This is a genomic window from Streptosporangium sp. NPDC000239 (assembly GCF_040300765.1).
In the GTDB taxonomy this organism is placed as follows: Bacteria; Actinomycetota; Actinomycetes; order Streptosporangiales; family Streptosporangiaceae; genus Streptosporangium.
In genome coordinates this window covers 1-53,425 of sequence record NZ_JBEPEI010000022.1, presented here as the reverse complement: position 1 = coordinate 53,425, position 53,425 = coordinate 1, and the positions used below count along the sequence as shown (strand labels likewise).

General features: G+C 70.7%; 60 protein-coding genes and 1 pseudogene (1 of these 61 cut by a window edge). 29 read left to right on the top strand and 32 right to left on the bottom strand.

Annotation, left to right across the window (positions count from 1 at the left end; all coding sequences use genetic code 11):
- Positions 1-72, bottom strand: the beginning of a protein-coding gene (locus ABT340_RS36245; RefSeq protein ID WP_352015430.1) for a GNAT family N-acetyltransferase. Its footprint begins 705 nt before the window's first position; 72 of the gene's 777 nt are visible here — the first part of the coding sequence; it begins with the start codon at positions 70-72; its stop codon lies beyond the left edge, outside the window.
- A 412-nt stretch (positions 73-484) separates the two neighbouring features.
- Here ABT340_RS36245 and ABT340_RS36240 point away from each other — a divergent pair, with 412 nt between their 5' ends.
- The gene (locus ABT340_RS36240) at positions 485-754 is read left to right on the top strand and encodes a GlsB/YeaQ/YmgE family stress response membrane protein (RefSeq protein WP_352015429.1); all 270 of its coding nucleotides are present in this window, start codon (positions 485-487) and stop codon (positions 752-754) included.
- Positions 755-959: 205 nt separating this feature from the next.
- Here ABT340_RS36240 and ABT340_RS36235 read toward each other — a convergent pair whose 3' ends face one another.
- Positions 960-1,967: a sporulation protein gene (locus ABT340_RS36235; protein WP_352015428.1), complete on the bottom strand. Its 1,008-nt coding sequence runs from the start codon at positions 1,965-1,967 to the stop codon at positions 960-962.
- A 389-nt stretch (positions 1,968-2,356) separates the two neighbouring features.
- Between ABT340_RS36235 and ABT340_RS36230 the strand changes: the two genes are divergently transcribed.
- A complete protein-coding gene (locus tag ABT340_RS36230) occupies positions 2,357-3,040 on the top strand; it encodes a YoaK family protein (RefSeq protein WP_352015427.1) in 684 nt (227 codons plus the stop codon).
- A 47-nt stretch (positions 3,041-3,087) separates the two neighbouring features.
- On the opposite strand, the gene ABT340_RS36225 is transcribed toward ABT340_RS36230, so the two are convergent.
- Positions 3,088-3,441 (bottom strand): ArsR/SmtB family transcription factor, encoded by a 354-nt coding sequence (locus ABT340_RS36225; RefSeq protein WP_352015426.1) that lies wholly within the window; start codon positions 3,439-3,441, stop codon positions 3,088-3,090.
- Positions 3,442-3,495: 54 nt separating this feature from the next.
- Between ABT340_RS36225 and ABT340_RS36220 the strand changes: the two genes are divergently transcribed.
- Together ABT340_RS36220 and ABT340_RS36215 are read left to right on the top strand one after the other, a co-directional pair.
- Positions 3,496-4,287 carry an SDR family NAD(P)-dependent oxidoreductase gene (locus tag ABT340_RS36220; RefSeq protein WP_352015425.1) on the top strand — a complete coding sequence of 264 codons (792 nt, stop codon included), beginning with the start codon at positions 3,496-3,498 and terminating at the stop codon, positions 4,285-4,287.
- Between the two features lie 83 nt (positions 4,288-4,370).
- A complete protein-coding gene (locus ABT340_RS36215; RefSeq protein ID WP_352015424.1) occupies positions 4,371-5,492 on the top strand; it encodes an IS630 family transposase in 1,122 nt (373 codons plus the stop codon).
- A gap of 31 nt (positions 5,493-5,523) precedes the next feature.
- On the opposite strand, the gene ABT340_RS36210 is transcribed toward ABT340_RS36215, so the two are convergent.
- Positions 5,524-6,033 carry a DinB family protein gene (locus ABT340_RS36210; protein WP_352015423.1) on the bottom strand — a complete coding sequence of 170 codons (510 nt, stop codon included), beginning with the start codon at positions 6,031-6,033 and terminating at the stop codon, positions 5,524-5,526.
- Between the two features lie 286 nt (positions 6,034-6,319).
- On the bottom strand, positions 6,320-7,825 hold the full coding sequence (locus ABT340_RS36205) for an alpha/beta fold hydrolase (protein WP_352015422.1): 1,506 nt from the start codon (positions 7,823-7,825) through the stop codon (positions 6,320-6,322).
- Between the two features lie 174 nt (positions 7,826-7,999).
- Between ABT340_RS36205 and ABT340_RS36200 the strand changes: the two genes are divergently transcribed.
- The gene (locus tag ABT340_RS36200) at positions 8,000-8,407 is read left to right on the top strand and encodes a hypothetical protein (RefSeq protein ID WP_352015421.1); all 408 of its coding nucleotides are present in this window, start codon (positions 8,000-8,002) and stop codon (positions 8,405-8,407) included.
- 131 nt (positions 8,408-8,538) lie between these two features.
- On the opposite strand, the gene ABT340_RS36195 is transcribed toward ABT340_RS36200, so the two are convergent.
- Positions 8,539-9,360 (bottom strand): class I SAM-dependent methyltransferase, encoded by an 822-nt coding sequence (locus tag ABT340_RS36195; RefSeq protein WP_352015420.1) that lies wholly within the window; start codon positions 9,358-9,360, stop codon positions 8,539-8,541.
- 91 nt (positions 9,361-9,451) lie between these two features.
- On the opposite strand from ABT340_RS36195, the gene ABT340_RS36190 reads away from it, so the two are divergent.
- Entirely contained in the window at positions 9,452-10,054 is a 603-nt protein-coding gene (locus ABT340_RS36190; protein ID WP_352015419.1) for a TetR/AcrR family transcriptional regulator, read from the top strand.
- 51 nt (positions 10,055-10,105) lie between these two features.
- On the opposite strand, the gene ABT340_RS36185 is transcribed toward ABT340_RS36190, so the two are convergent.
- Positions 10,106-10,324, bottom strand: coding sequence for a hypothetical protein (locus ABT340_RS36185; protein ID WP_352015418.1), 219 nt, complete (start codon positions 10,322-10,324; stop codon positions 10,106-10,108).
- A gap of 210 nt (positions 10,325-10,534) precedes the next feature.
- Positions 10,535-11,137 (bottom strand): dihydrofolate reductase family protein, encoded by a 603-nt coding sequence (locus ABT340_RS36180; protein ID WP_352015417.1) that lies wholly within the window; start codon positions 11,135-11,137, stop codon positions 10,535-10,537.
- 170 nt (positions 11,138-11,307) lie between these two features.
- Here ABT340_RS36180 and ABT340_RS36175 point away from each other — a divergent pair, with 170 nt between their 5' ends.
- Genes ABT340_RS36175 through ABT340_RS36165 form a run of 3 tightly spaced genes read left to right on the top strand, consistent with a single transcriptional unit; the run spans position 11,308 to position 13,171 of the window.
- Positions 11,308-12,051: a CPBP family intramembrane glutamic endopeptidase gene (locus ABT340_RS36175; protein ID WP_352015416.1), complete on the top strand. Its 744-nt coding sequence runs from the start codon at positions 11,308-11,310 to the stop codon at positions 12,049-12,051.
- A gap of 14 nt (positions 12,052-12,065) precedes the next feature.
- Entirely contained in the window at positions 12,066-12,416 is a 351-nt protein-coding gene (locus ABT340_RS36170) for a PadR family transcriptional regulator (RefSeq protein ID WP_352015415.1), read from the top strand.
- Entirely contained in the window at positions 12,413-13,171 is a 759-nt protein-coding gene (locus ABT340_RS36165; RefSeq protein ID WP_352015414.1) for a hypothetical protein, read from the top strand. The genes ABT340_RS36170 and ABT340_RS36165 overlap by 4 nt, the downstream gene beginning before the upstream one ends.
- 6 nt (positions 13,172-13,177) lie before the next feature.
- Here ABT340_RS36165 and ABT340_RS36160 read toward each other — a convergent pair whose 3' ends face one another.
- The 4 genes from ABT340_RS36160 to ABT340_RS36145 all read right to left on the bottom strand — a co-directional run bounded on the left by ABT340_RS36160 (position 13,178) and on the right by ABT340_RS36145 (position 16,367).
- Entirely contained in the window at positions 13,178-14,041 is an 864-nt protein-coding gene (locus tag ABT340_RS36160) for a class I SAM-dependent methyltransferase (RefSeq protein ID WP_352015413.1), read from the bottom strand.
- A gap of 311 nt (positions 14,042-14,352) precedes the next feature.
- Positions 14,353-14,538 (bottom strand): hypothetical protein, encoded by a 186-nt coding sequence (locus tag ABT340_RS36155; RefSeq protein WP_352015412.1) that lies wholly within the window; start codon positions 14,536-14,538, stop codon positions 14,353-14,355.
- Positions 14,539-14,882: 344 nt separating this feature from the next.
- Positions 14,883-15,080, bottom strand: coding sequence for a ferredoxin (locus ABT340_RS36150; protein WP_352015502.1), 198 nt, complete (start codon positions 15,078-15,080; stop codon positions 14,883-14,885).
- A 75-nt stretch (positions 15,081-15,155) separates the two neighbouring features.
- Positions 15,156-16,367, bottom strand: a complete 1,212-nt coding sequence (locus ABT340_RS36145) for a cytochrome P450 (protein WP_352015411.1) — start codon at positions 16,365-16,367, stop codon at positions 15,156-15,158.
- 148 nt (positions 16,368-16,515) lie between these two features.
- Here ABT340_RS36145 and ABT340_RS36140 point away from each other — a divergent pair, with 148 nt between their 5' ends.
- On the top strand, positions 16,516-17,160 hold the full coding sequence (locus ABT340_RS36140; RefSeq protein ID WP_352015410.1) for a TetR/AcrR family transcriptional regulator: 645 nt from the start codon (positions 16,516-16,518) through the stop codon (positions 17,158-17,160).
- A gap of 5 nt (positions 17,161-17,165) precedes the next feature.
- Here the strand turns inward: ABT340_RS36140 and ABT340_RS36135 are convergent, their stop codons facing one another.
- Positions 17,166-17,639: an RrF2 family transcriptional regulator gene (locus tag ABT340_RS36135; RefSeq protein WP_352015409.1), complete on the bottom strand. Its 474-nt coding sequence runs from the start codon at positions 17,637-17,639 to the stop codon at positions 17,166-17,168.
- Between the two features lie 80 nt (positions 17,640-17,719).
- Here ABT340_RS36135 and ABT340_RS36130 point away from each other — a divergent pair, with 80 nt between their 5' ends.
- Positions 17,720-18,481, top strand: coding sequence for an SDR family oxidoreductase (locus ABT340_RS36130; protein WP_352015408.1), 762 nt, complete (start codon positions 17,720-17,722; stop codon positions 18,479-18,481).
- Here ABT340_RS36130 and ABT340_RS36125 read toward each other — a convergent pair.
- Positions 18,466-19,050: a hypothetical protein gene (locus ABT340_RS36125; RefSeq protein WP_352015407.1), complete on the bottom strand. Its 585-nt coding sequence runs from the start codon at positions 19,048-19,050 to the stop codon at positions 18,466-18,468. The two genes, ABT340_RS36130 and ABT340_RS36125, sit on opposite strands and share 16 nt — an antisense overlap.
- Positions 19,051-19,486: 436 nt before the next feature.
- Between ABT340_RS36125 and ABT340_RS36120 the strand changes: the two genes are divergently transcribed.
- Positions 19,487-21,142, top strand: coding sequence for a fibronectin type III domain-containing protein (locus tag ABT340_RS36120; RefSeq protein ID WP_352015406.1), 1,656 nt, complete (start codon positions 19,487-19,489; stop codon positions 21,140-21,142).
- Between the two features lie 426 nt (positions 21,143-21,568).
- Here the strand turns inward: ABT340_RS36120 and ABT340_RS36115 are convergent, their stop codons facing one another.
- Positions 21,569-22,663 (bottom strand): GlxA family transcriptional regulator, encoded by a 1,095-nt coding sequence (locus tag ABT340_RS36115; protein ID WP_352015405.1) that lies wholly within the window; start codon positions 22,661-22,663, stop codon positions 21,569-21,571.
- Positions 22,664-22,735: 72 nt separating this feature from the next.
- Here ABT340_RS36115 and ABT340_RS36110 point away from each other — a divergent pair, with 72 nt between their 5' ends.
- Positions 22,736-23,473 (top strand): DJ-1/PfpI family protein, encoded by a 738-nt coding sequence (locus tag ABT340_RS36110; RefSeq protein WP_352015404.1) that lies wholly within the window; start codon positions 22,736-22,738, stop codon positions 23,471-23,473.
- Between the two features lie 77 nt (positions 23,474-23,550).
- On the opposite strand, the gene ABT340_RS36105 is transcribed toward ABT340_RS36110, so the two are convergent.
- Positions 23,551-25,389, bottom strand: coding sequence for an SIP domain-containing protein (locus tag ABT340_RS36105; RefSeq protein WP_352015403.1), 1,839 nt, complete (start codon positions 25,387-25,389; stop codon positions 23,551-23,553).
- A 255-nt stretch (positions 25,390-25,644) separates the two neighbouring features.
- Between ABT340_RS36105 and ABT340_RS36100 the strand changes: the two genes are divergently transcribed.
- Positions 25,645-26,373 (top strand): helix-turn-helix transcriptional regulator, encoded by a 729-nt coding sequence (locus ABT340_RS36100; protein ID WP_352015402.1) that lies wholly within the window; start codon positions 25,645-25,647, stop codon positions 26,371-26,373.
- A gap of 223 nt (positions 26,374-26,596) precedes the next feature.
- Here the strand turns inward: ABT340_RS36100 and ABT340_RS36095 are convergent, their stop codons facing one another.
- On the bottom strand, positions 26,597-27,655 hold the full coding sequence (locus tag ABT340_RS36095; RefSeq protein WP_352015401.1) for a tetratricopeptide repeat protein: 1,059 nt from the start codon (positions 27,653-27,655) through the stop codon (positions 26,597-26,599).
- Between the two features lie 358 nt (positions 27,656-28,013).
- Between ABT340_RS36095 and ABT340_RS36090 the strand changes: the two genes are divergently transcribed.
- The gene (locus ABT340_RS36090) at positions 28,014-29,027 is read left to right on the top strand and encodes a GNAT family N-acetyltransferase (RefSeq protein ID WP_352015400.1); all 1,014 of its coding nucleotides are present in this window, start codon (positions 28,014-28,016) and stop codon (positions 29,025-29,027) included.
- Here the strand turns inward: ABT340_RS36090 and ABT340_RS36085 are convergent.
- On the bottom strand, positions 28,918-29,322 hold the full coding sequence (locus ABT340_RS36085; protein ID WP_352015399.1) for a TetR family transcriptional regulator: 405 nt from the start codon (positions 29,320-29,322) through the stop codon (positions 28,918-28,920). The two genes, ABT340_RS36090 and ABT340_RS36085, sit on opposite strands and share 110 nt — an antisense overlap.
- Positions 29,323-29,394: 72 nt before the next feature.
- Here ABT340_RS36085 and ABT340_RS36080 point away from each other — a divergent pair, with 72 nt between their 5' ends.
- Genes ABT340_RS36080 through ABT340_RS36070 form a run of 3 tightly spaced genes read left to right on the top strand, consistent with a single transcriptional unit; the run spans position 29,395 to position 32,236 of the window.
- A complete protein-coding gene (locus ABT340_RS36080; RefSeq protein ID WP_352015398.1) occupies positions 29,395-30,654 on the top strand; it encodes a carotenoid oxygenase family protein in 1,260 nt (419 codons plus the stop codon).
- 20 nt (positions 30,655-30,674) lie between these two features.
- Complete coding sequence (locus ABT340_RS36075) at positions 30,675-31,556, top strand: TetR/AcrR family transcriptional regulator C-terminal domain-containing protein (RefSeq protein WP_352015397.1); 882 nt, start codon at positions 30,675-30,677, stop codon at positions 31,554-31,556.
- Positions 31,557-31,597: 41 nt separating this feature from the next.
- Positions 31,598-32,236 carry an HNH endonuclease family protein gene (locus tag ABT340_RS36070; protein ID WP_352015396.1) on the top strand — a complete coding sequence of 213 codons (639 nt, stop codon included), beginning with the start codon at positions 31,598-31,600 and terminating at the stop codon, positions 32,234-32,236.
- Between the two features lie 169 nt (positions 32,237-32,405).
- On the opposite strand, the gene ABT340_RS36065 is transcribed toward ABT340_RS36070, so the two are convergent.
- Together ABT340_RS36065 and ABT340_RS36060 are read right to left on the bottom strand one after the other, a co-directional pair.
- The gene (locus tag ABT340_RS36065; RefSeq protein WP_352015395.1) at positions 32,406-32,708 is read right to left on the bottom strand and encodes a hypothetical protein; all 303 of its coding nucleotides are present in this window, start codon (positions 32,706-32,708) and stop codon (positions 32,406-32,408) included.
- A gap of 239 nt (positions 32,709-32,947) precedes the next feature.
- Entirely contained in the window at positions 32,948-33,523 is a 576-nt protein-coding gene (locus tag ABT340_RS36060) for a hypothetical protein (protein WP_352015394.1), read from the bottom strand.
- 289 nt (positions 33,524-33,812) lie between these two features.
- Here ABT340_RS36060 and ABT340_RS36055 point away from each other — a divergent pair, with 289 nt between their 5' ends.
- Together ABT340_RS36055 and ABT340_RS36050 are read left to right on the top strand one after the other, a co-directional pair.
- Positions 33,813-34,007 (top strand): hypothetical protein, encoded by a 195-nt coding sequence (locus ABT340_RS36055; protein ID WP_352015393.1) that lies wholly within the window; start codon positions 33,813-33,815, stop codon positions 34,005-34,007.
- Positions 34,008-34,148: 141 nt separating this feature from the next.
- Positions 34,149-34,601 carry a hypothetical protein gene (locus ABT340_RS36050; protein WP_352015392.1) on the top strand — a complete coding sequence of 151 codons (453 nt, stop codon included), beginning with the start codon at positions 34,149-34,151 and terminating at the stop codon, positions 34,599-34,601.
- A gap of 58 nt (positions 34,602-34,659) precedes the next feature.
- Here ABT340_RS36050 and ABT340_RS36045 read toward each other — a convergent pair whose 3' ends face one another.
- Genes ABT340_RS36045 through ABT340_RS36035 form a run of 3 tightly spaced genes read right to left on the bottom strand, consistent with a single transcriptional unit; the run spans position 34,660 to position 37,382 of the window.
- A complete protein-coding gene (locus tag ABT340_RS36045; RefSeq protein WP_352015391.1) occupies positions 34,660-35,814 on the bottom strand; it encodes a glycosyltransferase family 4 protein in 1,155 nt (384 codons plus the stop codon).
- A complete protein-coding gene (locus tag ABT340_RS36040) occupies positions 35,811-36,659 on the bottom strand; it encodes a sulfotransferase family protein (protein WP_352015390.1) in 849 nt (282 codons plus the stop codon). The genes ABT340_RS36045 and ABT340_RS36040 overlap by 4 nt, the downstream gene beginning before the upstream one ends.
- Before the next feature lie 60 nt (positions 36,660-36,719).
- Positions 36,720-37,382: a macro domain-containing protein gene (locus ABT340_RS36035; RefSeq protein ID WP_352015389.1), complete on the bottom strand. Its 663-nt coding sequence runs from the start codon at positions 37,380-37,382 to the stop codon at positions 36,720-36,722.
- A 181-nt stretch (positions 37,383-37,563) separates the two neighbouring features.
- Between ABT340_RS36035 and ABT340_RS36030 the strand changes: the two genes are divergently transcribed.
- Positions 37,564-39,144 (top strand): ADP-ribosyltransferase domain-containing protein, encoded by a 1,581-nt coding sequence (locus tag ABT340_RS36030; RefSeq protein WP_352015388.1) that lies wholly within the window; start codon positions 37,564-37,566, stop codon positions 39,142-39,144.
- A 14-nt stretch (positions 39,145-39,158) separates the two neighbouring features.
- Entirely contained in the window at positions 39,159-39,524 is a 366-nt protein-coding gene (locus ABT340_RS36025) for a winged helix-turn-helix transcriptional regulator (protein ID WP_352015387.1), read from the top strand.
- A gap of 124 nt (positions 39,525-39,648) precedes the next feature.
- Here the strand turns inward: ABT340_RS36025 and ABT340_RS36020 are convergent, their stop codons facing one another.
- From ABT340_RS36020 to ABT340_RS36010, 3 genes are all read right to left on the bottom strand, one after another.
- Positions 39,649-40,293, bottom strand: coding sequence for an NAD(P)-dependent oxidoreductase (locus ABT340_RS36020; RefSeq protein ID WP_352015386.1), 645 nt, complete (start codon positions 40,291-40,293; stop codon positions 39,649-39,651).
- A gap of 495 nt (positions 40,294-40,788) precedes the next feature.
- Positions 40,789-41,142: a hypothetical protein gene (locus ABT340_RS36015; protein WP_352015385.1), complete on the bottom strand. Its 354-nt coding sequence runs from the start codon at positions 41,140-41,142 to the stop codon at positions 40,789-40,791.
- 165 nt (positions 41,143-41,307) lie between these two features.
- Entirely contained in the window at positions 41,308-42,105 is a 798-nt protein-coding gene (locus ABT340_RS36010) for an aminotransferase class IV family protein (RefSeq protein ID WP_352015384.1), read from the bottom strand.
- A gap of 90 nt (positions 42,106-42,195) precedes the next feature.
- Here ABT340_RS36010 and ABT340_RS36005 point away from each other — a divergent pair, with 90 nt between their 5' ends.
- On the top strand, positions 42,196-42,540 hold the full coding sequence (locus ABT340_RS36005) for a MerR family transcriptional regulator (protein ID WP_352015383.1): 345 nt from the start codon (positions 42,196-42,198) through the stop codon (positions 42,538-42,540).
- A gap of 408 nt (positions 42,541-42,948) precedes the next feature.
- The gene (locus ABT340_RS36000) at positions 42,949-43,299 is read left to right on the top strand and encodes a hypothetical protein (protein WP_352015382.1); all 351 of its coding nucleotides are present in this window, start codon (positions 42,949-42,951) and stop codon (positions 43,297-43,299) included.
- A gap of 63 nt (positions 43,300-43,362) precedes the next feature.
- On the opposite strand, the gene ABT340_RS35995 is transcribed toward ABT340_RS36000, so the two are convergent.
- On the bottom strand, positions 43,363-44,025 hold the full coding sequence (locus ABT340_RS35995; protein WP_352015381.1) for a response regulator: 663 nt from the start codon (positions 44,023-44,025) through the stop codon (positions 43,363-43,365).
- A complete protein-coding gene (locus ABT340_RS35990; protein WP_352015501.1) occupies positions 44,013-45,305 on the bottom strand; it encodes a sensor histidine kinase in 1,293 nt (430 codons plus the stop codon). Before ABT340_RS35990 ends, ABT340_RS35995 begins: the two co-directional genes overlap by 13 nt.
- A 178-nt stretch (positions 45,306-45,483) precedes the next feature.
- Between ABT340_RS35990 and ABT340_RS35985 the strand changes: the two genes are divergently transcribed.
- Complete coding sequence (locus tag ABT340_RS35985; RefSeq protein WP_352015380.1) at positions 45,484-46,689, top strand: AF_0692 family protein; 1,206 nt, start codon at positions 45,484-45,486, stop codon at positions 46,687-46,689.
- A 1-nt stretch (position 46,690) separates the two neighbouring features.
- On the opposite strand, the gene ABT340_RS35980 is transcribed toward ABT340_RS35985, so the two are convergent.
- On the bottom strand, positions 46,691-47,629 hold the full coding sequence (locus ABT340_RS35980; RefSeq protein ID WP_352015379.1) for an MBL fold metallo-hydrolase: 939 nt from the start codon (positions 47,627-47,629) through the stop codon (positions 46,691-46,693).
- Positions 47,630-47,711: 82 nt separating this feature from the next.
- Between ABT340_RS35980 and ABT340_RS35975 the strand changes: the two genes are divergently transcribed.
- A complete protein-coding gene (locus ABT340_RS35975; protein WP_352015378.1) occupies positions 47,712-48,572 on the top strand; it encodes a LysR family transcriptional regulator in 861 nt (286 codons plus the stop codon).
- On the opposite strand, the gene ABT340_RS35970 is transcribed toward ABT340_RS35975, so the two are convergent.
- Positions 48,551-49,156, bottom strand: a complete 606-nt coding sequence (locus ABT340_RS35970) for a TetR/AcrR family transcriptional regulator (protein WP_352015377.1) — start codon at positions 49,154-49,156, stop codon at positions 48,551-48,553. The two genes, ABT340_RS35975 and ABT340_RS35970, sit on opposite strands and share 22 nt — an antisense overlap.
- Positions 49,157-49,240: 84 nt before the next feature.
- Here ABT340_RS35970 and ABT340_RS35965 point away from each other — a divergent pair, with 84 nt between their 5' ends.
- Positions 49,241-50,203: a saccharopine dehydrogenase family protein gene (locus ABT340_RS35965; RefSeq protein ID WP_352015376.1), complete on the top strand. Its 963-nt coding sequence runs from the start codon at positions 49,241-49,243 to the stop codon at positions 50,201-50,203.
- Here the strand turns inward: ABT340_RS35965 and ABT340_RS35960 are convergent.
- On the bottom strand, positions 50,182-50,472 hold the full coding sequence (locus tag ABT340_RS35960; RefSeq protein WP_352015375.1) for a hypothetical protein: 291 nt from the start codon (positions 50,470-50,472) through the stop codon (positions 50,182-50,184). The two genes, ABT340_RS35965 and ABT340_RS35960, sit on opposite strands and share 22 nt — an antisense overlap.
- 25 nt (positions 50,473-50,497) lie before the next feature.
- Positions 50,498-50,950, bottom strand: a complete 453-nt coding sequence (locus ABT340_RS35955) for a carboxymuconolactone decarboxylase family protein (protein ID WP_352015374.1) — start codon at positions 50,948-50,950, stop codon at positions 50,498-50,500.
- Positions 50,951-51,052: 102 nt separating this feature from the next.
- On the opposite strand from ABT340_RS35955, the gene ABT340_RS35950 reads away from it, so the two are divergent.
- Entirely contained in the window at positions 51,053-53,236 is a 2,184-nt protein-coding gene (locus tag ABT340_RS35950; RefSeq protein WP_352015373.1) for an AfsR/SARP family transcriptional regulator, read from the top strand.
- A 90-nt stretch (positions 53,237-53,326) separates the two neighbouring features.
- Positions 53,327-53,425: pseudogene (locus ABT340_RS35945) on the top strand (TrkA family potassium uptake protein); the annotation flags it as partial.

Below are 53,425 nucleotides of genomic sequence, written 5' to 3'. Positions count from 1 at the left end.
GACACCGGAAGGGGGTCTGAGAGGGACACCGCGCATCTGCTGGTCATAGACGTTCAAAAGGTCGCGGATCATACCCCGAGCGTACCGGTGAGGGGCGGAGCACACGCGGGGCCCGGGAAATCGCTCTCAGGAGACGGACACGGGCGGGAGGGAACCCGGCGTGGCTTTGCGTGACGTTGCCCCCGAACCCCGGGCGCATCGGGCAGAGTAGGAGGGGGGCCGCGATCGAGGGAGAGAACATCGTGGTTCTGTCTGGCGGGGGTGGTCTCTGGTGGAGACGCGCCCGGTTTCCCGCCGTCGCTCTGTGGATCCTGATGACGTTGCTGAACGTCTACGAGTTCCTGATGACCTTCTGAGCGCCGCCGCCTCACGGGGCGGCGCTCAGAACTCCGGGAACCGCGACGGGGCGCCCGGTCGTTGACGCGACGTCAGGTTGACCGCCTCCACCCCCCGGTCGGAGGCAGCTCACAGGAGTGTGCGCACCATGGCAGTGACCGGCATCATCTCCGCAATCGTCGTCGGTCTTGTGATCGGCGTCCTCGGACGACTCGTCGTTCCCGGCCGTCAGAACATCCCGGTCTGGCTCACCGTCGTGATCGGCGTCATCGCCGCGCTGATCGGCACGGCGATCGCGACCGTGCTCGGCGTGGCCAGCACCCGCGGGGTCGACTGGATCGAGCTCATCATCCAGATCGCCCTGGCCGCGGTCGGCGTCGCCTTCGCCGCAGGCCAGTACGGCAGGCGCCGGTCGTAGCCGCCCCTTCCACGAGAACAGACGTGGCCCCCGCCCGTGTCAGGGCGGGGGCCACATCACGTCTCGCCACCTGGACCCGAGGCCGTACGGCCGGACACATCCGAGGCCGACCGGCTGAGGCGGTCCAAGGCCGTATGGCAGGGCACATCCGAACCCGGACGAGGTCGTTCGAGGCCGTACCGCCCGTCCAGGCCGGGCGGCGGTCCTACCAGTCGCCTTCGCCCTCGTCGTCGCCCTCGAAGATCTCCTCGACGACCTCGCCCGCGACGAAACCACCGACCAGACCGGCCGCTCCGGCCGCCGCGACCGTGCCCCAGCCGGGACCCCCACCGTGGTGGCCGCCGTGGTGACCACCATGATGGCCGCCGTGGTACTCGTCGTGGTGCCCGCCGTACCCGCCGTGGGCGTAGGGGTCGTGATGGCCGGAGAAGCCACCGTGACCGCCGTGGGACAGGGCGGCGAGCCAGTTGTTGATCTCACCGGCCCAGTCGCGGTGCGGCGCCCCGTGGTGGTCGCTCTGCCAGTGGGCGAAGGAGTCTCCGCCGTGGCTGTGGCCGCCCGAACGCTTGTCGGCCTCCAGGATGAGGTCGAACCCGCCGGGGTTGGTGACGAAGGTCAGCTCGACCTCGTTGATCCGCCCCGAGTAGGCGGGCGGCGGATAGAACTCGATCTCCTGGTAGAACGGCAGCTGCTGGTGGACGCCACGGATGTGGCCCGTCTCCAGGTCGGCGCTCTTGAAGTGGAACCCGAGCTGGGAGAAGGCCCGCAGCACCGCCTCCTGGGAGGCCAGCGGCTCGATCGCCAGCGGGTCCATGTCGCCCTTGTCGACGGCGGCGGCGATGGACAGCTCGGTGCGCACCCCCAGGGCCATGCCGTGCAGGTGCTGCCCGCCGATCTCCGAGAGCGGAGACTCCCACGGGACGGTGATCTGGAAGGGGATCACCCTGTCCTGACCGGTGCGCAGGGAGAACGGCCCGGAGACCGAGACGTTGTGGAACTCCACCAGCCCCACGTACTCCCCGTCGCCGTGCTCGGACTCGGTCCTGGCGACCAGGCCGAGCGAGACGTACTCGATCTCGGCGTCGAAGTCACCACCCTTGATGCGCACCTCGCCGTGCAGCGTCCCGCCCGGCTGTACACGCGGGGTGGCCAGAACCGTGTCCACCGAGGGACCTCCGACACCGAAGGCTCCCAGCATCCGTTTGAAGATCACGGCTTCCTCTCCTGCTACCGATGCCTGTGAGATGTGATCATTCGGCCAAACGGCCGCGTCACCACCGGAGTTCCCGGAGACCGGATCAGGCCACCTCAGCCCGCCGCGCCCCGGAGCGGGGTCGGGCGGTTTCCGACGAGGACGGCGCGGTGGTCCTCGGGGTCGTGGCCGGTCGGGGATCTCTGACGAAGGCGGTGCGGTGGTCCTCAGGGCCGTGGCCGGTACGGCGAGCCGGTCGGGCGGTTTCCGACGACGGTTGCGCGGGCGGCGTCTCCTCGCGTTGGGTCCGGGTGCCTTCGCGGGTAGGAACCGTCTCACGTCGGCACGGCGATGGGGAGTTCGGGGATGAACGGCGTCGTGGGGGCGCGGAGCCGTACGCGGGGACGGTCGTGAGGGGCGGGTTGCGGTGGGTCTCCGACCTGCTGTTCGTTCCCGGGGCGAACCGGCACGGAGTGCTGCCCGCCCTGCTGGTCGTGCTGACCGTCACGACCGGACTCGTGGACGCGCTCAGTTTCCTCGGGCTGAGCCGGGTCTTCGTCGCCAACATGACCGGCAACGTGGCCTTCCTCGGTTTCGCCCTGGCCGGTGACCCACAGCTGTCGGTCTGGGCGCCGCCCCTGGCCGTGGCGGTCTTCACCGCAGGGGCCTGGAGCACCGGACGCCTGGCCCGGTGGATGCCGCGGGCGCGGCGGGAGTTCACGGTCCTCACGGCCGTGCACGCCCTCCTGGTCGCGGTGACCCTCGTGGTCGCCCTGCTGGCGGGCCACCGTACGGCCGGCGTCCGGGCGGCGCTGATCGCCCTGCTGGGGTACGGCATGGGCCTGCAGAACGCCGCGGCACGTCGTCTCGCGGTGCCCGACCTGGTCACCATCACCGTCCTGACCAGCACCCTCACCCTCCTGGCCGCCGACCCACCGGAACGGGCCGGGCTACGCCGTTCGGTTTCGATCACCGCCCTGTTCACCGGCGCCCTGACCGGCGCGGTCCTCTTCCTGAACCTCGGCCCGGTCCCGGTCCTGGCCGTCGCCCTGGTCCTCCTCACCGCCGTGACCCTGGCCTCCCGCCCCCGGTAGACCGGCCGTCGGACGTTTCCGGGTACGGGCCGCTCAGCCGTACGGGTTCAGGCGTGGTTGGGGTCGTCGGCCACGCCGACGTGCGCGCCGACGTCGTCGGCGCGGGCCACCCCCAGCACCGCATCAAGCAGTCCGGGGAAGCGCGCGTCCAGGTCGTCGCGGCGCAACTCGACGAAGCAGCGGGTGCCCTCCTGGCGGGTCCGGGTGAGGCCGGCGTCGCGCAGTACGCGTAGGTGATGGCTGAGCGTCGACTTGGCCACGGGCGCGCGCAGTTCTCCCCAGCCCCGTTCGCGCCCGTCGGCCAGCACCCGCACCAGGCCGACGCGGATCGGGTCGCTGAGAGCGCCCATCACCGCCACGAGGCTCATTTCCTCAAGTCCGGGATGTCGCGCTTGTCTCACAGTCACCATGCTAACTTGTTCGATGTTTCACGAACGACGAACAATGGGGGGATTGTGGGGAACGACCGGCCACACGCGGATCTCAGGGCACACCTCAACGCGGACTTCACCGGCAGGGCGGTCATCGTCACCGGCGCGGGCTCCGGCATCGGCCGCGCCACCGCCCGGGCGTTCGCCCAGGCCGGTGCCAACGTGCTCGGCGTCGCCCGCCGCGGTCAGTCACTGGAGGAGACCGCCGCCGGTCATCCGGGGATCGCCGTGCACGTCGCCGACCTGCGCGACCCGCACGCGCCCCAGAAGGTCGTCGACGCCTCCGTCAGCCTGTGGGGCAGGGTGGACGTCCTGGTCAACAACGCCGGAGCCACCATGGTGACGCCCCTGGGCGAGGTCACCGCCGAAGGCATCACGGACCTGTTCGCCCTCAACGTCACCGCGCCCAGCCTGCTCGCCGGGGCCGCCCTGCCGTACCTGCGTGAGGGGCGCGGCACGATCGTCAACGTCTCCAGCACCTACGGCCACCGGCCCCTGCCCGGGGCCGCCCACTACGCCGCCTCCAAGGCGGCCCTCGAACAGCTCACCCGCAGCTGGGCCCTGGAACTGGCCGGGGACGGCATCCGCGTCAACGCCCTGGCCCCCGGCCCCACGGAAAGCCAGGCCCTGGCCGCCGCCGGCCTGCCCGAGACCGTCGTCGAGCAGATCAAGCAGGACGAGGCCGCTCGCATCCCGCTCGGTCGTCGCGGCGAACCCGGAGAGGTCGCCACCTGGATCCTGCGTCTGGCCGATCCCGCCACGACCTGGCTGACCGGCCAGGTCCTCACCGTCGACGGCGGCCTGGACCTCATCTAGTGCTCTGACCGGGAAGGTTCGCCGGGGTGGGCGTCCGGGCGGTTGGATGCACGGTGATGTCCGCGCCGACTGCTGGGGGCGTGGTGGCAGAACCTGTCCATGTACGCAGACTGACCGACCAGGAGAGTCAGAAGCTGCAGCAGATCGTGCGCCGCGGCAGCACCAGTTCGGTGCGCTACCGGCGCGCGATGATGCTGCTGGCGTCGGCCGGCGGGAATCGGGTGCCGGTGATCGCGAAACTGGTGCAGGCCGATGAGGACAGGGTGCGGGATGTGATCCACCGGTTCAACGAGATCGGGCTGGCCTGCTTGGACCCTCGGTGGGCGGGAGGCCGTCCCCGCCTGTTGAGCCCTGACGATGAGGACTTTGTCGTACAGACGGCCACCACCCGCCCGACCAAGCTCGGCCAGCCCTTCACCCGCTGGTCCATCCGCAAACTCGTCGCCTACCTGCGGAGAGTGCACGGCCGTGTCATCCGGATCGGCCGCGAGGCGTTACGGTGCTTGCTCGCCCGCCGCGGCGTCACCTTCCAGCGGACCAAGACATGGAAGGAGCCGCCCGATCCGGAGCGCGACATCAAGCTGGACCGCATCGAGGAGGTGCTGGAGCGCTTCCCGGACCGGGTCTTCGCATTCGACGAGTTCGGACCGCTCGGCATCCGGCCCACCTCAGGGTCGTGCTGGGCCGAGCAAGGCCGGCCCGAGCGGCGCCCCGCGACCTACCACCGCACCCACGGGGTCCACTACTTCCACGGGTGCTATCCGATCGGCGACGACACCCTGTGGGGAGTCAACCGCCGCAAGAAGGGTGCCGCGAACACCTTGGCCGCGCTGAAATCGATCCGGGCCGCCCGGCCCGACGGCGCCCCGGTCTACGTGATCCTGGACAACTTGTCCGCCCACAAAGGCGCCGACATCCGCCGCTGGGCGAAGAAGAGCAAGGTCGAGTTGTGCTTCACCCCGACCTACGCATCCTGGGCCAACCTGATCGAGGCTCACTTCGGACCGCTGCGGCAGTTCACCATCGCCAACTCCAGCCATCCCAACCACACCGTGCAGACCCGGGCGCTGCACGCCTACCTGCGCTGGCGTAACGCCAATGCCCGCCACCGCGACGTCCTGGCCGCCGAACGACGTGAACGCGCCCGCATCCGAAGTGAAAAGGGCATCCGCTGGGGCGGACGCGCCCTCGCCGCCGCGGCCTGAAGACTCCGACGCCCCTCACTGGGTCAGAGGACTATCCGGCGTAGGGGTTGCCGCCGAGCCAGGTGGTGCCGTCGATCAGTTCGCGTGCCGCGTCCAAGTGACCGCTGTGGCAGGCGACCTCGGTGAGCACATGGATGAGGATGCGGCGTACGTCGGGCAGCCGCCAGGCCGGCCAGATGTCCACGGGCCACACGGCGGGCTCCTGCTCCAGGTTGGCGGCGGCGAGCACGACGTCTGCGCGTGCGATGGCCGCCCGGTAGTCGGCGAAGACCTCCTCGGCGCTCATCCCCTCGGGCACGTGCCAGTGCGCCTCAGCGCCTGCCGCGAGCTGTCCGGCCACATCCGGCTCGCCCGCGATCACTCCGGGGAACCAGAAGCGTTCGACATCCACGGTGAGGTGGCGCAGCAACGCCAGGCAGCTCCAGCCGCTGGGCAACACCGACCGCCGCAGATCCTCCTCCGAGAGCCCTTCAAGGATCCCGAGGACGTGCGCGCGCTGGCGGTCCAGGGCGCCCTTGAGCGCGTCGAGTTCAGCGTTCACCGAACGGCGCCCTGCGCCGGGATCTTGCTGAGCCGGAACGCCGCCCACCACGGCCTCGCCAGTCGTACTTGTCATCCGCGCGCCTCCGCCAACCGCAGAACATGGTTTGACTCCGGCTTGGACGCTACACCGGGGGTACGACAACCCCTGGCCGATCGGCGCCACGTCGTTCTGCACCCGCCCACCCGGCAAACCTTCCCGGTCACGGCACTAGGAACTGTTCGGGGTCTGAGGGATCTCAGTCACGTGATCGAGCCTCGAATCCCCTGACCGAACGGCGTCGGAGCTATGGAGTGACGGGTTCGACCTTGAGGGGTGGGATCAGAGCGGCGCATGCCGTGGAACCGGGGTCGCCGGTGCGGACGAACCGGGAGACAAGGCCCGTGACGCAGCCGCTGCGTTCGAAGTCCACCAGATGGCCGAGGTTGGGCAGCACGATCTGGCGGGTGCGGGTGAATGATCGGGCGACCTGCGCCGCCTGCGTGGCGGGTGTGTTGGCGTCCAGATCGCCGGAGAGCAGCAGCACCGGTACGTCCGGCGTGGTGCCCGACGGCCTGTACGGGCGTACGCCCTTCACCTTCGGCCACTGCAGGCAGAAGTCACCGAAGCCGTAGCGGGCCGAACCGGTCGCCTCGGGGCTGAAGGGCCCGGTCCGGCCGGGTGCCGTGCGCGCCAGCGCTCTGCCGTACTGCCGTGCGCGTTGCGCCAACGGTGCGTTGGGCCGCCACAGCACGGGGAAGTCGTTGCAGCCCATGGCGGAGGCCGTCGATTCGTTGATGTCGCCGCCACGCCCGGGCCACAGGCGCTGGGCCAAGGCGGTGAGCCGTCCGTAGTCACCGCGTACGGCATCGTGCAGCATGGCGGGAAAGCGGCCCATCACCCCGATGGTGGCGGGGTTTCCGCGGTTGCTGCTGGCGGCGTTCTGCAGGGCCAGGCCGGCCAGCATGCCCTCGGTGAAGGTCACCGTACGGCTGGCACCGCCACCGGGGTCGGGCACGACGAGCGTGACCGGACGCGCGCGGAGGCGGGTGGCGAACGTCCGCAGATCGGCGACGGCGGTGTCGGCGTCGCACGCTCCGGCGCTGCGTTCGCAGACGGCGCGCAGCATGCCGGGGAAGGCGCGGGCGCCCGGTCCCTGGAGCGGGTCGGCGTCGACCGGTAGGACTCCGGACAGAACGATGGACGCGACGCGGCTGGGGTGGCGGCGGGCGTAGACCTGCATGAGGTAGGTGCCGTAGGACTGCCCGATGAGATGGAGGCGTTCGACGCCGATGCGTGCGCGGACGGCGTCGATGTCGTCACTGACGGCGGTGGCGGTGTAGCCGCGGCTTCGAGGGCCGAGTACGGCACCGCAGCGTGCGACGGCGCTTTGGACCGCGGCCCGTCCGGCCAGGGTGTCGAGGGTGAGGCCGCAGTTCAGGGCGCCGGAGGCGTTCGTGCCCCGCGGATCGACCAGGAGGAGGTCGTGGTCGGTGAGAAGCGGTTCGAGCAGGGCGGTGTAGAAGCCGGTGAGGGGGATGGGCGCGTTACCGGGCCCGCCGGGGTTGACGGCGATGGTGCCGGCGGCCGGGGCCGAGACGGCGGACCGGCGGATGAGGGCGTAGGCGACGTCGACGGTACCGAGCGCCGGGTCGGCTTGGACGAGCGGGCGGCTGACGGTGTCGCATTCGACCTGGTGACCGGGGACCGTGGGACACCAGGTCGGAGCGGTCGAGGCGGCGTGGGCGGGGAGTCCGGGAAGCATGGCCAGCCCTGCGATGGCAGTGGCAAGCCAGCGGTGTGCGTGCAACATGGTCCTGACGCTAGAAGTCCCGATCGTGGCGTGGCATGGGACCAACGGATGAACTTCTCCCCCGCCGCGCGGCGGATGGCGATGGCCCCCGGTTCGGAGGTGATACCAGCACCACCCTCAAGTGGGAACGCAGCACCATCGTTCGCCGGAGCCGCGAGTTCCTACCTTTGAGGCATGAAGAAGATCCTCGGAGTCACCACCTTGCTGGCCGCCGCCGCGATCGCCGGGGGCGCGGTACTGATCCACAGCAACAGCCGCGAGCCGATCGTGCCCGCTTCGGAGACCACCCGCACCACGTACCGACTGACCGGAGACGAGATGGAGGTCGACTCCAGCGGCCCGGTGACGATCACCGTGGTCACCGGGTCTGCGGGCGAGGTCGTGGTCGACCGCAGGCTGCGCTGGACCGGCCCCAAGCGCCACGCCGAGTCGTGGAGCGAGCACCGCATGGCCATCGACTACGAATGCGGGGGCGGCGACTGCGGCGCCGACTACCGGCTGAGCGTGCCTGGCGGTACCCGGGTCAGGTTCGGCGGCGTGAAGGCCAACTGCCCGCCCGAGATCGCATGCGAGGAGGCCTAGGCCCGACGCCGTTCAGTCAGAGCCGGGACGGCGGTGCCAAGGCCGGACTCCGCCTTCGAGGCTCGATCACGTGGCTGAACCACGACCACATGATCCAAACCCCGAACGGCTCCTGGGCGGTTGGATACGGCTCAGGGGGACAGGGACGCGGTGACGGCCATCGTGGTGTAGGTCATGGTGAAACCGCCTCCGATGTCGTCGATGGCGGCTCCGACGTCCTGAAGGATCTCGGCCAGCCTGTCCGGGGGGAGCCGGGTGAGCACGCCGGTGGTGGGGAGCAGGTCGAGCCAGTCGGCACGGCTGTAGTGGTGCTCCCAGTCGAACCGCAGCTGTTCCGGCTCGCCGAACACGGCCGCCTTCCTGATGCCGTCGGCGAACGTCGTGAACATCGTCCGGTAGACGTCCCTGGCCGGTTTCGGTGACGCGGCGCCGAGCGGCGAGTCGGGCACGGCCTTCCCGAAGGCCGTGGCGAACGCCTCGGCGACAGGGGGCGGCGCGTCGTAGGCGTGGGCGAACACCGCGAGCAGGCCACCGGGGCGCAGCACCCGCGCCGCCTTGGCCGCGCCCACGGCCGGATCGACCCAGTGCCAGGACTGCCCCGCGACGACCGCGTCGAAGGTACGGCCCGCCGCGTCCCAGTCCTCGAAGGTCGCGACCTCGACCTCGACCCCGGTACGGCGGGCGAACTCGGCCATCCGCACGTCCGGCTCGACCCCCAGCACCTCACACCCGGCCGCCAGGAACTGACGGGCCTCTATGCCGGTGCCGCAGCCGACGTCGAGGATGTGGGGGCCGGGGCTGTCGGCGATGATCCGCCGCACCAGGGCGTCGGGGTAGGCGGGCCGGGCACGGTCGTAGCGTTCGGCGTCGACGCCGAACGACTCGGCCATCTGCCTGGCCTTATGGGCTTCGTTCCGCTGGGGCTCCGGTTGCTCTCGCATTAGAGTGGGCATGCGCCCACCATAGTGGGCACATGCCCACTCGACAATCGGGTTACGGTTCGCGGTAAGCGAAGAAGGGTTCGAGGAGAAGGAGGGGCCGGAGATGCCGACCGGGGTGGCCCTTCGGGACGTACGGCAGCAGCTGTTCGACGCCGCCGAGCGAGTCCTGCTCCAGGACGGGGCGAACGGCCTGACCAGCCGGGCCGTCACGACGGAGGCGGGTGTCGCCAAGGGGGTCCTGCACCGGCACTTCGAGGACTTCGACGCCTTCCTCGCCGACCTCGTCCGGGACCGCGTCACCCGGCTTGAGGGTCAGGCCGCGACCCTGCGCGACTCGGCCGGGACCGGAGACGTCGCGGGCAACCTGACCGGGGCGTTGGTCGACCTGTTCGACCCGGTCGCCGTGGGGATCGTCGGGCTCGTCATCTTCCGCGACGAACTACGCGCCCGGCTGCGTCAGGACCGACCGGCTCCCGGCATCCCGGTCCTGACGGACGCCGCGACCATGGTCGCCGGCTACCTCAGGGAGGAGCGCGAGATGGGCCGCATCGCGGTGGACGCCGACGCGGACGCGCTCGCGCTCTCCCTGGTCGGCGCCGGGCACCTGCTGTTCGCCGACCGGGGGAGAACAGCCCCGGGACCCGAGGAGGTCGGCAGGGTCGTGAACGCCGTCCTCGCCGACGTCATACAGAGACGCCTGCTGTGAACCGGCGACCGTTGTTCGCCTGGTTCATGGGCGTCGTCTCCGAACCGGAGATCAGAAGTCGAACTCGCCGTTTTCGGCGCCGTGGATGAAGGCGTCCCAGACGTCGGCGCGTACGACGTAGGGGGTCTGGTCGGGGGGCTTCGGTGTCGCGGATGGCGACGGGCCCTCGGAGAGGAAGGCGACCTCAAGGCGGCCGCCGTCCTCGCCGAGTCGCGGGCGGCGCTGGTAGAGACTCCCCGGTAGGGCCCGGCCGCCTTCCCCCGGGGTCACGGTCCTTTCTGTCACCGTAGGCGTAAAAGCAGTAGCCCTCTCCGACGGCATCCGGGGAGGGCTGCTGTGTTTCGCCGTCCCGGTGAGACCGGTTTCCCCCGGTCACACCGATCATCGGTCGCACGGTCACACCGATCCGGCGGTCGTGCCGGTCATGCGATCACACCGGTCCGGCGGTCCTGAGAGGACGCCGGGGACGCGGTCAAACGGTCACGCGGTCGCGGATACGGCCGGGCGGTAGACGCACACCTGCGCTCCCGTGGTTGCGGTGACCAGGGAGACCAGGTCGAAGGCGCGCAGCGCGCCGTCGCCGGGGAAGATCGTCTTGCCGCCGCCGAGGATCACCGGCATGACGACGAGTCTGAGCTCGTCGGCCAGGCCCTCACCGATGAGGGTGCGCGCCAGTGTGGGGCTGCCCATGACCAGCAGGTCGCCCCCGTCCTGCTCGCGCAGCTTCCTGATGTGGGCCACGGCCTCCTCACCGGGCAGGAGGCTGGTGTTCTCCCAGGTCAGCTCGTCGTCGCGGAGGGTGCGCGAGACCACGTACTTCTGGATGGAGTTCATCCGGTCGGCGAACGGGTCGCCGCCGCGCTCCGGCCAGGCCGCGGCCATCGTCTGCCAGGTGCGACGCCCGAACAGCAACGCCTGTGCCGCGGACAGCCCTTCGTCGAAGAAGCCGCCGACGACCTTGGGGTCGAAGAACGGGTGTGACCAGCCGCCGTGGGTGAAGCCGCCGTCGGTGTCCTCCTCGGGGCCGCCCGGTGCCTGCACGACGCCGTCCAGGCTCATGAACTCGCTGATCACGATGCGCATGGGTCTCGCTCCTTCGATGTGCTCTCGTCCCGCCACAGGCTATTGCCGACGATTTGGACTGTCAAGACAACTCAATTTGTCGGTGGAAAGTGGCCATCGCAACCTAGGTTGTATTCCTAACTAGGTTGCTCTACCGTTTAGGTAGCGAAGCACTTAGCGGAGGTTCCCCCATGTCGTTCACCCCTCTGGCCTTTGGGCTGTCGGCCGTACTGGTCGTCTATCTGGCCGTCGTCAGCCCTCTGACGGGCAAGCACACCTACGACCGGCTGGGCCGTACCCGTGACGAGGACCCCGGCGTCTACCGCAGGATGCTCACGATCTGGAGCGCCGAACTGTGGGCGGTGGCCGCCGTGGCGCTGGTGATCGTCGCGATCGAGCCGAACCTCGACCTGGCGGACATCGGCCTGGTGATCAACAGGCCGCCGGACACCACCCTGGGGATGGTCGTCGGTGCCGTGTTCACCATGACGGTCGTCTCGATCGCCCGCAGGTGGGCGGCGGCCAGGGGGGTCAAGACGTCCAAGGCGGCTCAGGCCGCCCTCCAGCAGAAGGCCGTCAGCCACCTGCTGCCGCGTACGAGGACCGAGCGCTGGTACGCCGCGGGGCTCTCGGTGACCGCGGGCATCACCGAGGAGATCGTCTTCCGGGGGCTGCTCATCGCCGTCGGCACGGAGGCCTTCGGCCTCAGCCGGGAGGTCGCGGCGGGGCTCGCGCTCGCGGTGTTCGTCGCGGGCCACCTCTACCAGGGCTGGCGCGGCATGGTCCCGGTCGCCGTGGCCGGCCTCAGCCTGACCTTCCTCTACTTCAGGACCGGCGACCTGCTCCTGCCGATCCTGGTCCACGCGATGATCGACCTGTTCGCCCTCACGTTCTCCAGGCGGCAGCGGACCGAGTTGGTCAGGGAAGCGGCATAGGTAGGATCGCGACCGTGACGAGCGACCGACGTGCGAGCTGGCTCAAGGGCGTTCTCGACCTGCTGGTCCTGGCCAGCCTGACGTCCGGGGAGAACTACGGCTACGAGATCGCCAAGGACCTGGCCGAGTCGGGCCTGGGGCAGATCAAGGGCGGCACCCTCTACCCGGTGCTCAACCGGCTTGAGGAGGCGGGGCTGGTCACCGCCGAGTTCCGGGTCACCGAGCGCGGGCCGGGACGCCGCTACTACCGGCTCACCGACCAGGGTAGGCGGACGCTCGCCGAGCAGAGCGGTCTCTGGCTGAGTTTCGACGAGTCCGTGCGCGCCGTACTCGGCAGGGGCGGTGCGGAGGAGGTGTCACGATGAACGGTTACTTCGAGCGGCTCACCGCCGCGATGACCGAGGCGGGCATGCCCGCGGACCGGGTCGAGGCGACCGTCACCGACCTGCGGGCCTACCTCGCCGAGAGCGGTGGCGACCCCGAGGAGGAGTTCGGCCCGGCGGACGAGCTGGCCGCCGAACTGACCGGCGCCTCGGCCCCGCCCGTCGAGGGCGCCCAGACCTGGCGCTGGACCGCCGACCTGTTCCACGACGTCAAGATGCTCAACGAGTACGGCGCGCAGGGCTGGGAGGTCGAGAAGGTCGACGTCAAGGGCATGTTCGTCAGTGTCCGCGACCCCGAGCACCCCCAGCAGTGGGAGTACCGCAGGGAGACGCGCCGCTCCGGCGTCGTCGAATCGCTCGCCCCCGACGGCTGGGAGCCGTGCGGGACGTGGGTGTGGTTCGAGTACTTCAAGCGTCCCAGGGCCGCCAGTCTGGGACCGGCCGCCGAGCTGAGCGCCCCGCCACGGGGGCCGGGGCGGGGCTTCTTCCTCAGCCCGAGGTTCTACGCCCTGGTCGGCGTCCTCCTGGTGGCCGAGGTCGTGTTCACGGTGCTCGTGCTGGTCGTCGGAAAGGATGAGATCGGGGAGTTCGACGGCCTCGACACCCTGTTCGGCCTGTTCACCGGTGCGACCCTGGGGGTGGCGGCCGTGGTGGCGGTGCTGTGGCTGTTCAGCAGGTCGCGCGGCGGGGGCCGCGACGAGCGCGACGGCGACGGCGGGAGCCGGCGGGCACCGTAGGAGGGGTCACGCGGCGGGGGCCGGGACCACTGCGCGGACCAGGCGGCAGTTCTCCGGCGGCAGCAGCCTCTCGTTGCTCAGCCAGCTCTCCGGATCGGCGACCTCCCGCTGGCCGACGTGCTCGGCGACCGTCAGGCCGTGCTCCGCGAGCGTGGCGGACAGTTCCTCGGGGGTGAAGAAGCTCAGCCAGGGCTCGCCGCGTTCCGCCGCCGCGGCCATGGCCATCTGGCCGAAGGCGGTCGCGGTCTCGTCGCACAGGGCGGGCGGCAGGGCGTACTCCATGACCAGTTCGCTGCCGGGAGCCAGCCGGGCGACCGCCGTGAGCGTGGTGCCGACGGCCTGGGCGGTGAGGTACATGCTGACGCCGAGCCAGCTGACCAGGGCGGGTTCCGAAGGGTCGAACCCCTGGGCGACGAGCCGCTCGACGAGGTCGTCGGCCTCGAAGTCGGTCTCCACGAAGACCGGCCCGTCCTGCGGGGCGAGGCCCGCCGCCGCGAGCAGGCCGCGCTTCCAGCGCTGGGTGGCGGGGTGGTCGACCTCGAAGACCGTCACCTCGCGGGCCAGCGGTGAACGGTTGGCGAAGGTGTCCAGCCCCGCGCCGAGGATCACGTACTGCCTCAGCCCGAGCCCGGCCAGTTCCGCCAGCCGAAGCTCGGTGTACCGACTACGGGTGGTGACCTGCGCGCGGACACCGGACAGGATGAGGTGCTCTCCGTAGGCGCGGTGGTAGCCGATCAGCTCCTCGGCCCGGTCGCTCAGCAGAGCCTCGGCGAGGGTGTCCTCGAAAATGAAGGGTGCTCGGTCGACCACCAGATGGGCGGCGCGGGCCGCCGCCGCCATGAGCGCGGTCTGGCTGTGCTCGTCGTTCATCGGCTGTTTCCTTTCGCGGTTTCCAAGCCGTTGAACGACGATGCTAGGCGCGTGTCCGGGTGATTGTTTCCATCATATCAGTTGAAAATTAATTTAATGTAACGGCCGGATGATGATACGGGATCACTGTTTTTTATTCGCCGGTCGGTGCCCAGGGGGAGGGTGTCCGTCCGTGCACCGTGCGTGCCGTCCCCGCGGAGGTCTCCCGAGCACGAAAAACGGGGCCGCCCGGTTGGGCGGCCCCGCGGGGGGCTTGCCGTACGGCTGTGACCTCTAGGTGTTCTTCGAGGTCACAGCCATGTTGTCAAGGCTTAGAGGAAGTAGTAGACGTCGACCTTGCCGTCGGAGCGGTTGGAGAAGACGGCTTCGCCCGCCTGCTGGGCAGGGGCCCTGTTGACGAACGCGACCGCCGCCGCAGGGTTCGCCTGGACGATGTGCCGCCAGATCTTCGGAGCCGCTGCGAGAGCTTCCTTGCTGGCGACCTCGGAGTCACTCATTTTGTTCTGCCTTTCTGCCGATAGGCGGTCGTGGAGAGGTGGTGCAGCTCATGTATCGCACGACAGGAAAGGCGGTGTGTATGGCCCCAGGGTATGTATTGCATTTCTTTTCGGCCGGTTCGCTGATTGCCAGAAAGGGCAAAGTGTTTTATGTGCGTCTTTGTGTGGAAATGGCGTGCCGGTCATTTGTTGCCATTGGCGGTATATGCGGCCTCGGTGGGGTGTGACATGGCATTAATACGGAGACAGAAGAATGGCTACCAAGAGTAATCGATTATTAACCCTGGGTCGTGAAATGGCTCGCGGACCGAAAGCCCCGGGGCAACGGCCCCGGGGCGGGGATCTCAGTCCTCGTGGACCGTGATCGTCGAGGTCGGGCAGACGGCGGCGGCCTCACGGACCGCCCTGTGCAGCTCCTCGGCGGGCGCGGGTTCGAGCAGTACGACGATGCCGTCCTCCTCGCGCTGGTCGAAGACCTCGGGCACGGTCAGCACGCACTGACCGGCGCCGCAGCACCTCGTCTGGTCAACGCTCACTCTCAAACTCATGCCGGCTCCTCCTTCACCGTCACGGACGTCGACGCCATGGACGTCGCGTAACAAATGCCGCCACGGTCCTCACCACCGGACCGGCAGCTCGCTCAGCCCGCCGACGGCCAGTCCCTCGACCCGTCGCAGCTCCTCCTGGGGTACGGCCAGCTCCAGGGTGGGCAGCTTGCGCAGCAGTACCTCAAGGACCACCTGGAGTTCGGTACGGGCCAGGGCCTGACCGAGGCAGGAGTGGATCCCGGAGCCGAAGGCCAGGTGCGGGTTGGGGGAGCGGGTCATGTCCATCTCGGCCGCCGCGTCGAAGACGCCCTCGTCCCGGTTGGCCGAGGCCATGCTGCAGATCACGGTGGTGCCCCGGGGCAGGGTCGTGCCGCTGACCTCGATCTCCTCGCGCAGGTAACGCGGCAGGCCGATGCCCGCGTTGGCGTCGAGGCGCAGCGCCTCCTCGACCGCGGTGCGCACCAGCGAGGGGTCGGCCAGCAGCCGCTCCCACCGGCTCCGGTCGCTCAGCAGCATGGCGACCATCTTGCCGATCATGTTGGCGGTGGTCTCGTGCCCGGCGACCAGCAGTCCCATGCCGGTGACCACGATCTGGAGGTCGGACAGGCCGCCCTCCTCGGGAGGGCCGACCGCGATCAGCTCGCTGAGCAGGTCGTCGCCCGGCTCGGCGCGCTTGGCGGTGACGTGCTCCGACATGTACTGGAAGAACTCAAGCTGGGAGGCCTCGGTCTCCGCCTTGGTGTAGCGGGTGAGGTTGAGCAGCGCGTCCGACCAGTGGGAGAAGCGGTCCCGGTCCTCGGCGGGCACGCCGAGCATGTCGCAGATCACGTAGACCGGCAGCGGGAAGCCCAGGGCGGCCCGCAGGTCGCCGGGGGCGCCACCGGCGACCATGTCGTCGACGAGCCGCTCGGCGATCTCGGTCATCTTGGGCCGCAGCGCGATCATCCGTTTGGCGGTGAACCACTTGGCGACCAGGCGGCGCCAGTGCTGGTGGCCCTCGCCCGTGTCGGGGACGATCTTCGTCATCTCCCCGCTGAACACCCCGTCGCCCTCCGCCGAGAGCCGGGCCGCGTCGGGCGCGTCGAGTCGTCGGGTGAAGCGGGGGTCGGCCAGCACCCGCTTGACGTCGTCGTACTTGGTGAGCAGTGTGGCCTGGTCGCCACTGGGCAGCCTCACATGGGCCACGGGACACTGCTCACGCAGCCGCTCCCACTCGGCGGGCGGCTCAAGCGCCGTCTCACCGGGGAACGGGTAGTTCAGAAGCTGCTCGTCGGTAGTCACGCGGGCCTCTCCTCCGAACGGAACGGTCGATGGGGGCGCTCGTCTCGGGCGACGATGCCCGATCTTCCTCCCGTACGCCCCCCGTCATCGAACTTAACCTACATATGGAGGAAAACCTACATGTGTAGGTAGAAGGTAGATTTATCTCGTGACCACGAACAGAGACGGCAGAGCTCCCCTGGGTGATCGGCGGGTGCGCCGTACGCAGAAGGCGTTGCAGGGCGCGCTGATCGAGCTCGTCGAGGAGCGGGACCTGTCCCGCCTCAGCGTCGCCGACGTCGCGGGACGGGCGGGGGTGAGCCGTTCCACCTTCTACGACCACTACCGGGACGTCCACGAGCTGGCCGAGGCCGCCTGCACCGTGATGATCGACGAGCTGATCGGGGCCGTGCCCGGTCCCGGAGCGGTCTCGGCGGACCCGGCGCGGGACGCCCCCCAGAAGCTGCTGGCCTTCTTCACCACGCTGGCCGAGCACGCCGGGCTCTACCGCGCCCTGCTCGGGCCGAGCGGGAGCGCGCGGGTGATCGACCACATCCGCCGCCGTGCCACCGCGGCGGGATACGCCGGGGCACGTCAGGCCAGGGGCAAGGCCACAGTGGGAGCCACGGTGGAGGCCGCAGGGGAGGCCGTACGGCAGGGCGACGGAGACCCGCACGACGTGCCCGCGGCCTTCGCCGCCGGGGCGCTGGTCGGGGTGGCCGCGGACTGGCTGCAGCGCGGCTGCCCGCGCACGCCCGCCGAGATGGCCGACCTGACCTGGCCGCTGTTCACCGCCCTCTACCGCCGGGACTGAGCCCGTCAGGGCTGGGTGAGCAGCCGTGACCGGGTGCGGGCGGGAGCCGTACCGGGCAGGGTGTCCAGGACGTCGGCGAGGGAGACCCCGGCGAGACTGCTCCGCCACGCCTCGTGCGCCTCGGCCATCTTCCTGGCCAGCACGCAGGTGTCCTGGCACTGCTCGGGGGGCAGCGCCCCGCGCCCCTGCATGCGGATCTCCCGGCACTCGTACGGCGAGGCCGCTCCGCCGACCGCCTCGACGATCTGCAGGAGCGTCACCTCGGAGGCGGGCCGCGCGAGCCTGAACCCCCCTCTCGGACCCGTCGTCGCGGCCAGCACCCCCGCCTTGACGAGCAGCTGCAACTGCTTGGCGAGATAGGGCGCGGGCAGGTCGTAGTACTGAGCGAGCTGAGCCGCCGACGCGATCTCCCCCGGGAGGAGCTGCGCCAGTGACGCGGCGCAGTGCAGGACCCATTCGGTGCTCACGGGCAACTTCATGCCATGAGTCTATCTAAGACATTGCGGATCTTTTTAGTCCGAGATACCGTGCAAGTGACACCACGGGAGGAAAGGTCATCATGCGGATCGCAGTCGCCGGTGCCACCGGCAACATCGGAGCCCTCACCGTCGCCGCCCTCGAAGGCCAGGGGCACGAGGTCGTGCGCGTCAGCCGTTCACTCGGCGTCGACCTGACGACCGGAGAGGGGCTCGACGCGGCCCTGACCGGGGTGGACGCCGTGGTCGACGTCACCAACGGGGGCGAAGGAGACCGGGTGGAGGCGATCGCCTACTTCGGCGCCACGACGCGCAACCTGCTGGCGGCCGAGGAACGGGCGGGCGTCCGGCACCACGTGCTGCTGTCGATCGTCGGCATCCACAAGATCGAGGGCAACGCCCACTACGCGGGCAAGCGGGAGCAGGAACGGCTCGTGTCCGAGGGGCCGGTGCCGTGGACGATCGTGCCCGCCACGCAGTTCCACGACTTCGCCGCCATGGTGGCGAGCTGGACGGAGCGGGACGGCGTCGCCACCGTCGCGCCGCTGCTGGTGCAGCCGATCGCGCCCGCCGACGTGGCCGCCGTCCTCGCCGAGGTCGTCACGGGTGAGCCCCGGGGCCGTCACCCCGACGTGGCCGGGCCGTACACGGAGGACCTGGTGGACATGGCCAGGCGCACCAACGAGGTGCTCGGCCGTAAGGTGCGACTGGTGCCGACGTGGAAGGAGCTGTTCGGCGTCGAGATGGCCGGCGAGGTGCTGCTGCCCGGCGAGGGCGCCCGCATCGCGCCGACCACCTTCGAGGAGTGGCTTGAGCGTCTATCGGAGGATCACGGGAAGAGGTAGGCGATGTCGGCCCGGTCGTTGCCCGAGCCGAGGGCGTCCGCCTTGTACCACGCGCGGGAGCGGTTCAGGGTCGTCGCGTCGTCGTAGATCGCCCCGCCCGCGCGGTCGGACTGGTTGTTCTCCAGGGCGCTGGTGATGTCCTGCCAGCCGAAGTCGGCCAGCTGGTGGAGGCCGTACTCGTAGAAGGCGATCATGGCGCCGCCCTCGCGGTCCCACAGGGCGTGCTGGTAAAGGCAGTAGTCGCCGTAGCCGCAGGCGATCCTGGCGTAGGCGGTGCGCGCGGTGGCCTTCACCGGGGTGGGGAAGGTCATGACGGCGCCCTTGTCGCTCCAGACGATCTGGTTGGCGCCCCTGCGCTGCCCGCCGTACCTGGCGATGTGCTTGTCGATCTTGCCGGTCAGGTCGGCGTCGTCGACCGAGGCGAAGTTCGTCTCCTCGGCCCGCGCGGCGGAGACGGAGGTGGTCGGGGAGGGGTCCGGTGTCGGGACGGCGGCACCGGCGGGCGCCTGGACCGTGACGGTGAGCGCGACCGCCGCGGCGGTGAGCGACAAGGCTCCTCTGGCCTTCATGTGTCCCCCTTTTGTCGGTGAGTTTTCCCCAGTGCGATTGTGTGCCGCGTCCAGGAGGAACCGACAGCTGGGAACGCGCCAAAAAGCACGGATTCCCTGCCACCGTCGCGCTCGTCGACGGCCTTCATTGTCAGGAGTGCTTTACCGGAGTCCTTGCAGGGTCGTCAGGGCGACGTTACAATCCGAATCTATTAGGAAAGTTTCCTAATGGAAAAAACGGTGAAGAGGTGTTCACCTGCCCCTTCACGCTTAACGGGTCGCTTCGGCGTCCGCGCTGAACGTGACCCTGTCCCGTTACACATGCCGGCCAGGCAGTGCCGACGTGAAATCTCGGTACGGCCCGCCCGGTGAAAGACGCACTCCGCCCACGGCCGTCCCCACTTTGCGGGACAGCGGTGGGCATGCCAGAACACCCCCCATCCTCTGGAAGTGTGACGTGAGATTTCGTGTCGTCATCCTCGCGCTCTTAGCCGCCGGCATGACGGGTCTGGGCGCCCCCGCGCTGGCCGACGCCGGCGCGGTACAGGCGAGTGTCCAGGCCGTCGCCGCGGCCTGGGCTCCCTACACCTCCTACACGGCGGGCACCGTCGTCACCCACAACGGCGTCGACTACCAGTGCCTTCAGAGCCACACCTCGCTGCCCGGCTGGGAGCCCGACCGGGTTCCGGCCCTGTGGAAGGTCAGCACGGGTGGTCCCAGTGACCCGACGCCCCCCTCGACCCCGGGCAACCTGCGTGTCACCGGCACCTCGTCGAGCACCGTCTCGCTGGCCTGGGACGCCTCGACCGACAACGTCGGCGTGACCGGCTACGAGGTCTACCGGGGCACGACCCTGGTGACCACCGCCACCGGCACCACCTACACCGACTCGAACCTGAGCCCGTCGAGCACCTACACCTACACCGTGCGCGCCCGTGACGCCGCGGGCAACCGCTCGCCGGAGAGCTCCCCGGTCAGCGCGACCACGCAGGGCGACAACGGCGCCCCCGGTCAGCCCGGTACGGCCTCGGCGACCTCGACCGCGACCAGCATCACCCTGACCTGGGGTGCCTCCAGCGGCACCGTGACCGGCTACCGCGTCTACGAGGGCGCCACGCAGAAGGCGCAGGTCACCGGGACCACCGCGACCATCTCGGGCCTCGACGCCTGCCGGGCGTACACCTACACGATCAAGGCCTACAACGCCAACGGCGAGTCGGCGGGCCGCGACGTGACCGCCAGCACCTCCGGCTGCCCCCAGCCGCCCAGGCTGCCCGGCGCCCCGTACCTGTACATGGGCTGGGGCAACCCCCCCAACCCGGGCACGGTGATGGACGCGACCGGCGTCAAGGCCTTCACGATGGCCTTCATCCTGGCCCAGAACGGCTGTAACCCGGCGTGGGACGGCCAGCGTCCGCTGACCGGTGGCTCCGACCAGAACGCGATCAACACGATCAAGTCCAAGGGCGGCAGTGTCGAGATCTCCTTCGGCGGCTGGAGCGGCAACAAGCTCGGCCCGAACTGCTCCACCCCCGAGGCCTTCGCCGGCGCCGTGCAGAAGGTCATCGACGCGCTCGGCCCGGCCGTGGTCGACTTCGACATCGAGAACACCGACGAGTTCGAGAACTACACCGTCCAGGACCGCATCCTCAACGGTCTGAAGATCGTCCGGCAGAAGAACCCGAACGTGAAGATCGTCGTCACCATCCCGACGTTCAAGACGGCCCTGAGCGCGGCGGGCGTCCGGCTGGTCAACCAGGCCAAGGCGCTGGGCGCTCCGATCGACAACTACACGATCATGCCGTTCAACTTCAGCGGCACCGAGATGTACCAGGACACGGTCAACGCCTCCGAGGGGCTGAAGAGCTCGCTGAAGAGCGCGTTCGGCTGGAGCGACTCCGAGGCCTACGCGCACATGGGCATCTCCGGCATGAACGGTAAGTCCGACAACAACGAGACGACCACCCCGGCCCAGTGGACCAAGATCCGTGACTGGGCCATCTCCAAGGGCCTGACCAGGTTCTCCTTCTGGGCGGTCAACCGTGACCGGGTCAACGGCGGCGGCGTTCCGCAGGCCGAGTGGGAGTTCACCAAGATCACCGCGGGCTTCTGACCTTCGGCAATGATCTGACCTGAAGTTCGGAAAGGGGACGGGGCGCCACCCGTCCCCTTTTCTTCTGCTTATTCACGATTTTTCGGGATGTGTCCGGGAGTTCTGCCGGTCGTTTCTCCGAGGCCCCTTTCGGCCGTTCCCCCGAACGTCCCGAATGCCTCCTCGAACGTCCTGGACGTCCCCTGGTTCGCTCCCTGGGACGGGCCTCCGGCGTCCTGAACGCCCTCTCAGCCGACCCCCGGGACGTCCCCGTACGGCTCCCGGATGTCCTGAACGTCCCTCGTGCGCCTGGCGTGTTCCCCGGGACGCCCTTCAGCCGTCTCGGACGTCCTGGGCGTCCCCCGCCCACCCCTGGGACACGTCCCCTGGCGCCCGAACACCCCCTCGTCCGACCCCCGAGACGTTCCTCACGCGGCTCCCGGACGTTCAGGGGACGTCCTGGACGTTTCCCCGGGCGTTCTCCCGGAAGCGGAAGGCGGCGCGGTAGGCGCTGGGGCTGACCCCGGCGCGTTGGGCGAAGCGGGCGCGGAAGGACGCGGGCGAGCCGAAGCCGCAGCGCTCGGCGACCCGCTCGACCGGCAGGTTCGTGCTCTCCAGCAGTTCCCGCGCCCGGTCGACCCGGGCCCGCAGCAGCCACCGCAGCGGCGTCGTCCCCACCTGGTCCTGGAAGCGGCGGTTGAGGTTGCGGACGCTGGTGTTCGCCTGGCGGGCGATGTCGGCGAGCGTCAGCGGCAGGTGCATGTGCTCGCGCGCCCAGCGCAGCGTCGGCCCCAGATCCGCCCCGCCGGGTGCGGGCGACGGGTGGCGGACGAACTGGGCCTGCCCGCCCTCGCGCTCCGGGGCCATCACGACGCCCCTGGCGACGTTCGCGGCGACCGCGGGCCCGTGGTCGTTCAGCACCACGTGCACGCACAGGTCGAGCCCGGCCGCGACACCCGCCGAGGTGAGGATCTGCCCGGTGTCGACGTACAGGGCCTTCGCCTCGACCTCGACCAGCGGGTAGGCGCGGGCCAGCTCCCCGGTCATCCGCCAGTGCGTGGTGGCTCTGCGCCCGTCGAGCAGCCCGGCGGCGGCGAGCACGAACGCGCCGGTGCAGATGGACAGGACACGGGCACCACGCCGCGCCGCCGTACGGAGGACGTCGAGCACCTCGGGCGTCACCTCGGGCGCGTCCCGCGTCAGGCCGGGCACCACGACGGTGTCGGCGGAGGCGGCGTCCGCGAGCGGGTGCCCCGGGCTGAGCCGGAAACACGCGACGCCCACGGCGGTGGCCGTCACCTCACCGGGGCCGCAGACCAGGACCCGGTAGAGCGGCGTCCCGCCGGGCGAGTACGCGCTGGCGAACACCTGGCAGGGCACACCCAGGTCGAACGCCACGACCCCGGGCAGCGCCAGCACGGCGACGGTGTGCACAGGGGTGGACACCGCCTCGGACGCGCCACCGGACACACGGGCGGACGCACCACCGGACACGGCGTCGGGCACGGGAACGGACACGCCGAGGGGCACGGGGGTGGACACGGCCAGAACCTAGCGCACCACGGCACTCACGCCACTGGTCCGCCCCGGCCGCCGACCGCAGACTCGTGGCTCATGGAACGCAGAACCCTTCTCCAGAGCGCCGCCGCCGTCACCACCGGCGCGCTCCTGCCGACCGCGGTGAGCACCGGTACGGCCACAGCGACGACCACGACGACGACCACGACGCCGGGGTCGTCCCTGCGACGGGTGCACATCGTCCTCTTCGACGGCGTCGAGGAACTGGACTTCGCCGCCCCGCTGGAGACACTGGACATCGCGAGCAAGTTCGGCGCGCCCATCGAGACGACACTCGTCACCTGCGACGGGCCGAGAACGATCGTCGCGAGCTGCGGCACCAGGATCCAGGTCACCGCCCCCTGGCAGCCGGAGAACGCGGACGTGATCCTGGTGCCGGGCGGCTACGCGCGCGACCCCGACCGGCCGGGCGTGGCCAGGGAGATCAAGCGGGGGGTGATCCCCGCCGCCCTGCGGGCCGCCCGCCGTACACGTCCTGTCATGGCGTCGGTCTGCGTCGGCGCCCTGCTGCTGGGGGCGGCGGGCCTGGTCAGGGGACGGCCCTGCACGACCCACCACATGAGCAAGGACAAACTGGCCGAGCAGGGCGGCAAGGTCGTCGACGCCCGGGTGGTGGACGACGGCGACCTCGTCACCTCGGCAGGGGTCACCAGCGGCCTCGAACTGGCCCTGTGGCTCGTCCAGCGCGGTCACGGCATCGACGTCTCCCTCAACGTCGAACGGGTCCTGGAGTACGAACGCCGGGGCGCCGTCTACCGGACCGGCCGAGACTGACCCGGACAGACCTCAGCGCGCGGCCTCGGACACGCGCCCGGCCCGGTGGACGGCAGGTTCGGGACCACGAGCGGACCTCAGCGCGCGGCCTCCAGCACCCACAGCCGGTGGTCCCAGCCGATGTTCCTGGAGAACCTGACGCGCAGCCCGGCCTGGGCGGCGAGCCCCTCGATCCGCTCGGCGGGACGCAGCCCGGAGCCGAAGGCGCACTTGAGCCGCAGGTGGTAGAGCATGTCCTCGGCGTCGTGGAAGTCGTCCGGCATGCACGGCTCGACCATGACCAGGTCGGCGCCGTCGGGCAGGCCGTTCGCGGTCTCGGTGAGCACCTGTACGGCGTCGCCGTCGGGCAGCCAGGTCAGCAGGTGCGCCAGCAGGTAGGTGCCGTCCCCGCCGGGCGGCACCGCGCTCGCGGAGGCGACCAGCTCGACCTTCGGCAGGACGTCGGTGTCGAGCACGCTCTCCCTGAGCACACCCAGCGCCGACGGCATGGCCGCGATCCGCACCTTCAGCGTGGGGAAGGCCTTGACCAGGGCGTTGGCGACGCTGCCCGTCCCGCTGCCCGCCGCGGTCAGCGAGCTCACCTTCTCCCAGTCGTAGGCGCCGACGACGCCGGGCACGACCCACAGCGCGGTCTCCTCGACGATGGAACGGGCGGAGCCCCCCAGCGTCTCGTCGGTCCGTACGGCGACGCCCAGCGTCTGTCCCGCCGCGGTGCGGTAACCGCTCTGGCCGGTGCGGAGCGTGTGCACCAGCCCGGACAGCGAGAGGTCGAGGGCGGCATGAGCCCCGTCGAGGTGATACTCCTCCGCCGAGTGGTCGTCCTCGATCAGCTCGTCGCTGATGGGGGTGAGCCGGTAGCCGCCGTCCTCGTCGCGTGCGAACACCTCGATCGACACCAGGTAGGACATCAGCACGCCGAGGGTCTCCGAGTCCGTGGCGGAACGCCGGGCCAGCTCGGGCAGGTCACGCACCCCGGAGTGGACCAGGTCGACCAGGCCGAGCGTGATCGCGGCCCTGACGGCGAAGCCGGGCGCCAGGTCGGTCATCGTGTGCAGCCGCTCGTGGGCGTCGTCGTCCTCCTCCTCGTGCGCCTCGGCGGCGGGGGAGGGCGCGGTGTAGCGCCAGTAGCCGGTGAGGTGCATCCACTCGCGGGGCACCTCCCGTTCGGTGACGAGGTGCCGCCGTACCTCCTTGAGGGCACCCGCCTCTCCGGCCGCCCAGACGAACACGGTCCCGGGCAGCCACTCCAGCTCCCGTACGGCGCGCGCGAGCAGATCGGTCGTCCCGGCGGGGGCGCCGTCCCGCGACAGCCAGACGACGTCGGCTTCGGCCCTGGTCGGCAGCTCCTGCCGGTGGGAGGGGTCGCCGATCTCGATGAGGACCTTGGCCCTGGTGCCCTCGGGCATCTCCTCAAGCCAGCGGCCGATGGCGGGCAGCGCGGTCTCGTCGCCGATGACCAGGAGCCAGTCGGCGCCCTCCGGGTGGCCGTGGGACATCTTCGGCCCGGCGATCCAGGCGACCTGTCCGGGGGCCGCCTGGTCGGCCCACGACGAGGCCACGCCGCCTTCGTGCCGTACGAAGTCGAAGTCGATCTCACCGGCCTCGGGGTCGAAGCGGCGCGGGGTGTAGTCCTTGGCGAGCGGCCGTTCGTCGACCGGCCAGTCGAGGCTGCTGACGTTCTGCGCGGGCAGCACGGGCGGCTCGTCCCCGACGCCGAAGAAGAACTTCACGTGGTCGTCGAAGCCCTCGGAACGCAGCTCGGGCAGGTCGAGCCCGTCGCGGGTGAAGGCCCGCAACTGCTCGCCGCCGAAGGTGACCCGCCGCATTCCCGGCGTGACGTCCGAGACACGCAGAACGGTCAGCTCTCTCAGCACGATGGGAAAGGTGACGGCCGCACGGGGATTGCGGGTGGGCATCTGCGCTGCTCCTTGGTAGAGGGCGACGGGCTCAGGAAACTGACCATAGGACGAACAGGGCGAAACAAATCCAACCGGGCGGCCAAACCGTGTGTCCGTCCGTGCCATTCAGGCGCTCACGGCGGCCGTACCCCTGCTTCTTAAGCTGATAAATGGCTACTTAGGTTACCCTTACCTTATTTGGGTCGATCCAACGTGGAGGGCGGCCGCTCACACTCAGGGGTCACGTGCCCCTGACCGTCAGGAGGTCGGACCGTGATCGGAGAGGTATCTGGGCCGGAGACCATGGCGGACGACGAGTTCGTCGCGGACTGGGGGCATCCGCCGCACGCGCACACCTACCACCAGTTCCTGTTCGTCCCGCTCGGGTGGATCACGGTGACCGCGCAGGGCAGGGAGCACCGCCTGTCGGCGTCGGTCGCCCTGTGGATCCCGGCGGGGATCGCGCACAGCGCCAGGTTCGGCGAGGACTCGATGATCGTCTCCGAGTCGTTCGACGCCGAGCGGTACCGCCTGCCGTACACCGAGGTCACCGGGGTGAACGTCACCGACGCGCAGCGCAGGCTGTTGCTGAGCAGGACCCGCAGGTCCGTGCTCTCCGACGACGCGTTCGCGTTCGCCTCCCTGTCGGCGGCGACGCGGGCGAGCCTCCCCCTGCCGCAGCCGAGCAGCCCGCTGGCCGCGACCGTCGCCAGGGAACTGGGCCGCAGGCCCGACGATCCGCGCACGGTCACCGAGTGGGCGCTGAGCCTGCACACGAGCTCGACGAGCCTGCGCCGGGCGTTCCGGGCCGAGACGGGCCTGGCCTTCTCCGAGTGGCGGACCAGGCTGCGGCTCAACCACTCCCTCGACCTGCTCCAGCGCGGCCACCTGGTCGGCGCGGTGGCCGCCATGGTCGGCTTCAGCAGCGTGAACGGCTACATCATGGCGTTCCGACGGCATTTCGGGCAGACGCCGGGGGCGTACGCGAGGAAATCGGCCTGAAGGGGGAGTCGCGATGGAACCGTCCCAATGGCGGTCCGGTCCCGGAAGTTGTCAATTCACCTGAGGTGACCGGCTGATCACTGATAGACACGTCATCGGTGGGCGCGGTGCTGGAGGAGGAACCGGGCCCACCCGAGGAAGGGACGGGACCATGGCCGCCGCCGCACGCCAACCCCACCCCGTCCGTCCCCGGCAGCTTCCGGGCACGCCGTACGGCCGGGCCTCAGCCGTGGTCGGCGGGAGAGTCACCGGCCGGCGGCTCAACGGGAGCCGGGGCCTCGATCAGCCCGATGGGCAGCGCGCCGTCGGTGTTCCACGGAGGCTGGGTGAGCTGCTCGGAGGCGCCGTCGAACTTCCTGGCGGCCTTGGGGTGGCCGTTCGAGGCGGCGCGGTTGAACCAGCTGGCCGCGGCCCAGTCTTCTCCCTTGCTCTGGTGGATCATCGCCAGCCGGTAGGCCGCGTCCGCCTGACCGTGGTTGCCGGCCAGGCGGTAGAAGAACATCGCGACACTGAGCTGCTCCGGCCCCGCCCGCTGGTAGTGGCGGCCGTACCGGTAGGCCAGCTCGGCGGCGGCCCGCGACTGCTGCGGGTCGTTGAACAGCGCGGGCGCGTCGGCGTGCCCGGCGTCACCGGCCTGGCGCAGCCACTGGCGCCCCTCCTCGGGCCAGCCCTTCAGCAGGGCGATGACGGCCAGGCGCATGCAGTCGTCGCCGTTGCCGACGTCGCTGTGGTGCAGTAGCCGGGCACCGGTCCTGCCGTAGACCTGCAGGAGGTGCTGGGTGGCCTCGGGCAGCGGGGGCTCGCTCGGGGCGGTGGACCGCTGCCGCGCCCTGCGGGGGGTCTCCTGAGGCCCGGACTGCTCCTGAGGCCGTACGGCGGGCCGGGTGAACGGCGAGGACGCCGGAGACGCCGGGGACGGAGCCGTCTCGGCCGGCGCGGGTTCCTGGACGGTGGGGGTGCCGAGATGGGCGGCGCGCCAACGCCGGTGCCAGGCGTCCGTGTCTCCCAGGGCGCTCACGTCGAGCCCGGTCAGCTCGGCGGCCGTCGTGCAGGCGCTCACGAAGGAGGACACCCACGGCCAGCCGGGGACACGCTTGCGTTTCCCGCTGAGGATGTCGTGGGTGGTGCTCTCGGTCAGCTCTCTCGCCAGGCCCGGGGTCTTCCCCGACGGCCGTGAGAGCCTGCGCAGCTCGGACAGCGTGGGGGAACCGGCCAGCTCACGCAGCTCGTTGAGCTGCGCGATGAAGGCGCGTAGCGTCGCGACGTGGTGTGAGTGAGCCATCGCCCCCAGCCGGAAAATGAGTGATCTGTGATCTACGGGTAGTAGTTGGAGTCATATTGGCATCAACCGAGGGTCAAGCAGGGGGAGATCCCATATCCCGCCTCGTCCGGGGCCGATCGGGGGTTGACCTGGTCAGGCACACCCGGATGAGACAGAACAAGGTCGAAACGATCCGGATGACTCCGGATAGGTCCGGACGAAATCGGATGCCCTCGTAGCTCCTGGAAAGCCCGAAGAACAACAAGCCCAACCCCATTCTTCCGTCACCCGCCCCGCCGTGACAGGTGATCCGCTCCAGACACCGGTCTCCGCGGAAGTCCTCTGGCGTCCCGCGAAAAAGGCATGTCACAGTGTCGGAATGACCTCTGCGACCGTGGAGTCCTTCGTGCCACGCCACGCGACCGAGGTCGATCTCACCGCCTGGTGCGAGGTGTTCGGCGACGGGCAGCGGGAGGCCTCCGGAGACTCGCCCTCCGTGACCGCGCTGGCCGGACGGCTGCTCGCCGAGGAGGCGCCCGCCGTACCGCGCTGGGTCGCCCGGGGCGACGACGCCCGGCCGGTCGTCGGCGTGGCCGAACTCCGGCCACAGTCGCGCGACCCACGCGTCGGCTTCCTCCGCCTGTTCGTGGCCCCGTCGGCCCGGCGCGCCGGTGTGGGTTCCGCCCTGCTGACCCGGATCGCGGAGGACGCCCGCCGGGCCGGACTGGAGCGGATCCAGGCGACGGCGCCGGCCGGGGAGCCGGGGGAGGCGTTCGCCCGCACCTGGCGCGGAGCGCGGGAACTGTTGCGCCTTGAGCGTCAGGAACAGTCACTCGACGAGACGGTGCTGCGCCGCTGCCGTGATCTCGCCGCCTGCCCGGACCCCGCCCGATACCGGCCGGTGTACTGGCACGGCCCGGTTCCCGAGCCGCTGGTTCTCGCCTTCGGTCAGGCCATGGGCCACGTGCTGGACGCGCCGGGCGCCGCGCTGCAGATGGCGTCCCGGCAGGGGTGGGACCGGGAGGCGGTGCGCGCCTGGGAGGCGCGGCTGACCGCCGGTGGCGAGCATGTGATGGCGCACGCGGCACTGTGGCGCGACACCGGCCAGGTCGTCGCCGCGACGGTGATCACCGTGGCGGGGGACGACGCTCGGGACGCGGCACAGCACGACACGGTGGTGCTTCCCCAGCACCGGCGGCGTGGCCTGGCCCGCTGGATCAAGGCCCGGCACACCCTGCTGCTGCACGAACGCTTCCCGTGCGTGCGGACCGTCGGCACGACCGTCAACCAGCGGAACCTGCCGATGATCGCGGTGAACCGGACGGTGGGCTACCGCACGGTGCACGAGCGACTCCTGATGGAACTGCCCCTCGCGGACGGTGCGCGCCGATGAGAAGGCCGACCAGGCGTCGCCCACGGTCGTCCCGGTTCGGTGCCGGGCACCGGCGCGCTCGGCTGAGGCGGGGGCAGGAAGACGTCTCACCGCCCGCCGCCATCCCGTCCCACGGGTCCTGCCGGGCCAGGAACGCCTGCCGTACGGTCATTGAGATGGCGTAGACCTCGCGGAAGATGTGTTTCTTGCTGCTGAAGTGGTGGTGGAACGCGCCACGTGTCACGTCGGCCCTGGCACAGCTCTCGTCAACCGCGGTGGCGGAGAAACCGTCGCCGTCGAAGGGCGCCCCACTCACTGCACTAGTGCAGAATGCGGCTCTTTCCGCTGCTGCAAAAGGGGCGGTCGTACTTCTGCGTACGGTGTCCACATGAAGTACCTGGAAGGGCCCTTCGCGCCCGTCATCGAGGAAGTCACCGCCTACGACCTGCCTGTCACCGGACGCGTCCCGGCCGAGCTCAACGGCCGCTACCTGCGCAACGGGCCCAACCCGCTGGGCGTCGAAGACCCCGTCGTGCACATCTGGGGCATGGGCCAGGGCATGGTGCACGGGGTGCGGCTGCGTGACGGCCAGGCCGAGTGGTACCGCAACCGTTTCGTGCGCGCACCGGGTTTCGCCCCCATGGTGCACGTGATCGAGCACGCCCGGCGCACCTTCGCCATGGCGGAGGGCGGCCTGCCGCCCGCCGAACTGGACGAGGAGCTGAACACCGTGGGCGTGTGCGAGCTGGGAGGGACCGCGGAAGGATTCACGGCGGGGGCGCACGCCAAGCACGACCCGCTCACCGGCGAGCTGCACTCGCTGTCGTACATGGTGGGCCGCGACTTCGTCCAGCACATCGTGACCGACGCCGGGGGGACCGTCGTCCAGAGCACCGGCATCCCCATGACGCGGACACCGTTCATGCACGACTTCGCGCTCACCGAGAACCACGTGGTGGTGTGGGACACGCCGCTGGGCTTCGACGGGTTCGACTGCCGGTGGCTGCCGGAGCACCCGACGCGGGTGGGCGTCATGCCGCGGACGGGCGGCGACGTACGGTGGCTGGACATCGACCCGGTCCACGTCAGCCACACGCTCAACGCCTACGACGACGGCGACTCGATCGTGGTCGACCTGGTCACGGCCGAGGGGCCGTTCGATCCCGCCGACCCCGGGGCGATCCGGCCCACGCTGGACCGCTGGACGATCACGACGGACGGGATCCACCGGCGGCGTGTCGACGACCGGCCGCAGGACTTCCCGCGGGTGAACCAGGCGCGCGCCACCCGTCCGTACCGCTACGGCTACTCGGCCGCGACCGCCCTGTACGGGATCCCGTTCGCCCCCGAGGGCATGCCACCGGACGACGCCTTCACCAACGCCCTGGTCAAGCATGACCTGGAACGGGGGACGACCGAGGTGCACGGGTTCGGCAAGGACGAGGCGGTCGGGGAGGCGGTGTTCGCCGCCGCGGGGCAAGGCGAGGACGAGGGATACCTGCTCACGTACGTGCACGATCCCCTCCGGAACGCGAGCGACCTGGTGATCCTCTCGGCCCAGGACTTCACCGGCGAGCCCGTCGCGCGTGTCCACCTCCCCGTCAGGGTGCCGCTCGGCCTGCACGGCAACTGGATGCCTGACCGCTGAGGCGTGGCAGCATGGCCGATGTGAGCGCTCCGCAGCCGCCGTACCTCCGGATCGTCGCCGACCTTGAGCGGCGCATCGCCGACGGAGAGCTGCGGCCGGGTGACCCGGTCCCCACCACCCGGGCGATCATGCGCGAGTGGGGGGTCGCGATGGCGACGGCCAGCAAGGCGCTCGCCGCGCTCAAGCAGGCGGGCGCCATCGAGTCGACGTCGCGGGTCGGCGCCGTGGTCGCAGGCCGGAGACTGCCCTCGCGTTCGGCCGGAGGCCTCGAACGTGGCCACGTCGTCCGCGTGGCCATGGAGATCGCCGACGCCGGCGGCTTGGCCGCGTTGTCCATGCGGGCGGTGGCGGCCGACCTCGGGGTCGCCACCATGGCCCTCTACCGGCATCTGGAGGGCAAGACCGAGCTCACCCAGCTGATCGCCGACGCCGCGTTCGCCGAGATCGAATATCCGGAGCCGCCGCCGGGATGGCGTTCCCACCTGCGGGTGGCCGCGCGGCTGCAATGGGCGGCCTACCAGCGTCATCCCTGGTTGCCGCGGCTGGTGTCCATCACCCGGCCGGTGACGCCGCCGGGGCAGCTGGCGTACGGACTGTGGACCCTGCGCGCCCTCGACGGCCTCGGCCTGGACCCGGACACCCGGCTGCACATCTACGCCACGGTGGTCAACTACGTGCGCGGGACGGCGATCAACATCGAGAGCGAGGCAGCCGCCGAGCTGGACACGGGGATGACCAGCAAACAGTGGGGCAGGGCCAAGCTGTCCGCCGACGGGCCGCTGGTCGCCCAGGTCGCGGAGCCGGGCACGGAGCTCGACCTGGAATCGCTGTTCGCCTTCGGCCTCGAACGCCTGCTCGACGGCCTGACCACCGTCATCGCCCCCCGGGAGACCCGCCGGTGACCGGTCGACATAGCCGGATCTTGGTGGGTATGGGGAAAGTCATGATTTTTCCGAGGCGGGCAGTCCTCGTCGCCGTACTGACCCTCACGCTCATTCCCCTCACCACCCCACAGGCGGAAGCGGAACCACGTAAGCAGTCACAGGCCGCGAGCGCGGCCCTCGCCCGGCACATGCTGGCCCGGCTCAAGGTCGCCAGGCCCCTGAGCATCCGCGGCTACAGCCGCGAGCGGTTCCAACCCTGGGAACGCCGCTCGGGAAGATGCGACACGCGGGAAACGGTTCTGGCCCGCGACGGGCGGCACGTACGGCGTGACGCGGCCTGCCGTCCGGTCAAGGGACTCTGGTACAGCCCGTACGACGGCAAACGGCTCAGGAGTGAGAAGCAGGCGGACGTCGATCACGTGGTGCCGCTCGCCTACGCGTGGCGCTCGGGCGCCAAACGGTGGAGTCAGGCCAGGCGGCGCGCGTTCGCCAACGACCTCACCCGCCCCGAACTGCTCACCGTCAGCCACTCCGCCAACATCGCCAAGGGCGGGCGGGGTCCGCAGGGCTGGCGCCCGCAACGCCGTGCCCACTGGTGCCGGTACGCGACCTCGTGGATCACCGTGAAACACCACTACCGGCTCTTCGTGACCCGCAAGGAGAAGGCGGCGCTGCTCAACATGCTCCGGACCTGCTGACGCCGGCCTTCCCGACGATCCTCCCCGGGCGGACGAACCCTTCCGGCGGCTTCGAGCAGGTGGCTTCGGGCAGGTGGCGGGCCGGAGGCGCCGTTTCGGCGGAGGGTCGCGCCGGGCCACGTGGGCGCGTCGGGCGGTGCGGACGTCGGTCACGCGGCCGCGGCGGAGGTCACGACGCCTTCTTCGCTCCGCTCCCGGTGATCGAGCAGGAGTGGGCGCCCAGGGTGCCGTTCCAGGGGAAACCCCAGCCGCAGTGGTAGGTGCCCGCCGCCGCCCCGGATCTGACGGTGACCGTGAAGTCGACGTAGCCGGTGCCGTCGCAGCTCCACGCGTCCAGCGCGTAGCCGCCCTGTTCCTGCTGCCGCTGTCCGAACCAGCAGTCGAAGGAGCCGTCGGCGTGCGCGGGGGGAGTTCCCAGCAACGGAACGGCCAGGACCACCACGGCGCCGAGGACGAGCCCGATCGGTTTCATGGTCCTCCCTCATGCGCGTATCTGGCGTTTCCCTTCGGACGGTATACAGCCGCACCGAACGTGTCGACGGTAATAACTCAGCGGTTCTATGTGGATTTCTCCCATCGGCGTGGCGTGGCCGAACAAACCCGTCGGCACAGAATTCCCACAGGCCGGACCACAGGGCTACACGCCGAGCATGAAGAAGCTAGGGCCTGTTTTGTGGATCCTCGCCACGGCGAGGATCCACAAAACAGGCCCTAGAAGGACTCGACCCAGAGATACCAGGGGCCGTAGTAGTGCTCGACATGGGGTTCGTATTCCTCCTCTTCCGGCAACGGGGGTTCCCCGTACGGGCTCCATATGAGGCCGTGGGCGTGGATGACGTCGCCGCCACCGGCCAGCGCGAAGCGCACGGTGTTTCCATGCCGTTCAGCCCAGGAGATGTCGAACGACCCCAGCGTTCCGGACCTCGTCTTCCAGTCGGCGTCCCCCGCCACCGCCGACCGGGCGACCCTTTCGAAGGCCTGCTCGGACAGGGCGAACCTGGATTTCGCCGGCTCCCCCGCCATGACCAGGGCGAGGACCAGGAGCCCGATGGCCGGCGGCGCCGCCCAGCGCGGCAGGTTCCGCCTGACGTCCGGCCGGGTCACCGGGTTGAGAAGCCTGGCGACGAGGCGGCCGAACCAGATCACTCCGAGCACGAGGGCCACCAGGAGAACGGGAAGCACCCAGAGGGAGACACCGCCGGGGTAGCTCGCCCCGTACAGGAGCAGAAGGGCGACGACCGCCAGCGAACCGATCAGGGGAAACCCCGGCGCGCCGATCGAACTCATCGAAGACCGTTCTTTCAGGGCCACAGTGACTCCAACCGGTGCGGATTCCGACCCTTCATGATCTACGAAGCCTGTTCGTGGGATCCAGTGCGCGAGGGTGCGGGAAATGTGGATTCTTCGCGGGTTCGGAGACCGTGGAAGGAGTCAGCCGGCTGTGGAACGACGGCCGCCTGATATGGAGGAGGGGTTTTCCGGATCCGTCCGGAGACGTTTGGAGTGGTGGCGGCCGGGCTTCGGGGGGCGGAGGGTTGGGGGAACCCTCCCGCCTACCCCTCATGGAGGCGAGTCCATGTCGCGCGTAGACATCTCCCATACCTTCGTGCGCACCCCCGGCCGGGACCCCGAGGACGACCGGCTGCTGGCGCTGCTGGTGACGACGTGGGTCCTGGTGACCGGACGGGTTCCTCCCGACCGTCCCTTCGACGAGTTGAGCGCCGACGAGCTGTTCGACTTCTGGGCCGACGACCAGACGGCGGAGGTGTGACCACAGGCCGATGAGCCGCCGGAGTCCGGCCCGTGGACACCGCGGTTCCGTGTCCGCCGAATCCTCTGGGATGCTGGGCGGAGAACCGCGCCCCTGCTGCGCCAGGACCGGTGCCAGGTTTTCCTGGCGGAGAGGACCAGCATGCCCATCGCCTTCCACTACGCCGACGACACCGAACGCGGGCACGCCGAGAAGCTCGCCGCGACACGCCACAGACTCCTCAACGAGGGGACGTCCCACCCGGCGTGGGAGGAGCTGACCGACGGCGAACGCGAACGGGCCGCGGTGGAGGCGGCCTGGTATCTCCGGGCGGGGCGCCGGGCCGGGCTGTACGACCGCAACGTGGCCCCGCCGGTCACCTCCATGGCCCGTGGCGCCGACGGCAGACCGATCTCCCGGGACGACCACGAGGCCCAGCTGCGCGCCTGGATCGAGAAGAACGGCACCGGGGAACGGCTCGCGCTGCTGGACAGGGCGGAGCTTTCGGTCGTGACGGCGCTGCTGAACGAGTTGTGCGGCGCCCTGCCCAAGGAACGGCTCGGCCAGTTCGCCCGTGAGATGGCGGTGAAACTGAACGACCGGGGAGGCGTGTGACCTGCCCGTGGTGACGGCCCCGTGCTCCGGGTACGGCCCGGACGCGGGAAAGCCGGGCTCAGTGCCGGGCGGGGCCCAGGAGTTCGGCGAACAGCCGCTCCCACATCGGCGTCACGACCTCCGGGGAGTAGTCCCGGGAGGTCCGCACGGCCGCGGCCCCCATCCGCAGCCGTAGCTCGCGGTCGCCGATCAGCCGCAGCAGTCCCCCGGCCAGGGCGTCCACGTCCCCCGGCGGTACGAGCAGCCCGTCGACCTCGTCGGTGAGGACGTCACGCGGGCCGGTCGGGCAGTCGAAGGCGACGACCGGCAGGGCGTGGGCCATGGCCTCGATCATCACCATCGGCAGTCCCTCGAAGCGGGAGCTGAGCGCGTAGACCGACGCCTGGGCCAGCTCCCGGTCGAGGCGGTCGCTGCGTCCCATCAGGGTGACGTTGTCGCCGACCCGGTGCTCCCTGACGAGCGCGCGCAACGCGGCCTTCCCCTGGCCGGTGCCGTACAGGCGCAGCCGCCAGTCGGGGCGGTGCCGTACGACCTGGGCGAAGGCCGGGACGAGCAGGTCGAAGCCCTTCTGCGGGACGAGCCGCCCGGCGGCCACCACCAGGCGGTCGTCCTGCCGGGACGGCGCCCGGTCGAGGGGGTGGATCGCGTTGGGGATCCGCACGACCGGGGTGTCCGGCAGCAGCGCCTGGTAGTCGGCGCGGTCGGTCCCGGTGAGCGTCGCGACCGCGTCCAGCCTGCCGTAGTGGCGGGCGATCTGCCGCCGGACGGTCTCCGGGTGGGTGGCCAGGTTGATGTGCTCCTGCGCGACCCGGACCACACTCCTGGGGGTACGGCGGGCGGAGATGAGGTTCAGCGCGGGACGGGTGGTCACCAGGACGCCGTCCCGCAGGGAGGAGACGTAGTCGGCGACGGCCCTCTCGACCCGTTCGGTGAAGTAGGCCGCCGCGAACTCGCCGGGCGGCACGACCTTCCCGCGGACCCTCCGCCAGGCCCTGCGGCCCAGCGAGTCCTGGGGTATCCCGGCGCGCTGGTCGGCCAGGACGGTGACCGGCACCCGGGGGTCGATGGGGAAGCGGGGGGCGTCGCGGCGCCGTACGACGCTGACGATCTCCACCTCGTGCCCGGCCCGCGCCATCGCGTTGGCCTGGTTGACCACGGTGCGGATCGTGCCGCCCATCCCGTAGGCGTGCAGGAGCAGGTAGCGGACTCTCACGGGGCCGCCAGGTAGTCCCAGGTGACGGCCATCGGGCGCAGCGCCTCGGGGACCTCGTCGGGGGCCGGGAGGGCACGCCCCGGCTGCACGCTTCCCGAGCGGATCTTGTCCTTCCAGTCGCCGAGGCCCTTCTGGAGCACCTCCTGCTCCCCGTATTCGAGCATCCCGGTCTCCCAGGGGACGCCGAGGAAGTCGCACAGACGCCGGGTCTCCCGCCTCGGGTTCTCGGTCAGGTCCTCGTAGCGCACGGTCAGGCCGTCGAGCGCCCGCCGCGCCCGCTGCACGGCCTTCATGTAGCGCAGGGCGTCGAGCGCGGCCTCCTGCGGCGTACGGCGCTCGGGGCTGGCCTCGTGCCAGGACTTCGCGATGGAGGCCGGGTGCCGCAGCAGGAAGACGAAGCGGGCGTCGGGCCAGCAGGTGGCGATGCGTTCGAAGGCGAAGGCGTTGGCGGGTGTCTTGTCGACGATGAAGGACTTGCCGCTGCGGACCAGTTCCCGGTGCAGGACCCGGTCCCACAGCAGGTGTTCCAGGTCGGCTCCGTTGTGGCCGAGGGCCTCCATCGCCCGCTTCGACAGTGAGGTGCCGAAGTCCACGCTCAGCCTGCGAACGTGCAGCTCGTGCGGGGCGTGCAGCATGGAGTGGGCGTTGAGCAGCGCCCGCAGCAGCGTGGAGCCCGACCTGACGGGGGACAGGACGAAGATCGGCGCGGTCAGCAGCCGGTCGGTCACCGGGTCGGCGGGAGGCCGTATCGGCTCCCGCTCCTCCTCAGGGGCGTCCCTCACCCGGTTGAGCTGGAATCCGGTGACCCTGACCAGGGCCTTGCTGACCGTGCGCTGCCAGTTCATGGCGAGGCACGTTACCCAGCCTTCCTGGCATTTCTCTGTGTACGGCCCGGCACCTCGGCGTCAGCGGCGCCCGGGCGGGACGATCCGTACCCGCTCCTCGGGGCGTTCGTCGATGCCGTCGAGCTGCTTGACGACCGTCTCGCGCAGGTCGTCGTAGTCCTGGAAGGAGTGGTCGTTGAACAGGGTGTAGCCGGTCCACATCAGGTTGGCGCAGACCCGGGCGGGGACCTGGCCGGTGGCCGCGCCCATGCCGACCAGCGCGACCGAGGTGATGGCGCCGGGCTCGTTCCTGTTGTGCATGTGGACGGCCTGGAAGGCGGCGGCGCACGCCAGTGCGACGTTCAGCGTCTCGCTCACGTCCTGCGCCGAACGGGTCATCGTCGGCGTCGAGATGAGGAACTTCGGGGTGACCGCCCCGGAGCGCACGCACACGGCGCTGCCGACCGGGAGCGTCCCGCCGAACTCGTCCTTGATCGCCCGCTGGACCCGGAGCTGGATGCCCGCCCCGAGGTGCCGCTTGATGACCGCGTCGACTCCGCCGTCCATCCGGCCCTTGGAGTTGGTCGGGGTGACCCAGGCGTCGACGTTCTGGTCGAGGATCGACCCCCTGGCGATGTCGATCTCGGGGGTGTCGGCGAACGCCGCCAGCCACGACTGCACCACCTCGGTGTTGACGTCCGTCAGCACGACCCTGAGCGGTGACTTCACGTGTTCGACGGCCATGGATGTGCTCCAGTCGCAGGAGGTTCTTTCCGACATATCCGAAAATATCCTGCCGGACTGACAATTTGGATCATGCTTGGTGAGGCCGTCCCGGAGATCGCATCCAGGGCTTCCAGACGGCACAATTCCCCCCGATCCGCCCCATCCGTTGTCCGTACGGCACGCTGACCAGGAGCTCACGATGAGTGACGGCAAGACCCCGCCCGACCCGAACGACCCGCTGGCCCTGGCCGAGCTCTTCGCCGGGGGCGAGGACTGGCTGCCGCTCCTGAAGCCGGTCATCGAGCAGCAACCCGGGCGCGACCAGTTCATCGGCCCCAACCGTGACCCGCAGATCGTGCCCGTGCGGGAACTGACCTTCCAGGCCCTCAAGCCCAACCCGCCGCACAGGTGGAAGGTCGTCGTCTTCGGCCAGAACCCCTACCCCAGGGCCGAGAGCGCCACCGGCATCGCCATGTTCGACAACACCTTCCACGACTGGAGCGACAGCCAGTTCGGCAAGGTCGTGAGCATCCGCTGCATCATCAAGGCGGCGGCCATGTGGAAGTACGGCATCCCCAAGAAGACACCGATTGCCGACATCCGCGCGCTGCTCAAGGAGCACGAGACCGTACAGCCGCCGGAGTGGTTCCAGGCGATGCTCACCCAGGGCGTGCTGCTGCTCAACGCCGCCCTGACCGTCAGCGGCGACGGGGCGATGGGCACCGCCAGGCACACCGGGTTCTGGAAGCCCGTCGTCGAGACGATCGTCGAGGAGATCCTCAAGGCCAAGCGGGACGCCGAGGACGAGGAGGACCGCGGCATCGTCTTCGCCTGGTGGGGAGCGCACGCCCGCAACCTGAAGGCGATCGTCCAGCGCCTGGAGAGGAAGTATCCCGAGGTCACGGTCTGGCACATCGACCACCCCAACCCGGCGGCCCAGGGCGACATCTTCTGCGACGGCGACCACTTCGGCGCGGTGAACAACGCCCTCAGGGCACTGGGCACCGACGAGATCGACTGGCTGCCCAGCAAGGGGTGGAACACGGCCGCCGGAGGTGAGACCGCCGGCCGCATGGGGGAGTTCATCGCCTCGACGATGGAACTCCACCAGCTCTATCTGGAGCGGCTCGCCAGCGTCAAGGACGAGGGCCTGCTCCTGCCCGCGATCACCGGCGTCTTCGACACCCCGCTCATGGACTTCCTCAAGGCCGTCGAGCCCGTCGAACGACTGCTGTCCGGCCTCGGCGGGCACGTACGGCGGGCGCACGAGTTCGGTGCGCGGAAGGCGGGTGTCCTGTCCGCGGAGGAGGCCGCCGCGCTGTACCTCTACACCTGCGAGTCGGACTTCTACCGGCGGATCAACGCCACCCTGCGCGACCCCGACCGCACCCGGATCGTCCCCTACCTGCCGTACCTGCGCCTGCTGTTCGCGGCCGTCTCCAACCTGCCGGCCCACCGGCAACCGCTGTGGCGCGGCGTCTCGCTCGACCTGCGGGCCCAGTATCCGCTCGGCCGTACGGTGACATGGTGGGGCGTCTCCTCCTGCACCTCCGAGCTGGACGTCGCCAGGGGCTTCCTGGGCAGCCGGGGCAAGCGGACGCTCTTCGAGGTGCGTCCCACCCGGGCCGTGGGCATCCGGGCGTTCTCCGCGTTCACCGGCGAGGAGGAGTTCATCCTCACCCCCGGCACGCAGCTCAAGGTGACCGACGTGAAGACCGAACGCGGCGGGCTGTGCACCGTACAACTGACCGAGCTGGACGAGCAGAGCATGGTGGCCTGAGTAGTGTGACGGACATGAGCGAACCACTTGATCCGGACATGTTCGCCGGCTGCCGGAACATCGTCCCGCCGATGAGGATGCACAACAAGTGGGCGCTCAAGATCATGGTCTGTCTGGAGCCGGGGCGGCGGCGCTTCTCCGAACTCCAGGTCCCGCTGCGGGGCATCACCCCGAAGGTCCTCACGGAGTCGCTGCGGGCGATGGAGCGTGACGGCTTCGTCACCCGCACCGCCTACCCCGGCGTCCCACCCAGGGTCGAGTACGAACTGACCGACCTGGGACGGTCCCTGCTCGGGCCGATGGACGCCTGGTGCCGGTGGTCCGAGGAGCACCTGACGGAGCTTGAGGCGGCCCGCGAGGCCTACGACGCCGCCGTCTGACCCTCCCGTCCTTCGGGCCTCCCGTCCTTCGGGCCTTCCGGGTTCCGGGCCTTCCGGGTTCCGGGTGCTTCGGGCTCTCGGGTTTTCGGGTGCTTCGGGGTTCCGGGTGCTTCGGGTTCTCGGGTCAGGCGACCGCGACCACCGCGCGGGTGTGCCTCCTCTCGGTCGCCTCGTCGACGAGCGCGACCGCGAGGTCGGCGTAGGAGAACGCCGGGGCACCCTCCTCGGCGGGCAGTACGGCGCCGCCTCCGGCGCGGTAGACCCCGGTGCGCTCGGCCTGGGCGTCGAGGAAGACCGGGGGAGGGGTCACCACGACCCAGTCCAGCCCGCTCCCGGCGAGGATCGCGATCTCCGACGAGTGCCCGACGGAGAAACGCCGGTACTCCTCGGGGAAGTCCGGCGTGTCGTGCATCGCCACCCCGGGCGCCACCTCAAGGGCGGTGCCGACCCCGACCGTGACCAGCCGCTCCACACCCGCCCGGGAAAGACCCGCGACCAGCGCGTCGGCGGCCGAGGTGTAGAACTCGTCCGCGGGCACGTCCGCCCGGTAGACCGTGGAGATCACGGCGTCGTGCCCGGCCGCCACGGCCGCCACGCTCTCCGCCCGGGTCACGTCCCCCGCGACGAGCGTGACACCGTGACCCCGTACCCCCTCGTGCCCGCCGGGGTCCCGCACCACCGCCGTCACCGCGTGCCCCCGGGACACCGCCTCGGCGACGACCCTCCTGCCCGCGTTGCCTCCGGCCCCGAACACCACGATCCTGCTCATCGCACATCCCTTTCGCCTGGTCTCGCTGGACGTGTCCAGACGCTAACCCCGCCTCCCTCGGTTACCGCAACGATAGGAAGGCCGCCGTCCGGCCCCTATCTCCCGGACGGCTCACCGGTCCCCGGCGGCGTCGAGAGCACCCGCCATGGCCGTGGTACGGGAGGTTCGTCTCAACGGCGTGACGCAGATCAGTCCGGACGGGTTCTACGTCACGGCCGCCATCGGCGTCACGATGAGTCGGCGGCCCGCTCGGATCGGCGGCTGAGGTCCCGCCGAGCCAGCTGCCATGGACGGACGTGTCGCCGGTCGGTACGGCCGGGGCGTCCTCTCCACTGACCTGACGCGTTCCCGGCCACCCGGCCGGGATGATTCCCTTGGTTGGGGTAACCCGCCGTCCGGACGTGACCCCGTACCGCCGCGGTCGCCCTGTGCCCCGGGACACCGCTTCGGCGACCGCCCTCCTGCCCGCGACGCCCCCGCTCACGGCGTGCCCGCTCAGGCGGGCCAGATGCGGGTGAAGACCACACCGGTCCGAGTACGGCCCGCCTCACGCAGATCGAGGACGAGCCGTCCCCCGCGCCAGGTTCCCCGCGCCTCGACGGCTCCGTCCAGGAAGTGGCTTCGCGTGGTGAAGGAGACGACCCCGTCGCGCAGGTCGTAGCGGGCGACATGGACGCCCCCGAGCGGGACGTCCCGGTTGAGCCACGTCGCGATCGCCCGCCCCTCCTCGGGGCCGGGAGCGGGCTTCACCAGCACGTCGAGCACGACGCCGTCCGGGAAGAACCGGAACACCTGCTCCCCGGCGGCGTGGATCTCCGCAGGCCGCCGCGGCGCGCGGGCCTTTCTCACCTCTCCTGTCCGACGGTCGGCGGTTGGGTGACCCTGGCGACGCGTGGCCGGTGCGGATCGGTCGGAGCCACCGGCAGCCGGTCCCCCTGAGTCACCAAATGCCGCCCCTTTCCGTCACACGCCATTATTTCCTGACACGACAGGAGCATGCCCGGGGACACAACCTCAGGGTGCCGTGAGGGGTTCCGAACGGTAGGCCCGATGGAGTGTCTCGACGAAGTCAGGTGCCTCCGGCAGGGGGGCGGGGCCGATCCGGTGTACCGCGATCCCCGGTGACCAGGAGTTCATGACCACGGCCCCCGCCAACGCGGGCAGGTCGTCGAGCGTGATCTCCTGGACGCGCTGGGGCACACCGAGGCGCTCAAGGCGGCGCCGTACGATCCCCATCGTGATCCCGCCCAGCTTCTCGGCGTCGGGCCACACCACGGCGGCACCGTCCCAGAAGGCCAGGTTCCAGATCGACGCCTCGCTGAGCCGTCCCCGGCGGTCGACGAAGGCGGCGTCGTCGAAGCCCCGCTCGACGGCCTGACGGAGGAAGTACGTCTTGGCGACCTCGCCGACGTGCTTCACGGCCGGGAGCACCCGTTCGTACTCGACCGCCGTCAGGGCGAGCGGTCCGCGCGGGGCGGTCGCGGGAGGACCGGTGCGCACCAGCAGCGAGGGCTCCGCCTCCGCCCGCGTGAACTCGCCCGCGGGGGAGTAGACCGTGGCCGTCAGCGACAGGTCGGCCGGACCGGCCCGGAGCGCCGTCCGCAGACCCGCCAGCACCCGGTCGTCGGGCAGGGCTCGGCCGTACAGTTCCATCGAGGCGACCCTCAGCCGCTCCAGGTGGAGGTCGAGGCCCCGGACCCGTCCTTCGCGCACCTGCATGGCGGTGAAGTGGGCGTAGCCCGCGAAGGCGAGTGGCGCCAGCTCCTCGGCGCTCGCCTCGTGGCCGTCACGGTGAACAACGAAAGAGGACATGCGTCGCTCCAGACGTGTGTGGAATGTCCGTTCCTGGGGCGACGTTAGGGCTTCACACCAGTGGAAGGGTCAACCCGCCGGGAGGGGTACATGCTGATCGGGGAGCTGTCCCGCAGAACCGGGGCCAGTCCGCGCTCGCTGCGCTACTACGAGGAGCAGGGGCTGCTCGACACCGGCCGGGGGACGAACGGCTACCGCCACTACGACGAGGACTCCGTGGTCACGGTGCGCCAGATCCGCGCCCTGCTGAAGGCCGGTCTGTCCACCGAGGTGATCCGTTCCGTGCTGCCGTGCGCGCGGGGTGAACGCCCGGACTTCGACTGGTGCGCGGAGTTGTGGGACATCCTGAACGGCGAACTGGCCGCCATGGACGAACGCATCGACGGCCTCCAACGCAACCGGGGCACCCTGGCCTCCTACCTGACACCCCCCTGACCGGTCGTAGCCCCTCGGCGAGAACTCCCAGCCGCCAACGTCGCTACCGAGAAAGCGACATCAAGACCCTCCTCAACGCCGGATGAACCCAACCGGCCTCCAAGGAGTTCTCCCGTTCCGCCACCCGGCCACATCACAAGGAACCCGGCCTGAACACCCCAATCCCCCGGGAAAAGGGTTTGGGGTACCGGTGCCGTGTGTGAGGGGTGTCGGCTTGGGCGCGTCGGTGTCTGGACTGAGGAACGCAGGAGCGAAGCGACGGAGTGACGAGGGAAGACACCGACCCGAAGCGCCCGAGCCCGCGACGCCGAAGGCGTCGCAAAGAGACACAGCGACGAGGGAAAGCGCCGACTCGGGGCGCCCGAACCCGCGACGCCGCCAGGCGTCGTAAAAGAATAAGGTGCTCTGATGCCGTTGGTTGAGGTCACCCATCGACCGGACATCGCCGAGACGAAGCTTCGTGAGCTCGGGGAGGTGTTGCCGCACCTGGTGTCGGTGGCCGTCGAGTGTCCTGAGGAGCCGTATGACGGCGACCTGCAGCCGGGCGACGTCGAGATCCGCTTCCGGGCGCTGGGGCCGTTTGACCGCTGTGGCCTGGACGTGGTGATCGAGGTCAGGTCCAAGTGGTTCGAGAGCAGGGCGGTCGACCGGCAGGAACGGGTGGACGGCCTCCACGAGGCCGTCGCCGCCGCGACCGGCCTGACCGACTTCGGCGTCTACCTCTCCCTCCCGGTCGCCGCCTGGTCCCAGGGCGACTGAGACAGCGGTTTCCAGCGCGGAGTCACGAGGTCATGGCTACGCCCCGGGGAGGGGGAGCGCGTCCTAACGAGGAGCGTCGTGGGCTATGAGGGCTAGTTGGATGCGGTTGTCCAGGTTGGTCTTGGTGAGGATGCGGGAGATGTAGCCCTTGACCGTGCCGACGCTCATGTGGAGTTCGGCGGCGATGTCCCCGTTGGACAGGCCTCGGCCGACCGCGTCGGCGACCTCGCGTTCGCGGCCGCTGAGCCTGGACAGCAGCCGGTCGGCGTCGTCACGGCGGCGGTCGTCCGTCTCCGGCGCCAGGTGGGCGATCAGGCGCCGGGTCACGCTCGGGGACAGGATCGGCTCACCGGCCACGACCCTGCGGATCGCGTCCACGATGCCCTCCGGCGGGGTGTCCTTGAGCAGGAACCCGTCGGCCCCGGCGCGCAGGGCGCCGAAGACGTGCTCGTCGGCGTCGAACGTGGTCAGCATGATGACGTACGGCGGGGCGGGCCGTCGTCGGAGCAGCCGGGTGGCGTCGATCCCGTCCAGGCCCGGCATCCGGATGTCCATGAGCACCACGTCGGGCGTGTGGGTGTCGACCGCGGACCCGACGTCGGCGCCGTCGGCCACCCCGCCGACCACGACCAGTTCGTCGGCGCCCCTGAGCATCAGCGTCAGCCCCGCCCTGACGAGCGGGTCGTCGTCCACGACCAGTACGCGTATGGCCGTCATGCCGGCCATGGTAGCCAGACCGTCAGGTGGAACTCCTCGCCCTCGACTCCGGCGTGCTCGACCCGGCCGCCCGCCAGTTCGGCCCGCTCCCGTACCCCGGCCAGCCCGGCACCCTCTCCGGGAGAGCCAGGAAGACCGGGAGAGCCGGGAGAGCCGGGAGGACCAGGGAATCTGGGAGAACCGGAGAAGCCGGAAGAGCCAGGTGAACCGGGAAAGCCAGGGAAGCGAGAAGAGCCGGGAAAGGCATCTTCGCCGGGCAGGGACCTCTCGTCGTGGAAGCCTGGGAAGGGTCCCTCGGTGGGGCCGGACGCTTCGACGGGGTTGCGGACCTCGACGGTCAGTCCCCGGCCGGGGGCGCCGTCGAGACGCAGGGCCACCGGCCGTCCCGGCGCGTGTTTGAGGGCGTTGGTGAGGCCCTCCTGGACGATCCGGTAGGCGGCCCGTGCCGTGGCGCCCGGCAGGTCGGGCAGCCGTATTCCGCCGTCGTGCGACTCGACCCGGGCGCCCGCCCGCCGTACCTCCTCGACCAGGGACCGCAGGTCCAGTTCGGCCAGGACGGGGGCCTCGCGCAGCACCGAGATGACCTGGCGCAGCTCCTGCAACGCCTGGTGCGCGTTGGCGCGCACCACCGAGGCCGCCTCGACCACCTCGGCCGGGTCGGCCTTCGCGTTGAACTCAAGCGCCCCGGCGTGCAGTGCCAGCAGTGAGAGGCGGTGCGCCAGCACGTCGTGCATCTCACGGGCGATGACCAGGCGTTCGGCGTGGCGGGCCTGTTCGGCGCGGCGCCGCTGCTCCTCCTCGGCTCTGCGGGCCCGTTCGACCAGCGAGAGCACGAGCTGACGGCGGGCCCGCGCCAGCATCCCCCACCCGGTCAGCGCCACCCCGAACAGCACCGCGACCAGGGCCCACACCGGGTACGGCGCCAGCCCCGGCGGCCGGATCCAGAAGCGCGTCAGCGTCGCGGCCGTCCAGGCGGCACCGACGCCGACCGCGACGGCCGAACGCCGGTACAGGGCCGCCATCAGCGTCGCGACCCCCGCCGCGACCGACGCCGAGGCGGCGGGCACCGAGATGGCCACGGCCACCAGCGCCATGGTGGCGGGCCTGCGGCGTGCCAGCCACAGCGCGGCGCACGCCACCACGCCACCGGCCACGTCGACGGGGAGCCAGGTGTCGCCGAGCTCGCCCCACACGACCGCGACCGCCGAGACCAACGCGCAGACCAGGCCGCCCGCCCGCGTCGCCCGGTCCCAGGTGGTCCTGGCGGGGCCGGGCCGTACGTCTGCCATCACGGGCGTTCAGCGTAATCGGGGGGATCGGCCGTGGGCAGCAACCAAAGTCGCCGCCACTCTCTTACCTGGGTTGCCACGGGCGGGTCCGAGGTCGCCGCCGACTCCTCACCCGGGTTGCCACGGACAGGCCCGGAGGCACAGGCCCCGGAGGGGAGGCGCGGAACACGATCGCCGTATGACAGCGAACCGGAAAGGCGGCCGCCGGGCCGCGTTGCTGCTCGCGGTGGTCACACCGCTCGTGGCCGAGTTCACCCTCGGCAACCCGCCGCTCCGCATGGCGTGGATCCTGCTGCTGTGGATCCCGATCTACGGCGCGGGCACCGTCCTGGTGCGCGAGCTGGTACGGCGGGCCGGGACGGGCTGGGCCGGGGTGCTGCTGCTCGGCGCGGCCTACGGCGTCGTCGAGGAGGGCCTGGCCCTGCAGGCGCTGAGCAGCCCCACGATGTACGGCGCCGCCGGGTGGGCGCCCCGAATCCTGGGCCTGAACAGCGCCTACGCCGAGCTGCAGATCCCCTACCACGCGGTCTTCAGCGCCGTGATCCCGATCCTGCTGACCGACCTGGTCTTTCCCTCGCTGCGTGACCGGCCCTATCTGGGCAGGCTGGGTCTCTGGTCGGCCGGGACGGTCTTCGTCCTGGGCGCGCTGCTGCTGCGGGTGACCGTGGTGACGAGCATCGACCCCGGATACCGGGCTCCGGCGGCGGTCCTGGCCGGATGCGCGGCCGTGGTCGCCCTGCTGACGGCGGCGGGCCTGCGACTGCGGTTCCCCACGGGCGTCTCCCCGACCGGATCGACCGGATCGACCGGATCGACCGGACCGGCTGGACCGGTCGGAGCGACCGGACTGACCGAACCGGTCGGGCTGACCGAATCGGCCGAACCAGCCGGACGGACCGGACTGACCGGACCGACCGAACCGACCGGACTGGCCGGTCCGGCAAAACCGGCAAAACCGACTGGGCTGACCGGTCCGGCAAAGCCGACCGGACCGGCTGGACCGCCTGGGCTCGTTGTGGCCGGGGTGTTCGGTGTGGTCGTGGTCTTCGGGTACCTGGCGCTGCTGTTCCCCTTCGGGGGTGCGACCCGGCCCTTCTTCACCCATGGCGGGTGGGTCGCGGTGCCCATGACGGCCGCCGCCGTACTGGCCGTGGGGGCCGGGTGGCTGCTGCGCCGCTGGACGGCCGGGGGGCTGTGGACCGACGGGCACAGCCTGGCCCTGGCGGCCGGGGCCCTGGTCGCCCACACGGCCTTCGGGCTGGTCTCCAACGCCGACACGGTGGCCGACCGGATCAGCCTGGCGGCCGTCGGCGTGGTCATGGCCGCCCTGCTGGCCCTGCTCGGCCGCCGGGTCCGCTCCTCCCGGAGGTTCACGGCCCGATAGGTCACCCGGCGTGCGCCGAGGACCCCGTGTGTTCCGTGTGCCCGGCGTGTTCGGCGTGTTCGGCGCACAGGCAGCCGACGCCCCGTTCGATCCACTCGTGGCCGGTCCACTCGGGGTGCCGTTCGACGAGCAGGGCCCTGACCTCGGCGACGATCTCGGCCTCGTCGGCCGCCGAGTCGCGCCGCAGCCAGGTCTCCGCACGCAGTTCGCGCAGGTAGTCGCGGACGCCGGTGAGCACCTCGGGGCCGCCGAGGTCGCCGTGGCCGGGGACCACGGTCCTGTGGCCCGCGGCGGCCAGCCGGTCCAGCACCGCCAGCCAGCCCACACCGGAGACGTCGGTGTCGTACGGCGGGAACCAGGGGAAGATGGCGAACTGCCCGGTCTCGGCGAGGTCCCCGGTGAACAGCACACCGGCGTCCGGCACCTCGACCACCTGGTCGCCCCTCGTGTGGCCCCGGCCGGTCGGGCGCAGCCGTACGGTGCGACCACCGAGGTCCAGGTCGTGGGTGTCGTCGTAGACCAGGTCCGGGACGGGCACCGTGACGCCGTCCAGGCGGCGGGCGACGGTCTCACCCAGGCCGCGGAACATCTCCAGGTAGCCCTGTCCCTTGGTCCTGAGGTCGTCGGCCTGGGCGCGGTTGACCAGGTAGGTGGCCTCGCCGGAGAACACCTGCGCGCCGAAGGCGTGCTCGGGGTGGAAGTGCGTCGTGGTCAGGTACAGCCTGCGGCCCGCCGCCACCTCCGAGGCGAAGGCGAGGACCTGCTCGGCGTTGGCGGTGCCGATACCCGTCTCGACGACCAGTACGGCTCGCGTGCCGCCGATGACGCCGATGTTGGGTACGAGCCCGGCCCGGTGGTTCGGGATCACCAGCAGGCCGGGGGCGATCTCCTGGGCGCCGGAGACCTGGACGACGGGGTCGGGTATGGGTTCGTGGGTCATGTCCTGATTGCAGCGCTGTGAGGCCTTCGCGGTCCAAGTCCTGTTGGGTGGCGGCGATGCCCTGCGGGTATCGTCGCCGGTCATGGAGCTACGCACGCTGCGGTATTTCGTGGCCGTCGCCGAGGAACTCCACTTCGGCCGGGCGGCCGCCCGGCTGCACATGAGCCAGCCGCCGCTGAGCCGGGCGATCAGGCGGCTTGAGACCGACGTCGGCGCCGTCCTGTTCCACCGTTCCCCCTCGGGGGTCCGGCTCACCCCGGCCGGGGCGGTGCTGTTCGACGAGGCGCGCGTCCTGCTCGAACAGGCGGAGCGGGTACGGGTGCGGGTGGCCGCCGCGGCGGGGGCCGCGACCGTCACCGTCGGCATCCTGGGCGACGGCACCGACCGGGGCGCGACCCGGCTGGCCGCCGCGTACCGCCGCAGGCACCCGGACGTCGAGATCCGGGTCCGGGAGACCGACCTGACCGATCCGACCTGCGGGCTGCGCGCCGGGCTGGTCGATGTGGCCCTGACGCGCGGGCCGTTTGACGAGACCGGTCTGACGGCGCGTGAGCTGCGGGCCGACCCGGTCGGCGCGGTGCTGCGCGCCGACGACCCGCTGGCCCGCCGTGACCGGCTGAGCCTGGCCGACCTGGCGGGGCGGCGCTGGTTCCAGTTTCCCGACGGCGTCGATCCGCTCTGGCGGACCTACTGGAACGGCGGCGAGCCCCGGGAGGGTCCGGTGGTGCGCGCCGTACAGGAGTGCCTGCATGCGGTGCTCTGGAACGGCACGGTCGGGATGTCCCCGCTCGGGCACACCCCGCCGGAGGAGCTGACCGTGGTGCCGCTGGCCGACATGGCGCCCAGTCGTGTGGTCGTGGCGTGGCGGACGGGCGACGCGAACCCGCTGGTCAGGTCGTTCGTCCGGATCGCGACGGCCGTCTACCGCGCCTGGGAGACCTGAGGAAGGGGCTGGGAGAGGGCGCTCACGATCAGGTCGGTCAGCGCTGTGACGGCGTCGTCGAGGGTCGTCCGCCCGTGGTTGAGTTCGGCGGCGATCGCGTCGGCCGCGCCGAGCACGCCGACACAGCGCAGCCGGAGCGCCCGGACGCCGAGGACGGAGTGCGGGGCGAGCGCGGTGGCCATCAGGTCGGTGTAGTCGTCGAGCATCTCGCGCTGGATCACCTCCATCTCCGGGTTTCCCTTCAGGGCGGCGGTGACGGCGTTGAACTCCGGCATGGCGGTGGCACACGCGAAGTAGGCCGCGCTCATGACGTGGGCGACCTCGGGGCCGGTCGGCGGGGCCTCGCCCAGCGCGCGGGTCAGCGCGGCCCGGTGCTGCTCGTCGAGCCGCCGGTGGAGCGCGGTCAGCAGGCCGTTCCTGGTGCCGAAGTGGTCGTAGACGATCGGCCTGCTCACCTCGGCGGCCTCGGCCAGGGTGGGCAGGGTCAGGCCGTCGGCGCCCTGGACGCGCACGACCGCCAGGGCGGTCTCCAGCAACTGCTCCCGTCTCTCCTGCTTGGACAGGCGGGTCGGTGATGCGGCCATCGTCCTCCTCTTGCGTCGCGGTCCCAGCTTAAGCTACAACCTGTAGCCTACAAAACGTAGCTTAGCTGTACGGGAGGAAACCCGATGGAACCGGTACTGATCATGGGCGGCTCCGGGCAGGCGGGCGCGGGCCGCGATCCCGGCCGCGCGCGGCGGGTCGCCGACGAACTCGGCACCGCCACGGCCGTCCCCCTCGACCTGCGGCGCGACGACCTCGGCCTGCCGGACGGCCAGGAGTGCTCGGCGGTGGTCGCGACGGTGTGGGACTCCCACCTCAACGGGCTGCGTTACGCGCAGGAACGCGGGCTGCCGTACCTCAGCATCTCCAACGGCCTGGTGGACCTCACGCCGGAGGTCTTCGCCGGCGCACAGCGGGCCTCGGCCGCGCCGATCCTGCTGGCCAGTCACGGCTGCGCCGGACTCGTCGTCCTCGCGGCGCTGGAGCTGGCCCGCGAGTTCCACCGGCTCCACACCGTCAGGGTCGCGCTGGTGCTGGACGAACTGGACGGGGGCGGTCCGGCCGCCGTCGAGGACATGGAACGCCTGATGGCCGCGACCTCGGCGGGGCTGGTGCGCCGTGACGGTGTATTCACCTGGGTGGACGGCCAGGAGGCCCAGGTGGAGGTGCTCACCGCCGACGGCACCGTACTGCCCGGCCAGACGGTCGCCATCCCCGACGTGCCGAGCCTGGCGCTGGCGACGGGCGCGCCGAACGTCCGCTTCGACTTCGTGGTCGGCGAGTCCTCGGGCAGGCGACGGGGCGGACCGGCCTCCGTCGAGGTCAGGATCGACCTGGAGGGGACCGGCCCCGAGGGGACGCCGCTCGACGTGACCCACCACATCACGCACCCCCTGGGGCAGCGGCCGTTGACCGCGCTCGGCGTCGCCCTCGGCGTCGAACGGCTGCTCGGCCTGCGCGGAGACCCCGTGGCGCCGGGCCTGTACACCCCGGAGGCGTTGATCGACCCGGCCCTCGCGGTCGAGCGGATGGTCGAGGAGGGGACGCTCCTCACCCGGAGCCGGGTTCAGCGCTCGTCGACGACCTGACCGTTCAGAGCGGTGGCGTCCGCGGTGAGGGCCATGGTCAGCGGAGCCTCGGGGATGGTCGGCAGGCTGGCGAGCGCGGCACCCATCTGCGCGCCGCTCTCCCAGTGCCAGGTGTCGGTGTAGACGCCGTCCTCAAGCCGGATCAGCACGGCGTGGGTGAGGCCGGGGTGCCCCTCCCTGACGGTCTCGATCAGCGAGCTCCTGCGGGCGAGGAACTCCTCAAGGTCGCCGTCGGCGACGTGGTAGCGGTGCGAGCGGACCACGGACATGTCTGTTCTCCTTCGGAAGTGGGGGTTACCAGCTGCCCGCGACCTGGCGGATCGGGGCGTTCAGCCGGTTGAAGAGGTTGGTCACGGCGATCATCAGCAGGATCGAGGCCAGCTGCTTCTCGTCGAAGTGGTCGGCGGCGTTGTCCCAGACCTCGTCGGGGACGGCGTCGGAGTGGTCGGCCAGCCGGGTCGAGGCCTCGGCCAGCTCCAGCGCGGCCCGCTCGGCGTCGGTGTAGTACGGTGCCTCACGCCAGGCCACGACCAGGCCGATGCGGTCCTCGTTCTCCCCGAGCTTGCGCAGGTTCTTCAGACCGGCGTCCACACAGAAGCTGCAGCCGTTGATCTGGCTGACCCTCAGGTGGATCATCTCCATGAGCTCCTGGGGGAGGCCCTGCGACTGGGCGGCCTGGATCAGCTCCTGGATCGGCTTGATGACGCCGGGGATGATCGAGGCGGGGTTCTTCATACGGGCTTCCATGGTGTTCCTCGTTCCTTCCGTTGCGGTTGGTGTGAGATCAGGATGGATGTCCGTATTGATAGGTTCGCTATGCACTCGCGATGTGGAGGTGATGGGGGGACGATGCTGCGCTTCACCCTGCTCGGTCCCGTTCGGATGACCGTCGACGGCGCCCCGCTGCCGGACATCGCCCCACGTCACCGAGCCGTGCTGGCCTATCTCCTGCTCAACGCCGACCGGGTGATCAGCATCGAGCGGCTGATCGACGCGATGTGGGGCCACGACCGGCCCGACACCGCCAGGTCGCAGATCCACGCCTCGATCACCGTGATCCGCAAGGCGCTGCGCGCCGCCGGGGCCGTACAACTGCTGGAGACGCGGGCGGGCGGCTATGTCGCGCAGCCCGAGCCGGGGCAGGTCGACACGGGGGAGTTCACCGAGCTGGTGGCCGCGGGCGCGCTGCGCGAGGCCCTGGACCTGTGGCACGGCGAGGCGCTTGAGGACGTGCACGCGTACTACGTCTCCGGCGCCAGGGAGCTGTGGAACGACCGGCGGCTTTCCGCCTACGAGCGCCTGGCCGAGGAGGGGCTGGCCGCGGGGCGGCACGACGACCTGCTCGACGAGCTGGCCGCCCAGGTGGGCGCCAACCCGCTGCGCGAGAGGCTCAACGGCCATCTCGTCCTCGCCCTGCACCGGTCGGGACGGCAGGCCGACGCCCTGGCCGCCGCGCGCGCCTACCGTACGGCTCTCGCGGAGGAACAGGGGCTCGACCCCGGGCACGCCTTCGTCGAACTGGAGCGGGCGGTTCTGGTGGACGATCCGTCCCTTCGTCCGGCTGCCGAGGCCTCGGCTCCGGCCCGTCGGTCGACCTTCCTGCCCTACGACATTCCCGATTTCTCCGATCTTTCCGGACGGGTCGCTGAGGTGGAGCGGCTCGTGGGGGAACGCCGTGGAGCGGCGGTCGTCACGATCGACGGCATGGCCGGGATCGGCAAGACCACGCTCGCCGTCCACGCGGCCCACCGGATGGCCGGACGCTACCCGGACGGACAGCTCTTCATCGACCTGGGGGCGCACACCGCGGGCCGGGAACCGGTCGACGCCGCCGCCGCGCTTGAGGCCCTGCTGCGCCAGCTCGGGGTGCCCGCGGAGAGCATCCCGGTCACACCGGCGGAGCGCGGCGCCCTCTGGCGTGCCGAACTGGCCGGTCGCCGCGTGCTCGCCGTACTGGACGACGCCGCGGACGCCGAGCACGTACGGCCCCTGCTGCCGGGACACTCCGACACCCTCGTCCTGGTCACCAGCAGGCGGCGGCTCGTCGAACTGGACGGCGCCCACGCGCTCTCCGTCGAGGTGCTCGACGAGGAGGAGGCCACCGAACTGTTCGGGCGGATCGTGGGGGAACGCGCCCGGCGCGAGCCGGAGGCCGTAGGTGAGACGCTGCGCCTGTGCGGGTACCTCCCGCTCGCCATCCGCATCGCCGCCGCCCGCCTCCAGCACCGCCCGCGCTGGACGGTCGCCTACCTGGCCGAACGGCTGCGCGACCACCGCAGGCTCCTGGACGGCGTCTCGGCCGCCTTCGCCCTCTCCTACGAGCAGCTGGACGAGCGGGAACGGCACATGTTCCGCCTGCTCGGACTGGTGCCCGGCCGTGACATCGACGCGTACGGCGCGGCGGCGCTGGCCGGGATCCCGGAGGAGGAGGCCGAGGACCTCCTTGAGAGCCTCCTCGACGCCCACATGCTCCTGCAGCTCGAACCCGGCCGGTACACCTTCCACGACCTGCTCCGCGAGCACGCGCGTTCGATCGCCGAGGACGACGGCGCCGTCATGCGGCTGCTCGCCTACTACCTGCACCGCTCCCGCGCGGCGATGGACCGGCTCTTCCCGTACGGCGTCGCCGAGCGGGAGGGCGTCCCACGGCCCGCCACCCCGGTCCCGCCCGTCCGCGACGCCGTCGAGGCACTCGCCTGGCTCGACGCCGAGCGCGCCAACATCATCGCCACGGCCGTCCACGGTCCCGAGATCTGCCTCAGCCTGCTGTCCCTGGTGATACGGCCCTATCTCGACCGGTACGCGCACCACGACGACGCGCTCACCCTGTACACCCTGGTGCTCCAGCGCAGCCGTACGCTCGGCGACCGCGAGGTCCAGGCGCGGGCGCTGGCCGACCTGGCGTGGACCCACTGGCGGCTCGGCGACCACGACCAGGTGGACGAGCACGGACGGCTGGCGCTGGCCCTCTACGAGGAACTCGGCGTTCCCGAGGCGGGTGAGCTCCGGGTCCTCCTGGAGTACGCGGGATAGAGCCGACGTCCGGTCTCCTCGTCATCGGTGCCACGCTTGTCCTGTAGGAACGCGCCCGTCGGCACGGGCTTCCCGAGGAGCGGATCATCGTTGACTGACAGGAGAGACGACCCGGTGGTGGTGATCGGGCTGGGCAGGTTCGGCACCTCGCTCGCCCTTGAGCTCGTCCGCCAGGGCACGGAGGTGCTG

Excerpts from the sequence above, each read along its gene's own strand:
- ABT340_RS35950 (WP_352015373.1), top strand. The coding sequence starts at position 51,053 with ATGCTGCGCTTCACCCTGCTCGGTCCCGTTCGGATGACCGTCGACGGC.
- ABT340_RS36000 (WP_352015382.1), top strand. The coding sequence starts at position 42,949 with ATGCCGTTGGTTGAGGTCACCCATCGACCGGACATCGCCGAGACGAAG.
- ABT340_RS36080 (WP_352015398.1), top strand. The coding sequence starts at position 29,395 with ATGAAGTACCTGGAAGGGCCCTTCGCGCCCGTCATCGAGGAAGTCACC.
- ABT340_RS36030 (WP_352015388.1), top strand. The coding sequence starts at position 37,564 with ATGAGTGACGGCAAGACCCCGCCCGACCCGAACGACCCGCTGGCCCTG.
- ABT340_RS36090 (WP_352015400.1), top strand. The coding sequence starts at position 28,014 with ATGACCTCTGCGACCGTGGAGTCCTTCGTGCCACGCCACGCGACCGAG.
- ABT340_RS35955 (WP_352015374.1), bottom strand. The coding sequence starts at position 50,950 with ATGGAAGCCCGTATGAAGAACCCCGCCTCGATCATCCCCGGCGTCATC.
- ABT340_RS35995 (WP_352015381.1), bottom strand. The coding sequence starts at position 44,025 with ATGGCCGGCATGACGGCCATACGCGTACTGGTCGTGGACGACGACCCG.
- ABT340_RS36025 (WP_352015387.1), top strand. The coding sequence starts at position 39,159 with ATGAGCGAACCACTTGATCCGGACATGTTCGCCGGCTGCCGGAACATC.
- ABT340_RS36205 (WP_352015422.1), bottom strand. The coding sequence starts at position 7,825 with ATGTTGCACGCACACCGCTGGCTTGCCACTGCCATCGCAGGGCTGGCC.
- ABT340_RS36005 (WP_352015383.1), top strand. The coding sequence starts at position 42,196 with ATGCTGATCGGGGAGCTGTCCCGCAGAACCGGGGCCAGTCCGCGCTCG.
- ABT340_RS36035 (WP_352015389.1), bottom strand. The coding sequence starts at position 37,382 with ATGGCCGTCGAACACGTGAAGTCACCGCTCAGGGTCGTGCTGACGGAC.
- ABT340_RS35960 (WP_352015375.1), bottom strand. The coding sequence starts at position 50,472 with ATGTCCGTGGTCCGCTCGCACCGCTACCACGTCGCCGACGGCGACCTT.
- ABT340_RS36010 (WP_352015384.1), bottom strand. The coding sequence starts at position 42,105 with ATGTCCTCTTTCGTTGTTCACCGTGACGGCCACGAGGCGAGCGCCGAG.
- ABT340_RS35970 (WP_352015377.1), bottom strand. The coding sequence starts at position 49,156 with ATGGCCGCATCACCGACCCGCCTGTCCAAGCAGGAGAGACGGGAGCAG.
- ABT340_RS35990 (WP_352015501.1), bottom strand. The coding sequence starts at position 45,305 with ATGGCAGACGTACGGCCCGGCCCCGCCAGGACCACCTGGGACCGGGCG.
- ABT340_RS36240 (WP_352015429.1), top strand. The coding sequence starts at position 485 with ATGGCAGTGACCGGCATCATCTCCGCAATCGTCGTCGGTCTTGTGATC.
- ABT340_RS36065 (WP_352015395.1), bottom strand. The coding sequence starts at position 32,708 with ATGAAACCGATCGGGCTCGTCCTCGGCGCCGTGGTGGTCCTGGCCGTT.
- ABT340_RS36130 (WP_352015408.1), top strand. The coding sequence starts at position 17,720 with ATGCGGATCGCAGTCGCCGGTGCCACCGGCAACATCGGAGCCCTCACC.
- ABT340_RS36160 (WP_352015413.1), bottom strand. The coding sequence starts at position 14,041 with ATGAACGACGAGCACAGCCAGACCGCGCTCATGGCGGCGGCGGCCCGC.
- ABT340_RS36155 (WP_352015412.1), bottom strand. The coding sequence starts at position 14,538 with ATGAGTGACTCCGAGGTCGCCAGCAAGGAAGCTCTCGCAGCGGCTCCG.
- ABT340_RS36095 (WP_352015401.1), bottom strand. The coding sequence starts at position 27,655 with ATGGCTCACTCACACCACGTCGCGACGCTACGCGCCTTCATCGCGCAG.
- ABT340_RS36200 (WP_352015421.1), top strand. The coding sequence starts at position 8,000 with ATGAAGAAGATCCTCGGAGTCACCACCTTGCTGGCCGCCGCCGCGATC.
- ABT340_RS36040 (WP_352015390.1), bottom strand. The coding sequence starts at position 36,659 with ATGAACTGGCAGCGCACGGTCAGCAAGGCCCTGGTCAGGGTCACCGGA.
- ABT340_RS35965 (WP_352015376.1), top strand. The coding sequence starts at position 49,241 with ATGGAACCGGTACTGATCATGGGCGGCTCCGGGCAGGCGGGCGCGGGC.
- ABT340_RS36165 (WP_352015414.1), top strand. The coding sequence starts at position 12,413 with ATGAACGGTTACTTCGAGCGGCTCACCGCCGCGATGACCGAGGCGGGC.
- ABT340_RS36050 (WP_352015392.1), top strand. The coding sequence starts at position 34,149 with ATGCCCATCGCCTTCCACTACGCCGACGACACCGAACGCGGGCACGCC.
- ABT340_RS36055 (WP_352015393.1), top strand. The coding sequence starts at position 33,813 with ATGTCGCGCGTAGACATCTCCCATACCTTCGTGCGCACCCCCGGCCGG.
- ABT340_RS36195 (WP_352015420.1), bottom strand. The coding sequence starts at position 9,360 with ATGCCCACTCTAATGCGAGAGCAACCGGAGCCCCAGCGGAACGAAGCC.
- ABT340_RS35980 (WP_352015379.1), bottom strand. The coding sequence starts at position 47,629 with ATGACCCACGAACCCATACCCGACCCCGTCGTCCAGGTCTCCGGCGCC.
- ABT340_RS36070 (WP_352015396.1), top strand. The coding sequence starts at position 31,598 with ATGATTTTTCCGAGGCGGGCAGTCCTCGTCGCCGTACTGACCCTCACG.
- ABT340_RS36110 (WP_352015404.1), top strand. The coding sequence starts at position 22,736 with ATGGAACGCAGAACCCTTCTCCAGAGCGCCGCCGCCGTCACCACCGGC.
- ABT340_RS36135 (WP_352015409.1), bottom strand. The coding sequence starts at position 17,639 with ATGAAGTTGCCCGTGAGCACCGAATGGGTCCTGCACTGCGCCGCGTCA.
- ABT340_RS35975 (WP_352015378.1), top strand. The coding sequence starts at position 47,712 with ATGGAGCTACGCACGCTGCGGTATTTCGTGGCCGTCGCCGAGGAACTC.
- ABT340_RS36020 (WP_352015386.1), bottom strand. The coding sequence starts at position 40,293 with ATGAGCAGGATCGTGGTGTTCGGGGCCGGAGGCAACGCGGGCAGGAGG.
- ABT340_RS36190 (WP_352015419.1), top strand. The coding sequence starts at position 9,452 with ATGCCGACCGGGGTGGCCCTTCGGGACGTACGGCAGCAGCTGTTCGAC.
- ABT340_RS36125 (WP_352015407.1), bottom strand. The coding sequence starts at position 19,050 with ATGAAGGCCAGAGGAGCCTTGTCGCTCACCGCCGCGGCGGTCGCGCTC.
- ABT340_RS36175 (WP_352015416.1), top strand. The coding sequence starts at position 11,308 with ATGTCGTTCACCCCTCTGGCCTTTGGGCTGTCGGCCGTACTGGTCGTC.
- ABT340_RS35985 (WP_352015380.1), top strand. The coding sequence starts at position 45,484 with ATGACAGCGAACCGGAAAGGCGGCCGCCGGGCCGCGTTGCTGCTCGCG.
- ABT340_RS36180 (WP_352015417.1), bottom strand. The coding sequence starts at position 11,137 with ATGCGCATCGTGATCAGCGAGTTCATGAGCCTGGACGGCGTCGTGCAG.
- ABT340_RS36060 (WP_352015394.1), bottom strand. The coding sequence starts at position 33,523 with ATGAGTTCGATCGGCGCGCCGGGGTTTCCCCTGATCGGTTCGCTGGCG.
- ABT340_RS36105 (WP_352015403.1), bottom strand. The coding sequence starts at position 25,389 with ATGCCCACCCGCAATCCCCGTGCGGCCGTCACCTTTCCCATCGTGCTG.